Below are 57,671 nucleotides of genomic sequence, written 5' to 3' on the forward strand. Positions count from 1 at the left end.
GGGCGGGCGTACAGAACTGGTCAAACGGCAATGTCGGGCTGTGGGGTATGTCGTACTACGCGATGAGCCAGCACGCAGCGGCAAGCCTTGAACCGGAGCATCTGAAAGCAATGATCGCCATCGGCACCGATGTTGATCTGTACGACGAGGTCGCCTATACCGGCGGCATCCTCAACGAGGAGTTCTTCAGCCACTGGTACAAGGCCGGCGTGCTGGCCGCGGTGTGTGGCGAGCCCAATGCAGTCGACTTTATCGGCATGCTCAAGGAGGCCACGTTCAAGGACTCGGATACCACCAAGGCGTTCGGTCCACGCTCGACGATTTTGATGAACCCGGACATGAGCAAGGTGAAGGTGCCGCTATGGGCCATCGCCTGCACAACGCACATGGCGCACTTCCATCAGCTCGGCAGCAGCGAGGCTTATCTGGCCACGAACACGGCGTCGAAGAAGATCGATTTCTGGGAAGACTGGTTCACCAAAGCCTATTCGCGCACCGCGATCGCCGATCATCGGGCTTTTTTTGACCATTGGTTGAAAGGCATCGACAACGGCATCATGGACACCCCGCCGGTGCGTCTTGAGATTCGAAGTGGCAATGGCGCCTCCTATATTCAGGAAGAACAAGAATGGCCAATCGCAAGAACGAACTATCCGCAATGGTTCTTCGACGCCACGCCATTAGACTGGCAAGGCGACGAGCACCGCGACGACTTTCTGCGTCTGTCGTTGACCCCTCCGGTCGTCAGCGGGCAGGCAGATTATTCCGCGCAAATTCCTCTTGAACTGCGCACGGGCATCCCGCCGTGCTTTCTTCCCGTCAAACCCCCTTCAGTACTGGAAATATGGAAAACCGGGATTTCGTTCATCAGTGATCCCGTGACGCAAGACATGGTGTTCGCGGGGTATGGAAAAGCGCGGCTGTGGGTGTCTTCCACCAGCGAGGACATGGACATCTTCGTGAGCCTGCGTGTACTCGATGAAAACGGCCTGGAAGTCGACTACGCCGGCCCGACCACAATGGGCATGAACGTGCCCAACTATCCCTTGGCCAAGGGCTGGTTGAAGGCGTCGCATCGCCAAGTGGATGCATCTCGCACGACCGAGTACACGGTCAAGCACACACACCTCAAAGCCGACCATGCACCGCTCGAAAGCGATGAAGTGGTGATGGTGGAAATCGAGATCATTCCCAACACAGCGTTGATCCGCAAGGGTTACCGGCTGCGCGTGGACATACAGCCTTTCGACGGCGTCGATCATGGCCCCCGGCACGGATATGACAGTGCCTGCCACGACGGCGCGCGCAATACGGTCTACACCGGGCCGGATCGCCAGGGTTTTATTCAGCTTCCGATTGTTCCAGCGAAAGCACCATTACACCTCTAACAACAATGAGTACAGGAGATAACCATGACGCTCGAAGAACTTGCTGCGCGCACCGAAATTCACGATGTCCTGCTGCGCTATTGCCGTGGCCTCGACCGGATTGACATGTCACTGGTGCGTGGCGCTTTCCATAAAGACGCCTACATCCACTTTCCCGAAAGCCTTCATGTCGGCGGCACCGAGGGATTCTTTCAGTTCCTGACTGACGAAATGCCACGGTTCAACCGTACTCAGCATTTCCTCGGAAATAGCCTGGTCGAATTCGACGGCCCCGAGATTGCGTTCGTTGAAACCTACCTACAGGCTGACCACGCCGCTTCAGAGCGTCATCACTGGAACGGCGATACGGTTAAATTATGGGCGCGCTATTTTGATCGATTTGAACGTCGTGACGGTGTTTGGCTGATTGCCGAGCGGCGTCTTATGGTCGACTTGATGTACCGCTATCCCAAGGGAAACTGGTTCGACGATCATCCAGACGCTTCCGGCAGTCCGCGTGACGGCACCGATCGGGTATTGCGCAAGGTGGCCGGTTATTCGGGCACCCCGATCGGGCAAAAATCACTCGCAGACGCTTGATCGACGAACACCAGAGGGGCAATGCCCCTCTGCACCCTCCCCCGCATAACCGCCGCGCTTATTGCAACCTGCGAACGGCCGGCTGGTTGCCAAACCGGAAACGGCTGAGCAACTGAATGTGCTCTTGGGTCACCTGTTGGATTGCACTGATCGCCGCCATCATCAGCGCTGAAGGCGTTGGCCGCGCCGGTTGCACCAACAGCAGCTCCAGCGTCAGGCCGGCACCGGCAAAAGGGTTGATCCTGAAGTCCCGCTCTGCGGGTTCAACACTGAAATCGTGGACGAATAGCAGACCGGGAAGAATCGCCATCCACTCGCTCTGCCTGATCAGGTCGAGCGTGGCCAGCACCGCATCGAGCTGGTAACAGGGGCCCGGCCCCGAAAGAGCTTCCAGTTGTGATCCGATCCACTGCGCATACTCGCGACTGTCAGGGGCCAACAGCTTGAACCCCGTCAGCTCGTCGAGCTCAATCAGTTCGCCATGCTCGAAGCCACTGTCATGGGTGATTGACGAGACCAGAAACGCAGGTGTGGCGGCAAATACCGTCGTGGACAGATCCGCCGGTGGCTGCGAAATCGACGGAATGATCGCAAAGTCGAGTTCGCCGGCCCGCACCATGTCGATCAGCATATTGCTGGGGGCGTCGATCACCGCGATTGACGCGTTAGGGTTCTGCGACATCAGGCGCAAATAGGCCGGCGCGAGCTGATAAGTCGCCAGTGTCGGCGTTACCCCGAAACGAACTTCGCCGGCCAGGCCCTGCTCGAAGGTATCCAGCGCCTGCAGTGCCCTGGAATTGGCTGCCACCACCTCTAGGCAATGCTGGTAAAACGAGGTGCCTGCTGCGGTAGGTTCTACGCCTTTCTGTCGGTCAAACAGCTGCACGCCAAGCATTTCTTCGATCTGTTTGATGTGCTGGGAAATGCCCGACTGAGTGGCGAACTCACGTGCCGCCGCCGCCGTGAACGATCGAGTCTCGTACACCGCCACGAACATTTGCATCTCCCGCAGACCGGGTAGCGAGTCATTCATGGCGCGATATCTCATTGAAGTCTGCGTTTGACGACTGCTCGCCATGGGCGATACGGATCGGTATCGCGTTGATGTCTTCGGTGGCCTTCTTCAAAAACCCGATGAAGTTCTGGGCAATCGTCGACAAGGGTTTGCGCGCCGGCTCTACCAGCAGCATTTCGTCCCAGAGAATTGGATCGGCCAGCGGGTTAAGCGTGAAGCGCTTGCGCCGCAGATCGTCGGCGATAAACAGCCCGGAAATAATCGCCGCCCAGTGGCTGGAGCGCACCAGATCCATGGCGCCCAGCATGGACTCGAACCAGTTGAGGCGCTGCACGACTTGCACCTTGTGATCGATCAGGTACTGCTCCAGCAGCGGTCGTCGCCCGATCGGCAGCACCAGATGCAAATCCTTGATGTCGCTCAGGCGCACCGGTTCGCAGTGCGGTAAACCTGAATCAGGTGAGGACACCAGAAACGCCGGTGTTCTCGTGAACAACGATGTACTCAACCCGACCGCCCCGCCACCGCCGTCGTAAGACATGCGTTGGGTGATGGCGAAATCCAGCATGCCACGGCGTACTGCGGTCGCAATCACGCTGCCTGCGCCTTCGGTAAGGTGCACGGAAACGTTGGGGTAAGCGGCTTCAAAAGCCAGCAGTGCGCGGCTGAATACCGAACGCGTCATGGTCGGAATCATGCCTATGCGCAGCGAACCGTCCGACGGCTCTGCGCGATGACCGACCGCGTTGCAGGCGCTTTCGTGCTGACGCAGCAACTGCACACATTGTTGGTAATAGGCATGCCCGGCGGGCGTGGGAATAATCGTGCGATCGCGGGCGAACAGGCGCACGCCCAATTGATTTTCCAACTGCCGAACGTGCGCAGACACGCCGGACTGTCCCAGCCCTTCGCGGCTGGCAGCGACAGTGAAGGAGCCTTCCTCGTACACGGCAACAAACATGCGGATGTGCATCAACTTGGGGAGCATCATGCGCGAAATCGTCTCTTATTATTGCTTGCTGAACACCGTCAGCAATTTATAGGTGGCTCGTACTCTATCCATATCGGGAATGGCTTGCCAGCCCTGATCCAACCTCGATTAACGGGCGCAAAATCACCGGTTGTGGACAGGCGAAAGAAGGGATTAACGAGGATGACGACGGCAAGACTGCGCTTGCCGATCGCCCATCAACCGGAGGGTGACGCGGCTCAGCAGGTTTTCATCATGCCGCCATCGACAGCCAGCACCTGTCCCGTCACGAACTGTGCGTCCTCGCTGGTCAAAAACAGCATCGGCCCGACAATATCGTTGGGCACCGCCATTCTCTTGAAGGCCTGTAAATTGACGATGCTATCGCGTACGACGTCGGGTATATGGCTGGTGCCCGGTGTCGCAGTCAGTGCGGGCGCGAGCGTATTGACGGTAATGAAGTCCTTGCCCAGATCATTCGCCAGTCCTCGGGTGAAGCCAATGATGCCCATCTTGCTTGCCATGTAATGGCTGACGCCAACGGCGTTGGTGACGATCGATGTCGAAGACACGTTGACGATGCGCCCCCAGCCATTAGTGCGCATCATCGGTACGAAGACTTTTGCGCTCAAAAACATACTGTCCAGATTGATTTCAAAGGTGCGTCGCCAGGTTTTGAAGTCCAGCGCATCGAAGTGCACATTGGGGTAGATCCCGGCGTTGTTGACCAGAATGTCGCAGCGACCGTAGTGGTTTTTGACGACCTCGCCGGCAGCGATCCAGTCGGTTTCCTGGCTGACATCACAATGAATGGCAATGGCTTGGCCGCCCGCCTCCTCAATCAGCTCGCAGGTTTGCGAAAGATCGGCGATGTCCAGCAGGGCCAGAGCGGCGCCTCGTTGTGCCAGTTGAATCGCCAGTTCCTGGCCAATGCCCTTGGCGGCGCCCGAAACAACGGCAACGCGATTTTTATGGGTTTGCATGGTTTTCACCTCAAGCATCTCGGGATTCATTGCAAAATGGCCAGCGTAAATTGCTCACGCTTCTGATTTCCAGATGATGCTGGACATTCCACCGTCTACGGCTATATCGGTTCCAGTGATATACGACGCTCTGTCGGATGCAAGAAACAGAGCGGCTTCAACAATCTCCTCAGCTCGGGCCGGGCGGCCCAGTGCCGCGTGTTTCCACAGTTGTCGCGCTGTCGGTAAGCCGTATTCATCAAGCGCTGGAGAGGGCTGCGCGTCTGGATCGGCAATCAGACCTGGACTGATACTTACCGAACGTATGCCGTATGGTGCGCCTTGGGCGGCAAGCATACGCGTAAGTGCGTGTACGCCTGCATTAGCCACACCGTGCGCAACTGCAGGAAAACCGGATAGCTCAAGATGGCCGGCAATCGACGCCACGTTGACTATTACTCCTTTTTGCTGTTTCAGCATTTGCGGCCAAACCGCGCGAGCTGCCACGTAGGCGATCGTCAACTCGTTGCGAATGGTGTAATTCCAATGCTCAATCGAGGCATCTTCAAAAGCGGCAATGCTGACACCTGCGGCATTGTTATAGAGGACATCGATTCGCCCCCAGCGCGATATGGCTTCATCTATCCATCGTTGTGCATCAATGGGGCTGGCCAGATCGAGAGGTTCCAGCGAAAAAAAATCTCCACCCTCCTCTCTCACCAGTCTGCAGGTTTCTTCAGATCGCTGGATTGCGACATCGCAGCCAAGTACTTTCGCGCCTTCTCTGGCAAACATTTGGGCAGCTATCCGCCCCATACGCCCGCCGGTTCCTGAAATCAGTACGACTTTGTCTTTGAACTCAGGCATCGCAACGATCCTGTAACGGTGGAAATTTCAATTTCGAAGCAGCTCCGAAATCGCGTTCGACGGACTCGTATTCAGCCACCAAAACGCGGCTCTGGCAGCCCTTGCACACCCAAACCACGAACCGCGAAAAGACTCCCGCGCATCACGTTGTCACCCGGATAGCGCGGCAACGGTGGCTTGGCCATCGAAGTGACAAATAACGTGTCCATGTCAGGCCCGCCGAAGTTGACGCTGGTGACCTTCTTCACCGGCATTTCGATAACCCGATCGAGGCTGCCATCCGGCGCAAAGCGGCACAGCTTGCCGGCGTAGACCTGAGCATTCCAGAGGTAGCCTTCGGCATCGACCGTGGAGCCGTCGGTGGTCGTCGTTTCGGTGAAGCCTGCTTTGGTGAACGTGCGACGGTTGGCGATGCCACCAGTTTCGAGGTCGTAGTCATACGCCCAGATTTCACCGGAAAAAGTATCGGAGAAATAGAACGTCGACCCGTCGGGGCTCCAGCACGGCCCGTTGGAAATCGCAAAACCTGAGTCGAGCGTATGCACCGACAGATCCGGGTCGATGCGAAACAGCGTGCCATCAGCGAAGCCCTCGCGGGTGTCCATGCTGCCGACGATGAAACGCCCACGGGCGTCGACCTTGCCGTCATTCAAGCGGTTATGCGGCTTGTCAGCCTCGGGATTGACGATCAGCTCGGTCTCGCCCGTGTCGAAGTCGAGGAAGTGAAACCCCGAACCCAGCGCCACAATGGCACCGCCATTACGACGCAGCGCCATCGAACCGATGGTGTCGGGCATTTCCCACGTACGCACCTCGCGCCCGTCAGCGGTGCAGCGATAAACGCGACCGCCGACGACGTCGATCCAGTACAGGCGCTGCTCCTGCACATCCCATACAGGGCCCTCACCGATGGTGGTTTTTACGTCCACCAGAACATCGATCTGCATGTTATCTCCTGGATTTTCCTGAACTGGATTGAGGCGATCCGACCCAAGCTGAACCGCGATATTGAACGGAGCTGCTTAGGCTTTTGGCGGTTCGGCAATTGTGATGAACACGCCGTAAGGGTCTTTGAAGCTGAACCAGGTCATGGTCAGGTTTTGCCCAGGCTTGCGGATGATGATGTCTTTGGGCTCGCAAACTACTTCGACACCTTCGTACGCGCTGATCTTTTCAAAAGCTTCGCGAGTGTTTTCAACCAGCAGTGCAAGACGGGTAATCCCGACCTGATTCATCAAGTCATACGGGCCATCGCCGATGATCGTTGCCGGTTTGGTGTACTCGATCAGGTTGATTTCGGTGGCGTGCTTGGCATCGGCGCCTGCGGTGAGGATGTGATGGGCGTAAATGCTGATCTCATCTTCGGCGAAACCCAGCAGCGGGCCATCCGCTTCATCGGTTCTGGTTTCGAAGGTCGAAACAAAACCCAGTACATCGCGGTAGAACTTGAGGGCCTGATCAACGTCCGGGACGGTGATGCAAACGTGAAGCAGTTTTTTAACCAGTGCGTTCATGACTTTTACCGCCCTTTAATTAGCCGTTCCAGGTGTTAGTGAGGTCGTAACGCGTTGCCCATTGGACGTCATACACCTTGTCGCCCCAGGTCTTTGTCTTGTCTTCACCGGCTTCAATGCGCGACGGGCTCTTCATCCAGTCTTCGAATTTTTCCTGGCTGTCGAATTCATAAATCGTCAGGTACGTCGGGCACGGCTGGGTGGTTACGCCGACGTGATAGGTCTCCTCGGCCAGTTTGAAGCGGCTGACTTTTCTCACGCAGTCGCCCTGCATCAACATCGGTACATGCACGTCGTCGTACCAAACATTGAACTTGTCTTCGTCTTCCGCTGAGCAATTGATGCCCACTGTCCAGATAACGCTCTGGTCATTCATGGTTAAGTTTCCAATATAAAAAGTTGCTCTTCGCCAGAGCCCCACAGTGGAATTTCGGGCAATAGAAACCCCAGACCACTTCCGTCAAACAATCGGAAGTGGATCCGTCGTTGCTATTAACTGATTATTTTTTGGCGATGGCTTCGAAGAACCGGACCTTGCCTTCTTCGCGATGACTGCGCAGCGTGTGGGTGGTCATCACTGGATGCTGTTCATACGCGGGTTCAGGCACATTCGGGTTGCCTGTCCAGGAAATCAGTCGGCACACGCGATTGCTGATGCGCCAGCCCTTATCGGTGCGCACCAGAATATCGTCGTACCAGCCACGGCCAACCCAGTCAGGGCCACCCACTGCCGAATCACGGGACAGCAGCCAGTCACCGTAGGTCAGCGCGTAGGCCGTATCGCCCTCCACGTGTACGCAGGAACCGGTCATGGTGTGCATGTGATTGGTCAGTGTTTCGTGGAAGTCCTTGAAGGCGAACTTCAGCGCACCGACCGACTTCCAGACCGCGCCGGCCGGCCCGAAATCGGCGTGGGCATCCTCGGTAAACACCTCGTCCAGCAAGTCCCAGGCGTGAGCGTCCAACGCGACGCCATACAGGTTGATGACATCAATAATTTCGGACTTGTCTTGTGTGACACTCATTTAAATTCTCCGATTTTTCCGAGTAATAAATTCTACAAACACGGGTTACTTGCAGTACTCAATCACTTCCAGAACGTTGTCGAACGGGTCTTTAAACGTCAGGATCTTGAATTTGCCGCCGGTTGGCGCGATCACCACTTGTGGCTCGCACAGGAAAACGATGTCGCCGCGCGCCTTGAGCTTCTCATGAATGGCATCGGTGTCGTCTACACCAAACGCCATACGGTTAATGCCAGCGTGGTTCAGCGGCGCGGAAGCGTTTTTGTTGACCACGGTTTTTGGCTCGACGAACTCGATCAGGTCGATAACGGTGGCGTTGTCCTTGTCTTTGCCGACGAGGTGGTCGGCATGGATTTCAATGATCTGGTTCGGGAAACCAAGGATTTCACCGGGCGCCCTTTCGTGGCGCAATTTGCCGATGGACTCAAGGCCGAGCACGCCACAGTAGAACTCAAGTGCAGCATCGATATCAGCGACGGTGATGCACACGTGAAACAGGCGATTGATATAGCGATCCATGGTGTTTCCTTATTTTAGGTGGTGTGAAAAATCAGGTTGATGGGTTACGGCAGGCATCTTTCGAATACCGGCTTCTCGGGTTTGGTTGCGGATAAGGGTGCAGAGGCCGCTGGCGGCGGTGCTTGTTCGGTGACCTCGACGACGGCTCCGACGCGTGCGCCGGGCAGCAGAAACCGCGCCAGTGCCGGGATCAGTACCAGGGCGCCGAGCATGTTCCACAAGAACATGAACGCCAGCAGCAGACCCATGTCGGCCTGGAACTTGATGCTGGAGAAATGCCAGGTCGCGACCGCCGCCGCCAGCGTGATACCGGTCAGCAACACCACGCGGCCGGTGAACTGCAGCGCCGTGGCATAGGCTTGTTTCAACGTGGCACCGGCACGCATTTGCGCAAGCGTTACGCTCAATACGTACAGCGCGTAATCCACGCCGATGCCGACGCCAAGGGCGATCACCGGCAAGGTCGCCACCTTGACGCCCATGCCCAGCGCGACCATCAAGGCTTCGGCCAGAATCGAGGTGAGCATCAGCGGCAGCATCGCCACCAGCACCGCTCGCCATGAGCGGAACGTCACAAAGCACAGCAGCGCCACGGCCCCGTAAACCATGAACAACATCTGGTACCAGGCCTTGTGAACCACGATGTTGGTGGTCGCGTCGATCCCGGCGGAACCGGCCGCCAACAGGAAGGTGGCGTCCTTGTCATTGTTTTTGGCGGCAAAGCGCTCGACCAGATCGACCACTTGCTGCAAGGTCTCGGCGCGGTGATCACGCAGGTAGGCGTACACCGTCAACAGGTTGCATTCTTCGTTGTACAGTTCACGTGGCGCCCGGGCGGTGATGGTGTTGAGCATGCTTTGATTGCTCGACAGGTCGTACCACAGCGGACTGCCCTCGTTCATGCCGACCATCAGGCGCCGTTGCAGCCGCGCAATCGACTGCGTGGATTCGACGCCGGGCAGATCCATCAACGCCCATTCCAGTTGGTCGACCCGACGCAATACGTCGTACTGGCTGCAGTTGCCTTCGGATGTCTTGACCATGATCGCGAAGAGATCATTGCTCGCGCCGTAGTTTGTAGTCAGGTAGCTGACGTCGCGGTTGTAGCGCGAGTCGGCTTGCAGCTCCGGAGCGCCAGGGTCGAGATCGCCCACCTTCAGTTGCGTGCCGACGGCAACGCCGACCACCGCCAGCACCAGCGCCGTGACGATCGCCGCCGTGGCACGACGGCCTTCGGTGAAACGCACCAGCCAGATAAAGAACGCACTGCTCTCCCCGGCGGCGGTTGCCGATTCCCGGCGCACGGCGCGCTCGGCGGCTTTACGGCTGACACCGACGTAGCTCAACAACACCGGCAGCAGGATCAGATTGGAAATCACCAGCACCAGCACGCCGAGGCTGGCGGCGATGGCCAGTTCGCGGATCACCGGAATGTCGATCATCAGCAGCACCGCGAAGCCGACGGCGTCCGCCAACAGTGCAGTCAGGCCCGCGAGGAACAGGCGGCGAAAGGTGAAACGTGCCGCGACGTAACGGTGTGTGCCCCGACCGATGTCCTGCAGGATGCCGTTCATTTTCTGCGCGCCATGGCTGATACCGATGGCAAAGATCAGAAATGGCACCAGCATCGAATACGGGTTCAGCGAGTAACCCAGCAGCGGCAGCAGGCCCAGTTGCCAGAGCACGCCGGTCACCGAGGTGATCACCACCAGCGCGGTGCTGATCACGTCACGGTTGTACAGAAAAACCATTGCCGCACAGATGATCAGTGCGATGAAGAAGAAGCCGATCACCTCCTGCATGCCATCCATGAGGTCGCCGGACAGCTTGGCAAACCCGGTGATGTGAATGGCCACCTCGTCACTGCTGTACTTGGCGCGCAACTGCTCAAGCTGCTTGGACAGCGCCGCGTAGTCCAGCGGTTTGCCGGCCGCGTCATGTTCCAGCAGCGGCACCTGAATCACCGTCGAGCCGCCGTTGACCGCGACCAACTGGCCGATTTCGCCCGAGCGCTGCACGTTCATGCGCAACTCTTCGATTTTGGCTGGCGAGCCGTCGTAGTGCGCAGGGATCACCTGACCACCGTCCAGTCCGTCTTCGGTCACCGCGGTCCAGCGTACGTTTGGCGTCCACAGCGATTTCATGAACGCGCGATCCACGCCTTGCAAGGTGAATACGTCATCGTTGATCTGGCGCAGCGTTTCCAGATAACGCGCGTTGTAGATGTCACCTTTGCGTGCCTCCACGGCGATGCGCACCGAGTTACCCAGGCCCGTCAGCTCTTTTTTGTGTTCCAGATAATTGGTGATGTACGGGTGGCCGGTCGGAATGGTCTTTTCGAAGCTGGCATTGAGCTTCAGGCTCAGCGCGCTGAAGCCCAGCAGGACGGTGACCAGCACGCACAAACACAGCACCAGGATGCGGTGGTTGAACACGGCGCGTTCGAGCACATTGCCCGAGCGCGGATCAAAGTCTTCGAGCCGGCAAGCGCCGGTCTCAGCAAGTTTCACTGTGGTCATGTCATTGAACTCTTATAAGGCGCGTCGAGTGAGCGTGCAGGTGGATGTCGTCAACCAAGCCGGGAGACTCCACCCATGCTGGTGGCCACCAACCCTCCGTCTGCAGCTTCGACCAGCGAGGTCAGCGGCACGCGTCGCGGCAGTTGCTGTTCGGCGAAATGGACACCACCGTCGCGACTGGCAAGCACTCGCCCACCCTGCGCCAACAGCATCACCCGACCATCGCGCAGCTCAACGCTTGAAAGAATCGTCAACGGCGCCGCCAGTTCGATCGCGTTCACGGTTGTACTCCCCGAGTCGATGCGGCACGCAGCCCCCAACAGCCCGGCAAAGACAAAACTCCCACCGAGCGTGGCCGTTGCGGTGAACAGAGTGCGTTCGGAAGGTGCCGCCAAGGCCGTGAAGCTAGCGCCATCGTCGTCGCTGCGCATCAGCACGCCCTGCTCGCCCGCCACCACCCAGGTCTTGGCATGGTGGGCAACCGCATACAGATGCATGCTCATGGGATTGACCAGACGCTCGCGGCAAGGCGTCCAGGTTTTACCGCCGTCATCGGTGCTGGCGGCGAGGCCGAAGGCGCCCACCACCATCCCGTGCAATGCGTCGGCAAAACAGATCGACAGCAGCGGTTTGTCTGCACCGTCATCCACCAGACGCTGAGCCTGCTGGACGCGGTGTTCGCGATCGGCATCGGTATCGGGCAACGCCTGCGCCTGAACGAGACTGGCCTGTGCCAGGGCGATTCCATCGGTCTGAATGGACCAATTCTCACCACCGTCAGAGGTATGCAACACAACACCACTGTGGCCAGCGATCCAGCCCTGACGGGCATCGACAAAACTCGCTGATGTCAGCGTCACACTGACCGGTACGCGGGCCTGGCGCCAATGCCGGCCGCCGTCGTCGGACAGCACGACCATGCCGCGTTCGCCCAATGCCACCAAACGCTCACCGGCCACCACCACGCGGGTCAGCACAGCCTGTGCTGCCCGTGGGGTCATGGTCGCCGGTTGGCCGAGCAGCCCAGGCATGGCTGCCGAAGCGAACGCTACCGTGGTAGAGGCCAGTGTCGGGGCCAACAACACTTGCAAACCCAGGCCCAACCCCACCAGCAACAGCCCGCGACGGGAAACGTCGACGCCTTCATTGTTATTGTTATTCATACCGGTCATCTCATCAGGTTCATCGTTCAAGCCAGATACAGTCTTTAGCGCACGCCCTCTCCAGACAGGGACTCGGGCGTGAAGATGCGGTCTGGCAACGTGGCCTTCAGGTCGACTTGTTTATCACGCGGGAAATAGGCAGAGGCGAAGTAGCCGCCGCCGATCAGGTCGTACGACATATAGCCTGCGACGATGGTGCCGGGACCTGCCGGGAACACGGTTGGCAAGTTGTACGTCACTTTCCACAGTTGCCCCTGGGCATCCCAACGTTCGCCGGCGACAGCGATCCAGGTGTCTTCATCCAGATACACGCGCAGACGCGGAATCACGTGGCGCTGACCGGCCTTGAGCGTGCCCTCCACCACCCACACCCGATGCTGCTCGAAGCGCACGAAGTCCGGGTTGACGGTCTTTTCAGACATGAGCTTTTCCAGCGACGGCGCCTGGTGATAGCTGTTGGTGTTGTACGGCACGTACATTTCTTTCTTGCCGACCAGCTTCCAGTCGTAACGTCCGATGGACGAGGAATACACCTCGACTTCGTCGAAATTGAGGATGCCGCCCGCCACCGGGCTCGGTACATCGCAGCAGGTCAGCGGCAGACGACGGACGCGACGCTGGCCGGTCAGGTAGACCCAGGTTTTAGACTCGATGTCGTTGATGTTGACGCGTTGCAGCAGGATCTCGCCGGCACGGATCGGCGGGCCGGACGTGTCGACGCGACGCACGACAATGTTGGAGCCGGCGGCCTGCCATTTCTCCAGGTTGCTGTTCTGGTCGTAGTAAGGGAACGAGCTCTTGGCGACGTTCTGCGAGACCGGAATCACTTTGCCTTCTGGCGTTACGCGAGCCAGGCTAGGCGTGGTCTGGTAGCTGGGGGTTGTCCATCGCAACAGGTGGTTCCAGATCGCCTCTTCCCCGTTTTTCGGAATCGGGAACGGGATGCCGCCGTAGGTGCCTTTCGGGAACGGACCGAGTTCGCCAGATGGATCCATTGTCGCTCGAGTGGCGTTGGCTAAGGTGTTGTCGTATACCCACTGCGGCGCCGCTGCGGTGCGCCGGGTTGGGAACACCTGAACATTGAAGCTCGGAAACTTCTTCAACAGGCCCAAGGTGCCTTCGGTCAACTTGTCTTTGTACTGATCGGCATTCTGCGCCGTGATAGTCAGCAGAGGCTTATCCTTGAACAGATCCGGAATCGCCGCTGAGTTGTACGAGTTGTCGACCGGATACCCCCCCTCCCAAGGCGGAATCGTCCCGTCCTTGTTGCCGGCACGCTCGGCGCCCAGAGGCGTCAGTGTGGTCTTTAGCTTGGCGGCTTCGTCTGCCGAAACAGCGGCTTGGACAACCGGTGCCGTCAGTACGGCGCACGTCAGAGCCAGCAAGGTCATGCGATTGAACATGGTCATTATTGTTTTCCCTTAGAAGGTGCGACGCAGCGAGACTGAGACGAAATCACGATCTTTCAAGGTCTGCGCGAAGGTGTACGTGCCGTTGACGCTCGGGTCGCTCGAGGCATACGTGGCGGTGTTTGCGCCGCCGTAGTAATGTGTGTACGCCATCGTGAAATCCCACACGGTCAGATAGTTACCGGCCAGCGTGAAGGTCATGTCGCCGCCATCGTCTGGCCCCATGATCGCCACCGGGGATTTGCCATTGTTGTAGCCAACGGTGAAGGAAGGCGTGAGGTCGAGGCCGTCCATGACGTTGCGCTGCGGTATTGCGTACAAGGCCCGCACCGCAGCAGCGCGTCGATCCAGATCCGGATCCATGACCGAGCAATTACTGGTGCAACTGGTCAGCTGGTTGTAGGCCACTTCCATGCTGAATGAAGGTTCGTCGGACATGAAGTTGCGCGGCATAGTCCAGATCATCGACACGTTGGCATGCGCCGAATTACCGATGGCATAAAACGCGTGGTTGTTGTTGTCCGCCTCTTGGGCTCCAACCTCCACCGGCAGGCTGGTCAACGGCGTGTCGCGACGTACGGAGATCTCTCCGGCGTAGTTGATCGTATCCACTGTCGTGGTGGCACTGATACCGAACGCCTTAATGTCCTCGGGGTACACCCATTGGTATGTTCCGAACCCGGCACCTGTGACAGGGGTGCGTCCTGCGTGTGAATAAAGCACAGGCGTTTTGGCGTGGTAGCGGATCGCGTAGGCACCCAGTTCCCAGTCGCCCAATTGCGTGCGCAGTCCAAGACCGAACTGGCCGCTATCTTTAGCCTTGATGTCAGCACCGCGCGACAAACCGATTCCCGGTAAACCTGGTGCAAAACGAATTCGTTCGCCGCCATCGGCGATGAAGTCGTTGACCGAGAAGTAGCTACCTGCGGCCGGCAAGCGAGTAGCTTCCCAGTCGTATTGGTAGTAACCCATCAGGGTCAGCGCTGGGGAAAACTGGATCTGCCCGGAAAACTGGCCCACCGGCCTGATGATTTCTTTGGTGGTCGATCCAGGTACCGAGGAAGCCTTGACCGCGTCCACCGGAGACTGGGTACCGGCAATGGCATTGGCGCCGAAGAACAGACTCTCGCCCCACAGCACGGTGTGTTGGCCCAAACGGCCACTGACTCGCGCGTCTCCGACGTCAGCACCACCAAAAACGAAGGCATCGAGAATCTCGGCCTGACGACCGTGCAGATCGCGGGTGTCGTGGGTGAAATGGTCACTGGGCACCGACAACGAGTTGTTGGTCGCTGGCGAGTTGTTATCGTTTTTCTGGTTATAGACGTCGTCGTACCAGGCCGCGCCGCTCACGCGCAGGCCGTAATCGTCGTGAATCACCAGATCCATCTCGGACAGCACATCGAGACGGTTGGAAATCAGCCGGCCTTTCTTGAAGTTACGGTCGCCATCGTCAGCGTTGAGCGCCGCCGGTCCCTTGCCGCCACCCGGCGTGGCAGGAACGTTTTGGGTCAGCGTGTCATCCTGATCCTTGAGACGCATACCGGCAGAGTATTTGAACGTGTTGTCCCAGCGCAGTTTGATGTCAGGGTTACCCACATCAATCGGTGCGGCCAGCGTCGAGCCTGCCGCCATCAGGCTGGTGGCAACCAGCATGGAGCGAAGACTCTGGCGATACAAAACGTCGTGCGGCACTGCAAATCTTATTTTTATTATTTGCATTTTTGCTACCTAGAGGGATTGTGTGACGCATGAACTCCGGTTGCTGATCTGCCCGATTACATGAACGTTGGCCAGTCACAGCGACCCACAAGAAAAACCTCCCATGAAGTTGTGGTACCGGTTGAATTCATGCACGGACGAATCATGTGCAGGCAACACAGAGTCTTGGTTTGAGATAGTTTTATTGTCCTCAACCCTGACTGTGTATCTGTGTTGGCCCGAGTATATGCAGGCCCTTTTCGGCCTGAACAATGATAAAACCCGCTACACCGCAGCCAGAAAACTGATGGTGCAATGAAGGCGCGGATTCTTTGGGGGAAGGCGCAAAGAGGCACGGCTGCGAGCGCCGAAAAGGCTTGCAGACAAGGGGGAAAGACGCAGGAAATCTGATCGGGATCTGGCAGGACTGGCAGAGATGGCAGGGATGGCAGGGAAGAAATTGTGGCGAGGGGATTTATCCCCGATGGGCTGAGAAGCAGACCCAAACCCTGCCAATGCGATGTCTCTGAAAAACTGCGGTGGCTGATTCAGGGCTGCTTCGCAGCCCGTCGGGGATAAATCCCCTCACCACAGGATTCGCTTTAGATGTTGTCGGTAGTCAGGTGCAGTGCCATTTTGTCGAAGAGCAGCTTCACCCGCGTCAGCTCCAGTCGCGCCGTCGGCACCATGATTTTCACCCAGCGTTCCACCAGCGGGAATTGCTCCAGCACAGGCACCAACTCCCCCGCTGTCAGAGCATCGGCAACGATCGGCAAGGCCAGTTGCACAATCCCCTGGCCATCGCGGGCGGCGGCGCACAAATAGCCTTCATCGTTGGTGATTAGTCCCGGACGCACGTCCACTTCTATGCGCCCCTCGGGCGAGTTGAACGCCCAGATTGACCCGGCAAGGGAAAACGACAGACAGGGATGATCGACCAGGTCGCGGGGATGCAACAGCGCTTCACATCGCGCGAGATACGCCGGCGCCGCACACATCACCCGAGGAAAGGGCCGGATGACCTGCTCGACCACATCCGAGTAGGCCATCTGATCCATGCCGACCGAGATATCGAAGCCCTCCTCCGCCGGATTTCCGCCTCGGTCGGACGCAACTATTTCCAGCTGCACCATCGGATGCTCAGCACGGTAACGGGTAAACAGATCGCCAAGGCCCTGGCGGATCAGCACCGCCGGGGCTTTGATTCTGATCGGGCCTTCGATGGCGCCGGGGCTCAAGATCGCGCCACTGGCCATGTCGCTGTATGAGCGCAACAGATGCCGGGCATGAGTCAGGTAGCTTTGCCCGGTGTCAGTCAGTGTCAAACGGCGGGTTGAGCGGTCGAAAAAAGTGGTTTTGAAATCCCATTCGAGCTCGTCAACCCGCTTCATGATGACCGAGGGTGAGGTGTACAAGGTGCGCGCAGCGGCTGAGAAGTTACCGGTGTCGGCGGTGACGACGAAAGCCTTCAGCTTCAACAGCATGTCCATGGTGGAGCACTCAATATCAAGTAATGAGTTCGGACTCGATCGCGCGACGGATTTCAACGTTCGCCCACAGACGATCGTGGTGCGCCTGACAGCTTTCCCCCAACTTTCCGATGCCGTTGACCACGCACCAATGCTCCAGATAGAAGAGCGCGAAATCGGCGATGGTCATTTTTTCGAAGAGCCAGTCTTTACCGTTGATCTGTCGTTCTGCCCGGTCGAGCCCGGCCTGGAATATCTTCAGACCCTGCGCTTTCACCGCCGCATGATCTGCTTCGCTCGGCGCAAACTTCTCTGGCCGGCGAGCCCGAGTGTAGCCTTGCATGTGCACGGTAGATACCAAATATTCCGTCATTTCCAGCACACGAATCTCGCCTTCGATGTCCGTCGGGATCAGCTCTCGCTCAGGGTTCGTCCGGGCGAGATAGAGCGCGATTACAGGGAATTCGGTGAGCAGCGAACCATCGTCGCGAATCAGCGCGGGGACTTTGCCCTTGGGGTTGATCTGCGTATACGCCGCAAATTCTGGCGTACCTGCTCGCGCTGCTTTCTCGATTTCGAACGGCTTGCCGATTTCAGCAAGCAAGGCGTGGATGCCGATCTGGCAGGCTCCGGGCAAAAAAAACAGCTTCATAACATGTTCCTTATTGTGAGGTCGGCGTGGCAGCGCGGTGACTAGACGATGAACGTTTCGAGGACGCCGATACCGTCGACGCCCGCCTCCACCCGGTCACCCGGTTTGAGGTACCACTCACGCGGATCGGGCTTGTGGTGCAAAGCCACGCCTTCTGGCGTACCGGTGCTGATCAAATCGCCGGGCACCAGACCGAAACGCGACCAGAACGCGACCATTTCGGCGAAACCGAAAATCAGATCGCGGCAGTCGGAGTGCTGGCGCAACTCGCCATTGACCTTCAGCCACAACACCAGGGCTTTGGGATCCGGTACTTCGTCGGCGGTCAGAATGTAGGGGCCGATCGGACCAAACCCTGGAAAGTTCTTGCCGAGCATGATCATGCCGTTCTGCATCTCGCGCAGTTGCCATTCCCGTGCCGACAGGTCATTGAAAATGGTGTAGCCGAAAATCGCGCTGGCAGGATCGATGTCGCGGCGCGCGTCGATCGCCTTGCCGATCACCAGCGCGATCTCAACTTCGTAGTCGAAATCGAGCACATCGTCGGGTCGCTTCACCTGACTTTTATGCGGCACCAGCGTGCGCCCGAGTTTGATGAAACCGGTCGGGAAATCGCTGTGCAGTTTGCTGGCGTTGTCGGCATTGCCCTTCATCGACTCCAGCTTGTGCCGGCCAAAATTACGCCCGGCGCAGAAGATCGATTTTTCCGGCACAGGCGTAAGCCACTCAACGGTATTAGGGTCATCCAGCCACAGCGGATCCTGACGATCCGCCGCCCACCGGAGCAAGTCGCGGGTGGCGTCCATCGCGGCTGCGCCGCCCTCGATCAGAGCCATCACCGATGTAGGTGTGGTTGGGCCGTCTCGCACCGCCGCCGCCTTGGCGACATCTACAAGAAATTCAAACCCCGACGCGGCAGTGACGATCCCGAGCCGTTCAGGCCCTGCGGATGATTGATAGCGTGCGATCTTCATGCGTCGAGCCTGGCCAGAAGATGCTTGAGTAACTGCACTTCACTCGGGTCGAGCTTGCCCTGCACATCGGCCTCGCTCGACTTGCGGATGGCGATCAGTTCCAACACCGCGTGACGGCCATCGGCAGTCAACCTGACGGCAATACGACCGTCACTTGCGTCCACCTCCTCCAACAGGCCTCGTGTGATGAGCTGTTGCACGATCGCAGCGGAAATGCCCTGACCGCGTACCTTCTCGCTGCGCGCAACGATTTCCGGCATGCACAAGCCATCTTCACGACCGATGATGCTCAGCACCGCATATTCCTCGGCCGTCCACTGCCGCGATTCGAGCTTTTCAATCACGCTTTGGCGCGTGCGCAGGTAAGCATTGGAAACCTGATACAGCAGATCATCAGACGACAGGTTGCTGAACTCGTCTGCCGATTCAACGGCGGCGACGGCTTGCTTTGGCAGCAACATGCCGTAGCGGCCGCCATGGAACACCAGTGGCTTGCGCGCCGAATGGCCGAAATCGACAATCTCGCCGACAAAAATGACGTGATCACCGCCCTCGTACTGATAAGCGAGTTTGCAAGTGAAGCGCGCCATGCAGTCGGGTAGCAACGGCACGCCGTCCGGGCCACGATCCAGCGTGAGTCCTTCGAAACGGTCAATGCCTTTGCTCGCAAAGCGCGACGATAACGCTTCCTGGTCAGCGGAGAGGATATGCACGGCGAAATGCCCGTTGTTGCGGAAGGCATCCATGTTCAACGAGGTGCGCGCCAGGCTCCAAAGTACCATCGGCGGATCCAGCGACACCGAAGAAAAACTGTTCGCGGTCAAACCAATATCGACGCCGTCAGGCCCGGCCGTGGTGACAATCGTCACGCCCGTAGCAAAGGAGCCAAAAGCGTCACGCAGCGCACGGCTGTCGAAGCTCGGCCCGGCTTTGGAAGGATCTGTTTGAGTTGCTGTCTGTGTCGTCATGGTGAATGCCTCCAGTCTTCTTATTATCCAAACCGTCACGCTGCGAAGGGCCACCGAAGTGGCCCTGCTCCGCTACTTGGCGGCTCTGACGCGGGCTTTGTCCGCCAGATAAGTTTCCAGGGTGACCAACGGGCCGCGCTCGTGATCGAGCTGTTTGGTCGCAATGCCGCTGAACGCGGTGGTCTCGTTGAACCAGCATTCCTGCGGCGGCATTCCCCAGCGCAGCGCCAGGCCGGGCTTGCGCACGTCCCACGCAACAGGCTCGACCTCGATATCGATCAGCAGGTAGTGATCGCAGAACAACTCGACCCGATGGCCATCGGGATCGCGCAGGTAAACGAACAGCACACCGGCCGGGCCATGCCGACCCGGGCCTCGCTCCACGACATCGCCCATGCCCAGATTGCCGGCGATATCGCAGGCGCGCAGGATGCTGTGGGAGTCAGATACGGTGTAAGCAAAGTGGTGCAGACGCGGCCCCGGGTTTTCCAGAAACACGATGTCTTGGGTGCCGGGCTTGCGGAACATGAAAGTCGCAATCAACTTCTCGTCCAGCGCCATGTATTCGGAGATGCGAAAACCCATTTCTGCATAAAAATCGGTCTGCTCCTGCACGTTCGGCACTTGAATCTGGTAGTGGTCGAAGCGCATCGCCGCACCACCCTTGAAGTCCTGAAATTGCGTGTACACGCGCGGCGTCGTGGTCATCGTGGCGCAAAGCTGCACCGGGGTGCCGGCCGGGTCGTTGACCAGCAGCGTGCGGCCCTGATGCGGCACTTCGATCCAACGTGCCGGCAGGCCTTTGGACTTATAGAAATGCGCGGCCTTGTCCAGCTCTTCTTCGGTGTACACCCGGAAGCCGATCGCTTCGGCAGAATGCTCGCCGTCGTGGCGCTTGATCACCAGACTGTGGTGGCAAACCTCTTCCAGACCGCGGAAATACAGGGTGTCGGCATCGCGTTCGGTCAGTACCAGGCCAATGACCTGCTCGTAAAAATCGCGACTGGCTTCCAGGTCACGCGAAGTAATGACGGCGTGACTTGAGCGGGTGATATTGAACGGCGGGTAATAGACCGGTGTTGGCAATGGCATGTTGATTCTCCTGATGTCTTTTCAGAGCCGAGTGAAATCGGCCTCGTTGCTCAACTCGAGGGGGCCAGTCAACCGACCGGTCATGTTGTACCAACCAATATTGAACAGCAGCGCCACGCTCTGCTTTTGCCCGAGGCCGTGGTAAACGTCTTCCCAGACCTTGTCGCTGACCTGCGCCGGCGCTCGGGTTGCGTCCCGGGCCAGGCGCAGTACGGCCTTCTCCAGATCGGAGAACAGCGCGCTCTTTTCAAAATCCCACAGCGCTTGCATCTGTTCCTTTAGCACGCCTTCCTTGAGGGCTCGATTCCAATGCGGATCGTGTTCGTAATGGGTGCCCATGGTCTGGCACGCCATGACGATGGCCATCTCACGCAATTTCGGATCAATGCCACAGCCGTTGCGCACCGCGTCGGCCATGGGAATGAAAACCTCGAGAATCTCCGGGCAAGTCGCCAGAGTGCGAAAGATCTGCGCATTCGGCGCGTGGCCACGCTTGGCGCGCAGCAGGGCAAAGGCTTCGGGTTCGTCGTCGGGGGTGGGCAGCTGGATACGAGGCATACAAAACTCCGCACATTATTGTTTTAGTCAGCCGCCGCAGCGTGGCTATCAAGACCGCTGCGGAAGCTTTCGCTTATTGGCCGTTGATGCGCTGATCCCATTCGCTATTGCGATCAAGGAACGCCCACACACGGTCTTGCGCCTCGCGAGCACCGGGATAGCGTTCGCCACGCATTTGCGCGTTGCGCCATGGATCGCCCGAGAAAAATTTTTCGTACAGGTTCTGGCGTCCGGCAAACGACGAGCAGGACGCGTCCCAGGCCAGCCGCAACAGCTGCATTTTGCGTTCGGCGGGGATATCGGCCCCAGCGCAATAACGTTCGATGGCCGGGCCGTTTTCGCTGTAGAGATCCTCGACCGTTGGCGCGACCACCACGTTGCCAGCACCCAACAATTGCAGGATTTCCAGCGCTCGCGCATGCATCGCCGGGTATTGCGCGCGCACCACATTCAGCGGTTGTTCGTACGGCACAACGGTGCCACCGGGGCCTGGCACGCAGTCGATTTCAGCGACACGAATCATCGCGCGCAGGGTTTCGACATAAGCGACCAATTCCGACAGTTGCACCATGACGTTGGGGAAACGGCTGTGGTTCACTTCGGTCAGGTTGTAGGCGATGCCCAGCAGGAACTCCATCTTCGCCAGCGACCGCGTGGCGGACTGGTGCGAACCGTGCGGGCCGGATGGCGACTTCATCGCCGATTCAACCGCTTTGATGCTGCGATACATGAACACCCGTTCCCACGGGATAAACGCCTCTTCGAACCACAGCACGGCGTCCATTTCGTCCATGCGCCCGGTCAGCGGGTCGTTAGCGAACCGGCCCTTCGCTGGCAGCGAAGGACGGCAAATCATCTTCATCCCGGGGGTGTCGATCGGTGCTGCGAAACCCACCGCGTAGGCTTCGGCATCCGCCACCAGCGGGAATTTCGCCGCCGCCGGCATGATCAGCACTTCGTTGGCCAACGGGCCGAGGGTGGCCACCGAGCGTGCGCCGGACACGTAGATGCCGGCATCGGATTCGCGCACCACGCGCATGACCATGTCGCCCGGCTGCTCGAACATTTGCAGGCGCTTGTCGATGTCCGGCGACACCAGCGAGTGCGTCAGCGCGAGGTCGTTTTCGCGGATGAACTCATGGTATTTGAGAATGTTCTGGCCGAATTGCTCACCGCCGGCAGCGAACAGTTCGTGCGCCGAGGCATGCGCGCTGACCATGACGTTAAGGAAGTCCGGCGTGCGGCCCATCATGCCGCCGACAGCGTCCATCCAGGTCTTCATCATTTCCCGGCGCAGACGCAGATCGTCAGCCGAACGCGGCAGCATGAACGAACGACCAACGCGCGCACCGGAGGTCGGTGATTCGAAGGTCATCTTGTCCTGCAAGGCGGGATCGCACTGGATGTCGTACAGATCCGCGATGGATTGAATCGCGCCACGGAAACGGCGATCCACCGTCACGTCCTTGATGCGCTCGCCATCAATCCACACGGAGCGACCGTCTTGCAGCGAGGCGATGTAATCGGCCCCGTTGCGTACTCCGTTGCGGGCTCCACTCATGGCCATCGGTTTTTTGTTTGCGTTATTTTCCATGGGTCATGCTCCTGCATTTGAAACGTTTGGCCTGCGGCGGGACTACCCGGCGCAAGGCGAATTCGGCTGCGGTTGCCACACCTCGATAGTATTGAGATGGGGCACTTTTAAGAATTTGTGAATGGGCCGAAGAGTTGTTCCGAAATAGAAAAGAACGACGCTTCAGGTAGCGAGGCCAAACTCCGCCGCCAAGGCAAGAATGTTCCGCGCCCGCGCCATCACCGGGGCATCGATCATCCGGCCGTCGAGCACCACCACCCCGCCGCCGGCGGCGTCACCCAGCTGGCAAACGGCTTGCGCCCATTCGATGTCCTGCGCCGAGGGCGTGAAGGCCACCGCGGCTTCTGTGACCTGACTGGGATGAATCAACAACTGGCCACTGAACCCGTGTCGCCGCGCACGAGCGGCGTACCGGGCCAGGCCTGATTGATCACCGATGGCGGTGAACACGCCATCGACCGGCGCCGGCAATCGCGCCCGTTTGCTCGCGAGCACGATCATTGCGCGCCAAGGCAGAAACACCAGTTCTTCAGGGTCTGATTCGTCGGGGATCAGATCGAGTTCGACGGCCAGATCCAGCTTGCCGAACATTAACCGCGCGCAACCCGGTGCGCCGGCGATATGGGCCAAGGCGTCAATGCCTTGCACGGTCTCGATGATGCACAACTGCGGTTTGCCGGTGACATGATGGGCGTGCTGCACCTGCGCCGCGTTGTCGGCTTTTGGCAGCATCACGGCAGCGATGCCGGTGTGACGGCAGGCTGCCAGATCATGCTCATGCCACAGAGTGTCGGCGGCGTTGATCCGCACGACCACGCGCTCATCCGGATGCTCATCCAGCCAGGCCAGCAAGGCCAGACGCGCCGCCGGTTTGTCGACCGGTGCCACCGCATCTTCAAGATCGACCACGACGATGTCGGTGCCGCTGGCTAGCGCTTTACCAATGCGTTCCGGACGGTTTGCGGGCACGAATAGAAAGGTGCGTGCCCGCGCCAGATTCAATTGTCGAATCGCCATCACACCACCGTCCTGTCATGCAGTTCATCGGCACGGTCGGCGTAACCCAGTTCACGAAGAATCGCCGCGGTATGTTCCCCGAGTGCCGGCACCGGGCCCATGCGCGCGGGATGCTCACCGCCCATGCCCGGTGGTTGCAGTGCAGGTATCGGGCCTGCGGGCGTGTTCACGGTAGTCCAACGCTGACGCGCGGCGAGTTGCGGATGGTTCCAGATGTCGTTCATGGTGCTGACGTTGGCATTGGCGATGTCAGCGGCATCGAGGCGAGCCATTACATCATCAGCGCTGAGACTGGCAAAGTTGTGCTCGATCAATTTGCTCAAGACTTCGCGGTTGGCAGTGCGCAGCGCATTGCTGGCAAACCGCGCATCCGTGGCGAGTGCTGCGTCACCCAACAACTTTTCGCAGAACACCGCCCATTCGCGTTCGTTCTGCAGGCCGAGCATGACGGTACGGCCATCGCCGGCGCGGAACGGCCCGTAAGGGTAAATCGTCGCGTGCGAAGCACCCGTACGGCGCGGTGGCTCCTGCCCTTCGTAGGCGTAGTACATCGGGAAGCCCATCCACTCGACCATCGCATCAATCATTGCGATCTCGATGCGCCGGCCACGGCCGGTTTTGCCGCGCTCGATCAGCGCCGCAAGGATATTGGTATAGGCGTACATGCCCGCCGCAATGTCGGCGATGGAAATGCCGGCCTTGACCTGCTCTTCCGGTGTGCCAGTGATCGACAGGAAGCCGGCCTCGCTCTGAATCAGCAAGTCGTAAGCCTTTTTCTCGGTGTACGGGCCGCCCTCACCGTATCCAGAAATGTCACAGACGATCAGCTTCGGGTTTTTCGCAGCCAGTGCTTCGTACGAAAGCCCCAATCGGGCAGCCGCGCCCGGTGCAAGGTTTTGCACCAGCACATCGGCTTCGGCCAGAAGCTTCATCAGAATCTCCTGTGCCTCGGGTTGTTTCAGGTCGAGCGCAAGGCTCTCTTTCGAGCGATTGACCCAGACAAAATGCGAGGCCAGACCATCGACACGCGCGTCATAGGCACGGGCAAAATCGCCGCTGCCCGGACGCTCGACCTTGATCACCCGTGCGCCCTGATCAGCCAGATGACGCGTGGCCAAAGGTGCTGCGATGGCGTGCTCGAGCGAGACCACCGTGATCCCTTCTAGCGCAAGTACCGGTTGGGTAGATGCCATAACGGAGTCCTCAGAAAGAACGCGGCAGCCCGAGCAAGTGCTCGGCGACGTAGGAATAGATCAGGTTGGTGGAGATCGGCGCGACCTGGTACAGCCGGGTCTCGCGGAATTTGCGCTCAATGTCGTATTCATTGGCGAAGCCGAAACCGCCGTGGGTTTGCAGGCAAACGTTGGCGGCTTCCCACGACGCTTTGGCGGCGAGGTACTTGGCCATGTTGGCCTGGGCGCCACAGGGTTGGTGCGCGTCGAATAGCTGGCAGGCCTTGAAACGCATCAGGTTGGCGGCCTCGATCTCGATGAAAGAGTCGGCAATCGGGAATTGCACGCCCTGGTTCTGCCCGATGGGACGGTCGAACACCACGCGTTCGTTGGCGTATTTGACGGCGCGCTCCATGAACCAGTAACCGTCACCGATGCATTCGGCAGCGATCAACGTACGCTCGGCGTTAAGCCCATCGAGGATATATTTGAAGCCCTTGCCCTCCTCGCCAATCAGGTTTTCCTCAGGGATCTCCAGGCTGTCGAAGAACAGCTCGTTGGTCTCGTGATTGACCATGTTGGGGATTGGCTGCACGGTCAGGCCCTTGCCGATGGCGTCTTTGAGGTCGACGATGAAAATCGACATGCCTTCAGACTTGCGCTTCACCTCGGTCAGCGGCGTGGTGCGTGCGAGCAGGATCATCAGGTCGGAGTGCTGCACCCGCGAAATCCACACTTTTTGCCCGTTGACCACGTAGCGGCCGTCTTTCTTCACGGCGTTGGTTTTGATCTTGGTGGTGTCTGTTCCCGTGGTTGGCTCGGTGACCGCCATCGACTGGATGCGCAACTCGCCGGCGGCAATCTTTGGCAGGTATTTTTCTTTCTGCGCGGTGCTGCCGTTACGCAGCAGCGTGCTCATGTTGTACATCTGGCCATGGACTGCGCCGGAGTTGCCGCCGGAACGATTGATCTCTTCCATGATCACCGACGCCTCGGTCAACCCCAGTCCCGAGCCGCCGTATTCTTCCGGGATCATCGCCGAGAGCCAGCCCGCGCTGATCAGTGCATCAACAAAGGCCTCAGGGTAGGCCCGCTGCTCGTCGATCTTGCGGTGGTATTCGTCTGGAAACTCACTGCACAAGGCACGGACGGCGTCGCGGATTTCCTGGTGTTCATCGGGGGCGTAGAGCATGGTCATGTCGGTTTCCTGTCTTGTTTGTGGTGATCGCGGCGCAGCAGTGCTCTTGGCGCTCCTGCACAGCGGCACCTTTTTGAAAACGCTTGGGTGTCAGTCGAACGTGACTTCAGCTTTCATCGTCGAGCGCCTGTTGCAGTCAGTCCAAAGATCGGCGGTGCCCAGGCCGGTGAGCTGTCCGCACACTGCAAAGTCCGCCGTATCGAACAGCGGGCCGATCGCGCGGAAAGCGAAGCGTCGTATACGCTTGTTCGGGTGCGCCGCGCGAAAGCCTTCGAGCAGCAATGTCGCGGCCAGCGGGCCCTGCACGACGAGGCCCGGATAGCCTTCTTCCAGCGTGGCGTAGGGCTTGTCGTAGTGAATGCGATGGCCGTTGAACGTCAGTGCCGAATAACGGAACAGCAAGACCGGGTCGGGATGAATCAGTCGGCGGAATTCGCCTTGGCGCTCCGTCGCTTCGCCGGCAAGGGGCGCTCCTTGAGGCGCTGGTTGGCGGTAGACAATGTCCTGTTCCTCCACCACGCACACACCACTTTCACCAGAAATTTTGTGTTCGACGGTGACAAACAGCAGCTCGCCATTGCGCCCGGATTTGCGTTCGCAGCGCAGGATGCGCGAAACCCTGGTGACGGCTTCCCCGACGCGCAGCGGCTGCTCGAAGCTCAAGCGTCCGCCCGCCCACATACGGTTGGGCAGGTTCACTGGCGGCAGGAAACCGCCGCGTTGCGGATGGCCGTCGACGCCGATTTCGCTGTGTCGGGCATTTGGCGAGAAGTACACCCAGTGCCACAAGGGCGGCAATTCACAGCCTTCCTGCAGGGTGTCGGAATCGAGGTCGAGCGTCGCTGCCAGCGCTTGCGCAGTGCGTTGATCGATACGATCGCTACGCAGTTCCTCGCGGCCCACCCAATCGCTCAAGTCCGCGAGAGTCGCCTCATTACAGGCATTCATGGTCATCTCCTTCACGCCTCTTTACGCCGTGCCGCCGGCAAGTCGGTGCAGCTGCCGTGGGCAACCTCTGCCGCCATCCCCACGGTTTCACCCAATGTCGGATGCGGGTGGATGGTTTTGCCGATGTCCTCGGCGTTGGCGCCCATTTCGATAGCGAGGCACACCTCGCTGATCAGATCACCCGCACCGGTACCGACGATGCCGCCGCCGACCACGCGATGGGTGTGTGCGTCGAACAGCAGCTTGGTGAAGCCTTCATCGCGACCATTGGCAATGGCACGGCCAGATGCCGCCCATGGGAAAACCGCCGTCTCGACCTTGATGCCTTGGTCTTTGGCTTCTTGCTGGGTCAGGCCGGCCCAAGCCACTTCGGGATTGGTGTAGGCCACGCCGGGAATCTGCAACGCATCAAAGCGGCTGCGGGCCAGTTCGGCATTGTTCAAGGCTTCGCCTGCCGCGACTTCAGCGGCGACATGGCCCTCGTGAGCGGCTTTGTGGGCCAGCATCGGTTGGCCGACGATGTCGCCAATCGCGAAGATATGCGGCACGTTGGTGCGCAGTTGCTTATCGACGGGGATGAAACCGCGCTCATTGATATTGACGCCGGCCTTGTCGGCATCGAGCTGGTTGCCATTGGGTTTGCGCCCGACCGCGACCAACACCAGGTCATAGCACTGCGGTTCTGCGGGTGCTTTTTCACCCTCGAAGGTCACCCAGATGCCCTGCTCGCTCGCCTCGGCTTTCACCGTGCGCGTGTTCAACATCAGGTGATCGAAACGATGGCTGTTGTGCTTTTCCCAGACCTTGACCAGGTCGCGATCCGGGCCTTGCATCAAGCCGTCCAGCATCTCGACCACATCGATACGTGCGCCCAGGGCCGAATAAACCGTGGCCATTTCCAGGCCGATAATCCCACCGCCGACCACCAACATGCGTTTAGGCACAGACCTGAGTTCCAGAGCACCGGTTGAGTCAACGATGCGCGGATCCTGGGGCATAAACGGCAACTTCACGGCCTGACTGCCGGCGGCAATTACGCATTGTTTGAAGCGAATTACCTGTTTCTCGCCCGTCTGCTCCTGCCCGGAGCCGGAACACAGAGCGACCTCGATGCGCTGCGGATCGAGGAATCGGCCAACGCCGCGCACGACCTCGACTTTGCGCCCCTTAGCCATGCCGGCAAGACCGCCCGTGAGCTTGTTGACCACCGAATCTTTGTGCGCGCGTAACTTGTCGATATCGACCTTTTGGGCACCGAAGTCGATGCCCAGCGACGCTAGATGCGGAACTTCCTCCATGACCGAAGCGATATGCAGCAGCGCTTTGGAAGGGATGCAACCGACGTTCAGGCACACGCCGCCCAATGAGGCGTAGCGCTCGACAATGATGGTTATCCGGCCCAGATCGGCCGAGCGGAACGCAGCGGAGTAACCGCCGGGACCGCCGCCGAGCACCAGCACGTCGCACTGCAGCTCTGTGCCGCTGGCGGTTGCGGCCGCTGCTGCTGTTGGCGTTGGCGTTGGCGTTGGCGTTGGCGTTGGCTGAATCGCCGACCCATTCGATTCCAGCGTCAACAACACCGCGCCTTCGCCGACCTTCTCGCCAACCTTGACTCTAATTTCCTTGACCACACCGGCGGCAGAAGACGGTACATCCATGGTCGCCTTGTCGGACTCCAGCGTGCAGAGCGGGTCATCGACGGCCACCACATCGCCAATCTTGACCAGTATTTCAATCACCGGCATGGCAGCGGCATCGCCGATGCCGGGCATCTTCACTTCAATAAGCTGACTCATGGGCATTCCCTCACAGCGTAATTCGACGGAAATCTGCCAACAGAGCCGCCAGGTGCTGAAGGAAACGTGCCGCCGCCGCGCCATCGACGACGCGGTGATCCCATGACAGTGCCATGGGCAGAATGAGACGCGGCGCGAAAGCTTTGCCATCCCAAACCGGTCTGATTTGCGCACGGGTAACGCCGAGGATCGCCACTTCCGGCGCATTGATAATCGGCGTAAAACCGGTGCCGCCAATGCCGCCCAGGCTGGAAACGGTGAAGGTGCCGCCGCTCATGTCGGCGGGCCCCAACTTGCCGTCCCGAGCTTTTCGCGCCAGTTCGGCGCATTCCGTGGCGATTTGGCCGATGCCCTTTTTGTCAGCATCGCGAATGACCGGCACCACCAGACCGTTCGGCGTGTCAGCGGCAAAACCGATGTGGAAGTACTGCTTGAGGATCAGGATCGGCTCGCCGTCTTCGTTGCCCAGCGAACTGTTGAACGACGGGAAGGCTTTCAAGGTGGCGACGGCGGCCTTGATCAAAAACGCGAGCATGGTGTACTTGATCGCGTCCTTGCCGCCTTCCAGATTGAGCTGCACGCGAAATGCTTCCAGCTCGGTAATGTCGACTTCTTCGTTGTTGGTGACGTGGGGGATCATCACCCAGTTGCGCGCGAGATTTGCGCCGGAGATCTTTTTGATACGCGACATCGCGACCTTCTCGACCGTGCCGAATTTGGCAAAGTCGATGTCCGGCCACGGCAGCAGATTGAGCCCACCGGTTTGATCGGCACGCGGCGCGGAACTGTCCAGACGCAGCAGAGCGTCTTTGACGAAACGTTCGATATCTTCACGAAGCAGTCGCCCGCCCTTGCCGGTGGCAATTGCGCGGCTGACATCCACGCCCAGTTTTCGCGCATAGCTGCGTACCGAAGGGCTGGCGTGGGGTTTCGGCCCGGAAATACTCACCACTGGCGCAGGCGCTTTGGCGACGGCTGGCTGCGGAGGAACGTTGACGATGGGTTCGGCCACGACCGGGCTAATGACGGGCGGTTGCGCAACAGGCGCTTCATCAATCGCCATCTGCAACGTGAGGATCGAACTGCCCTTGGAAACGCGATCGCCTTCCTTGATCGTCACCGCCACAACGGTGCCGGCGCCTGGGCTCGGCACGTCCATCGAGGCCTTGTCCGACTCCAGCGTCAGCAGTGGGTCATCGAACGCTACTTTATCGCCCGGTTTGACCAATACCTCGATCACGGGCAGGTCTTTGAAGTCCCCAATGTCAGGGACATGAATTTCTCTGATTTCACTCATGACGTACCGTCGCCCAGAAATAGATCCGTTGCGCACTCACGCAACGGAGGGAGCGCTCATTGAGCGCGTGCGAAGAGAAAACCGCTTAGCGTGTCCACGGCGCCGGGCTATCACCTTTCAGGCCATAGCGCTCAATGGCCTCGGCCAGCACCTGACGCGGCAAGCTGCCGTCACGCACCAGACCGTCCAGTGCAGCCAGCGCCACTTGATGGCGATCGACTTCGAAGAAGCTGCGCAACGCAGCCCGGGTATCGCTGCGACCAAAGCCGTCGGTGCCCAGGGCAATGAAGCGTGCATCGACGTAACTGGCGATCAGTTGCGGCCAGGCGCGCACATAGTCGGAGGCGACAATCACCGGCGCGTTGCCTGCCAGCGAGGCGCACAGATGGCTGACTTGCTCAGGCTCAGTTGGATTCAGACGATTACGTCGCTCCACTTCCCGCGCTTCTCGTGCCAGTTCGCTGAAACTGGTGACGCTGAAGACCTCGCTCGACACCTGCCAGTCAGCTGCCAACAGTTCAGATGCCGCGATGACTTCGCGCAGAATCGTGCCGGAACCCAGCAGCCGCACGGTTCCACGCGACGCAGGTGCATGTGTCACGGCGTAGCGATACATGCCGCGAATGATTTGATCTTCCACACCGGAGGGCAAAGAAGGCTGGGCGTAGTTCTCGTTCATCACGGTGATGTAATAGAACTCATCGACATCGCGTTCCATCATCTGGCGCATGCCATGGTCGACAATCACCGCGAGTTCGCCCGCGAACGCCGGGTCATAGGCACGGCAGTTGGGAACCGTGGCCGCCACCACATGGCTGCTACCGTCCTGGTGTTGCAGCCCTTCCCCGCCCAGCGTCGTGCGCCCGGCGGTGGCGCCGAGCAAAAAGCCACGAGCGCGCTGGTCGGCCGCAGCCCAAATCAGATCGCCGACACGCTGGAAACCGAACATCGAGTAGTAGATGTAGAACGGCAGCATCGGTTTGCCGTGCGCGCTGTAAGACGTCGCGGCAGCGACCCACGAAGACAATGCACCGGCTTCGGTGATGCCCTCCTCCAACAGCTGACCGTCACGGGCTTCACGGTAATAGAGCATCGAACCGGCATCTTCTGGCTCGTAAAGCTGCCCGAGCGGTGAGTAGATACCGATCTGACGGAACAGGTTGGCCATACCAAACGTCCGCGCTTCATCGGCGACGATCGGCACGACGCGCGGCCCGAGTTCTTTGTCTTTGAGCAAACCGCCAAGCATGCGCACCACGGCCATGGTGGTGGACATTTCCTTGCCGTCAGCTTCAAAAGCGAAACGTGCGTAGTCCGCCAATGCCGGGATGGCGACGTGCTCGCTGCCCTTCTGCCGCGCCGGCATGTAGCCGCCCAGCGAAATTCGGCGCTCACGCAGATAACGCATTTCCTGGCTGTCTTCGGCCGGGCGATAGAAGCGCAGTTGCGCGACGTCATCGTCCGAGAGTGGCAGCGCGAAACGATCACGGAACGCCTTGAGTGCATCGACATCCAGCTTCTTGGCCTGGTGCGATGTCATGCGCGACTCTCCGGCGCCGCCCATGCCGTAACCTTTTTTGGTTTTGGCGAGGATGACGGTCGGCCGGCCCTTGTGCGCCTTGGCAGCGGCGAAGGCTGCATGCAGCTTGCGGAAATCGTGACCGCCGCGTTTCAGGGCATCAATCTCGGCATCGGACATGTGCGAGACCAGCTCTTTGATCTCTGGATCCTGCTGGAAGAAGTGCAGCAAGTTGTAGGCGCCGTCCTTGGACCCGAGCGTCTGGTACTGACCATCGACGGTTTGGGCAAAACGTTGCAGCAAGGCGTTGTTGGTGTCCCGGGAAAACAACGGATCCCAGTCCGAGCCCCAAATGACTTTGACCACATTCCAGCCGGCGCCCGTGAACAACGCTTCGAGCTCTTGAATGACTTGACCGTTGCCCCGCACGGGTCCGTCCAGCCGCTGCAAGTTGCAGTTGACGATAAAGGTCAGGTTGTCGAGTTTTTCCCGCGCCGCGAGCGTGAGCCCGGCGATCGATTCGGGTTCGTCCATTTCACCGTCACCAAACACGCCCCACACATGACGGTCGGCGGTTTCGGCCAAGTTGCGGTGTTCGAGGTAGCGCATGTAGCGCGCTTGATAAACCGCACTGATCGGACCAATACCCATCGAGCCGGTCGGGAACTGCCAGAAGTCCGGCATCAACCAAGGGTGTGGGTAGGAACTCAAGCCGTTGCCGCCGACTTCCTGGCGATAGTTGGCCAGTTGTTCCTCGGATAGCCTGCCCTCCAGGAACGCCCGGGCGTAGACACCCGGCGCCGAGTGCGGCTGATAAAACACCAGATCGCCGCCGTGACTTTCGTCGCGGGCACGGAAGAAATGGTTGAAACCGACCTCGAAGATTTCTGCGGCGGACGCATAACTTGCGATATGCCCACCCAGATCCCCGTATGCCTGATTGGCGCGCACCACCATGGCCAATGCATTCCAGCGAATGATTGACGTAATCCGTTCCTCGACAGCAAGGTCCCCTGGGTAGGAACCCTGCCGTTCAATCGGAATTGTGTTCCGATACGCCGAGTACGGGTGCACATGCGAGGTGATGCCAAGTGCTCTTGCGTGTTGCTCTAACTGTTTGAGCAGAAACTGGCCGCGCTCGGAGCCGCCATCGCGCACGACGGCCTCCAGCGACTCGAGCCATTCCTGCGTTTCATCCCGGTCGCTATCCAGTGAAGCCAACGACCCAGGGATCGAATTTTCATTTAGCGAACTCATATCTGCCTCCACTCTTGTTGTTGTTTGCTTAGAGATGAACCGACAGAACGTGCCGCCGTACTCAGCCTCATAACTGCAAATGAACCTGTTTCAAGACACCGTGCGAAAACCACCAACGGCTGCGTTGAGCGCGCCGCCCACCTGTTCCAGGCCGCGCACCGAGGCGTCGAGCAAGCCGCTCGCAGCAGTGCTTTGCTCAGACACTGCACGTACTCGTTGCATGCTTTCGCCAACCTGTTCTGCCACGGCGCTCTGCTGTTCTGCCGCCGCCGCGATCTGCTGACTCATCTGCTCGACCGTCGACACCGCCGCTGCGATTTCCTGCAGCGCTTGTGACGCTTGTGCGGCAAGCACCACGCTTTCGACGGTCAGGACTTGACTGCCCTGCAAGCGGCTGGCGGCGTGCTCAGCGACGATTCGCAACTGTTGAATGATGGCGGCGATGTCGTCAGTGGAGGTTTGGGTGCGCCGGGCCAGGTTGCGTACCTCGTCGGCGACTACAGCAAAACCACGACCGTTTTCGCCGGCCCGTGCCGCTTCAATCGCTGCATTGAGGGCGAGCAAATTGGTCTGCCCGGCCAGGGCACTGATTACGTCGAGTACCTTGCCGATCGCTGCGCTCTCGTTGAGCAACGAGCCCATGGCGTCGGAACAGCCGCTCATTTCTTCGGCCAGGTGACCGATCTTGCTGGTCGCCTGATGCACCAGTGCTTCGCCTTTGCGCGCCTGATCATTGGCCTGTTCGACGGCGTGGCGGGTCTGACTGGCATTGCGCGCGACGTCCTGGGCCGTTGCGGCCATCTGTTGCATCGCGGTGGCCGCCAGCTCGGTTTCTTCACGCTGCGAGTCGACGCCTTGACGCGTACGCTCGGTGACCTGCACCAGACTGTTGGCGGCGTGGTTCAACTGCCCGACGCCCTGGCCAATCCGGCCGATCAGCCCACGTAAACTTTCCAGCATGACGCCGACGCTGCCGAGCAGCTGGCCCAGCTCATCGCGGCGTCCTGCGGCATCGATCTGCGCGCTGAGATCGCCCGACGCTACGCGGCGAGTCAGCTCAACCGCTTGACGCAACGGTTGCAGAATCAAGTGACGAATCAACAGACTCGCGCTGATGCCAAGGGCGAGCGCCAACAGCACCATCCCCGCCAGCAACCGCGATACCCGCTGACCCATTGCCTGCGAGGCTTGAACCTGTGTGGCGCGAACTTCGCGGAGCAATTGACTGACTTTGTCAGCTGCGCCGTTCATGGCCACCTGGCTGTCGCTGGTTTGCTCACGGCTTGCGGCGTAACCATTGAACGCGGCGCGGTATTCATCCAGCGCTGTACGAGCCTGGGTCAGCGATTCGCGCTCGGTGCCTTCGAGGCGCAGTTCGAGGTTTTCCATGTAAGAGCGCAGTTCAATGACACGCGCTTCCCAGGCGTTACGCTCTTCGGTGCTGCCTTGTAGAGTGAAATAGAGTTCGCTGTCACGCAGGTTCGCCAATTTGTCGCGCAGCGTGGAGGCTTGCTCCAGTTGCAGCATGCGTACCGCGTCCGCCGGCTGAGTCCGCGAGGCCAGCAAGTTGACCGCGTCGAGTTGATCGAGCATTACCACGGTGAAACGCTCGCCCACCACTTGCGCCAGTTGCTGCATGCGCAGGCGAGCCTCGCGGGCATCGCGCTGCGCCTGGGCATACCGTTCGAACTGGGCGAGATAATCGTGGGTGGCTTCTTTGGAGGCGCCCTGCCCGCTGTCCATTTGCGATTTTTCCAGCAACGCCACCAGCTCGGCGGTAAGCCCGGCGACCTTATTAGCTTCGTCCTCGGCCAGGTTCAGGCCGAACGCCTTGACCGCGGCCTGCGCTTGCAGAATCAACGACTCAACGGCGGCGACGTCGTTCATCTTCCTGGCGCGGGTTTCGAGTACGTTGAAGGCGTAAAACGCAGTCGCGGCTACGGCTAATGTCGACAACAACACCAAGCCAAAACCCAGCCACAGTTTGCTGCCAACCGACAGGTTGCCGAGTGCGCGGCCCATCACCGGAACGCACCTTGGCACGCTGGTGAGGCAAATCTGAACCCGAACGGAAACGGCAGAGAACACCAAGGCAAACTGAGCATATGAGGGCTTCTTTTTGTTGTTTTTTTGGATTCAGAGGCGCTGCATTTCTTACGTTTGGAGCCTATCGCGTAGGCATGTGGCTCGGCCAATGGCCAATAAAGATGGGAGTCAGTTGAAACGCTAATAGCCTTGGATTTACGCGGGAGCCGCCGCATTGCACGAGCGGCTCATGGACGACATTTCACAGAGTTCCTGTAGGAGCTGCGGCACGCTGCGATCTTTTGATCTGTGTTTTTAAGATCAGAATGAAAAGATCGCAGCGTGCCGCAGCTCCTACAATGGATCGCGGGTTGGCAGGGAGTGCCTTAGTCGGAAAGGGTTTTCTTGGCTTCCTTGAATTGCGCATATTCCCTGCGGACAAACGTTTCGAACGTCGTCGGCGCGCGGCCCAACAGAAAAGACAGCACATTGGAATTACCGACAAAGTCGTGGTTACTGTAATGCCTGGCGATCGCCAGGTTCATCCGCAACATATGTTGAAGCGCTTCGGGCTCAAGATTGCCGAAACGTTCGCGGACAAACACCTCGACATCGAAGCGTTCGACTTTGATCTCGCGCCCCACCACTTGCGAAGCAACCGCGCCAATCTCGTGCGCAGTGAACCGTCCGGGGCCGACCAGCTCGTAGGTGGCCCCGCCGTGACGTTTGCGATCAGACAACACCAACGCAACCACGTCCGTAAAGTCTTCCAGATCGACCATCGACTGGCGTCTGTCCAGTGACCACGCCAGGCGGAACACGCCTTCTTCAAACACCGCTTTCAATCGTGTCGGCAGCATGTAATTGGCGGGTTGCAAAATGGTGTATTCGAGCCCGGAACACAGTAGGTGCTCTTCAATGTCGCGCTTGATTTCGTGCTGGATCAAATCGCTGGCGATGGCGTGCAGCACAGAACTGAACACGAAATGCTCGACGCCCTCTGCTCTGGCGGCATCAATCATGGCGAAGCCCATCGCGCGTTCGTCGTGATGCAGCGTCGGGCCGATGTGGTACACGCTTTTGACGCCCTTCATGGCTTGGGCAATAAACGCCGAATCGGCGAGATCGCCTACCCGCACTTGGTGTACGCCGAGCTTGTGCAGTTGCTCGGCGGAGGATTCGGTTCTGACGCAAGCCCGTATTTGATGGCCGGACGCGAGCAGTTTGGGCACCAGCCGTTTGCCCTGGTTACCGTTGGCCGAGGTGATAAGAATCAAAGGATTTATCTCCTGAAAGGAAACCATGGCGCGATCGATACAGGGTTTTCAACGCCACAGGTGAAGTGCGCCCTACCCTTTGAAGAGCACGGCGCACACCAGGATCAGCTGAGTTTGACGGGGAGTTGCAGGTAGGAGGCGTGTTCACCGCCGGTGTGGATCACGTGTTCGCCGCTGTTGGCGCCGGTGTACTCGGCGATGCCGGGCATCATCGTTCCCATCAAGTTGCGCGAGCTGATGACGAAGCGCAGCTGTTCGCCGGGGTAGAACTTGATGCCGAGCGGCAGCAGGTCGATCTCGACATCGACGATCTCGCCCGGAGCGAGTTTTTCCACGCGATCAAAGCTGTGGGCCGGCACGTCCACGCTTGAAAGCGCTTTATCCAGATGCCGCGCCGAGACACGCAAGCGGCCGTCCGAGCCTTTGTAGCGAAGAATGGTCGCGCCGTGATCGGTGAGATCGTGAATCATCGCGCTGTTATTAGGCGTGGTGAACTGCTGCAGCGGCGTGCCATAGGCATCGAGTTTCTGCACCAGCACAAACAAGTCCATGTCGTCGGCGCCTTTGGCTTCTACCCAAAGGTGCGCTTTGGGGTAGCCGACCAGCTCGGTGACCTGATCGAAACGGGTGATAAATGAAACCGCATTCGGGTTGTTGGCAACACCATAGGAAACCGCGACATCGGCCGCTGGTGCTTCGCAGGTCAGCGTGCGCGAGCGACCGTCAAGGTAGAACCTGGTCGATACCGCGCCTTGTGGCGGAAACTCTTCAGCCGCGACGTTAACCTGGTCGCCGCCTTCGAAGTCGTGCACGGCGTAACGCACGCGAGGGGTGGATTCCCAGTCGTTAGCCTGGCCTTTGAGGTAGCGGTCAAAGAAGCGCCGCAGGTCATCGACGTTCGCTTCGTCGTAGTAATCCGGCCACTCTTGAGTGTTGTGGATGCGCAGCCATTTGTCCTGCGAAGCAATTCGTCGCCACCCGCGGAACGTACCGGCGGTGTGCAGCGTGTTGGAATAGCTGGCGACGATGTACGCTGGCACATTGATGCGTTCGAACTCTGGAATCTTGTTTTCCCAAAGTTCGTTCATCAACGGGTAGCGCGCGGCTTCAGCAAGGATGTCTTCCTTGTTGTTCTTTCCGAAGAAACTGCCGTTCTGCAACAGCCCGGCGAAGGCGAGATCGGGCATGCCGCCACGCAGCACCAGGTCGCGGTACACGTCACTGACACCTTCCCACGGGTTGATCGCTTTCAGCGCCGCAGGCTGCTCGGCGGCGGTAAACCACTGCGAAACGGCCAGGTACGAGGTGCCGCTCATGCCGACATTGCCGCTGCACCACGACTGCTCCGCGAGCCAGTTGATCAGGTCGTGGCAATCGCGACCGTCCTGACGATCCCAAAGCACGCTGTTGCCTTCGGAATCAACGCAGCCGCGAATGTCCGGGTTGCAGATCGCGTAACCGTTGGCGCACCAATACGCAGGATCCGGCGCTTCGAACTTGGCTAGCCCCGACACGACATTGTTGTTCAAACCGACCAGACCAAACACGCCCATCACACTGACGGAGGTGCCCTGCCCTTTGCCGTAAGGACTCCACGCAACAATCACCGGCACTTTTTCGCTACCGGCCGGGCGGAACACGTCGACGTAAATCGTCACGCCATCGCGCAACTGCACCGCGACGTCCTTCTCGAACACGATGTCGACGGGGATCGGGCGAAACTGCGGTGCGATCTGAAAGCCCTTTTCCAGCGTGCGCGTGCCCGGCTCGAAAGCGGTCAACAAGCCGGTTCGGGCAGGTGGCAGTGGCGTCGACGGTGTGTAAATTTTTTGCGTATCGCTCATGGAGAGACTCCCTTGTCTGGCGCCGGTACTCACCGGGGGCAATTAATTCATTGGTCAATCAAGCTTTAGAAAAACAGCGTGAAACTGGCTTGCAGGTTGAGGGCGTCTTTGACGTCCGGACTGAACGCCGGATGTTCGACGTAGCTCAGCCCCGCGCGTACATAAGTGCCGGCGGCAACGCGCATGTTGTAAGCGAGCGTTGTCGATTTCGAGTCGTCGGCATTGGACACATGCACCGTATCGAGCTTTTTGTTGGCGTCGTCGCTGTAGCTGGTGTAGCCGTACTCCAGCATCACCATGTCGAATGGACGCGAGTCCAACGGCCCTTTGGCAAACACGCGCAAGCCGTAATAAAGGTCAAACAGGTTGCGATCTTCAGGCGCGGTCATCCAGGTAAATCCGGCGTACAAGCCACGGGAAGCGATGGCACTGTCGAATTGGTAAAACTGGTAGTCGCCCAGCACGTAGCCGGCGTAGTTGTCATCACTGCGCTCGTTGCTGAGGAACTGCGTGTATTCGGACGTGTTATGGATGTAGCCGCCTCGCAGCCACGCGTACGGTGTGCCCGGCGCAGAGGCGCGTTTGTAGCCGAGCTCATCGATGTACAGCGCGCTGGCGTGATCGACGTGCAAGTCGAGCTCGCCTGCATGACGGTCGATCTCCGGCCCCATGCCGTCAGGACTGATAGAGCGTTGAACGCCGAATTTGTTATAGAAGTTGCCGTAATTCAGCGTGACGTTGGCTGCCGGGCTGGACACCGGTGCGTGGCTCAACCCCACTTGAAACGGGATCACCGCTTGTAAACCCTGAGTGCCGCCCACCAATGTGCCGCCGGTAAACGGGCCGATAAATTCCAGGTCGTTGGGCAGCACGCCGATTTTGAATTCGACGGTTTTATCCCACAGGCTCTGGTAGTAGGCGATGCGCGTGTAGCTGAACTTTGACGACGGATTCACTTCATCCCAGCTGGAGTAGTAGCTGCCCACTCCAAAAATAAACTGCCCATTGTCGAGGCCGATCCGCCCCAGATCGTAAGTAAATCCGACCAGCAGATTTGACGAATAGGTCGGGCGCTCACCGCCATAAGCCTGTGGTTTGTGACGGTCGTGATCGAGGTAGTTATTGGCGAAGGTGGTCATGTTCAACATGTTGAAACCAATGCCGTAATCGGCCAGATCACTGCGAAAGCCGCCGGCGTCACCGAGAATGCTTTCCGACGGTGGCGGCAGCTCGGTCAATTGTCCGTGTTCAACCAGTGCATCGATCTTCGCGAACTGTTTTTTGCGTTCGATGATGTGGCCCAGCAATTGGCTGTCGGGCAAGGCTTTTTGGGTAGCCGCCTGATCGAGGCTTTTAGCCGGTTGCTTCAATTCCGGGGCAACCTGCCCCACAACGTTTTGCGGCGTCGGGTTTGTTTCAGCACGGGCATTCAGCGAGTGAGCCGCCCAGATTGCCAACAGTGCCGCCAGCGTCACGCGGACAAACTCAGGCGCATGCTTACGGATTCGGTTCGTCCCGTTTTGATGGGGCCGCATACAATTTCCTTTTATTCTTATTTTCGGTAGTCATTAGCGTTATAGCCGGCCACGGCGCAGGCACGCACGGTGGCCGTATTGCTTATTTTTACTAGGTGGCTTCAGGCGCGATCACACGCTGTGGTTGATCGGGTGACTTGGCACACAGGCACAACAAACCAAACGCCGCGACCGGGAGTATCGGAAACAGCATCAGGGCTGTGCGGTACGAGCCGCTTTTATCGAACACCATGCCCAACACGAACGGGCCGATAATGGCGCCCAGCAGGGTCACCGAAAAGGCGCTGCCAAAGATCCGCGCATACGCCAATTTGCCAAAGCGGCGGGAAATCAGATAACCGAGAATGTCGATCTCGGCGCCCTGGGTCGCGCCAATCAGGAAACTGGCCGCCAGCGCCCAGTGCAGCCCGTCCAGCAACATCAGAAAGCCAACCAACTGGCAGGTGAGGAAAATCCCCGCGACGGTTCGGGTGTGCAGATGATCGAGCAAGGCACCGCCAAACAGTCGCCCGAACAACGACCCGGCAGAACCCGCCGCAACAATGCCAGCGATCTGATTGGCGGATGCGCCCCAATCCGAGAGCATTGCCGGCAAGTGCACGCTGGCCCCCACGACGCCAAACAGCACCAGTACAAAGGCCAGCGAATACAGCCAGAAATCACGGGTAACCATCGCCTCCCGCAACGTCATGCCGATCACCTCCAACTGGCTTTTTTCAGCACGGCGCTCAGACTCCGGAATCGGCCCGTTGTTGTCACGGACAAACACCGCGAGATTGACCAGACCAATCGCCAGCGCAGTAGCCCCGGCCACCAGAAACGCCTCGCGCCAGCCGTTCAATGCGATGTTCTGCGAAATCAGATACGAGAATGCGCCGGTGCCGACCGCAAGGCCTGACGACGTGATTGCAAAGGCCAATCCCAAGTGTTTATCGAACCAGCGCTGGGTCAAAAACAGGAAGGCCGGATAACTCGCCAGATTGCCGAACGCCACACTCATCGCCGTGATTGCAACGAACGCAGGGAACGAGTGAATGAGCGACAGGCACATGTAGCTGCCGCATCCCAACACCGTACCGACCAACGCGACACGGCGCGCGCCAAAGCGGTCAACGAGGAAGCCAGCCAGTGGCATCACCAGCGCGTTGCAGATCGACGCGACAGAAATGATGATCGCAAAATCGGTACGCGACCAAGCGAACTCGGCGGTCACCGCCTTCATGAACAGGCCCAGCGGAATCAGCAGAATGGCCGGCGACGCGATGCTCATTCCGAGAAAACATCCAACAAGTACTGACCAACGTTTCATCTCTTGTGTCCTTATTATTGTAATGGCACACGCGCTGGAGCTTTAGGTCGACGACGTTACGGATCCGGCTTTTCAGGAGCCTACGTCCAGTCGCCATTTATATCAACAGCAGTTGAGATAAATGGCAAGTGAAAGGATGGACGGAGTGTGGGGATGATCAACACGCTGCATAATGCGTGTACTGATCATTCACCCGGAGGGTCGCTGAAAATGGCAATTGTTCATAAAGCTGCTCAGGCAGGTTTCTCAACAGAAGCCAAAACCTATACGCAGGGGCGCCCGGACTATCCCGGCGAAATACAGACATGGTTTAGAGACGCGCTGAACATTAGCCCTGGATTGGCGGTTATCGATTTAGGCGCCGGAACCGGCAAGCTCACGCGTTTGATGGATTCAATGGGTGTTGATGTGATTGCCGTCGAACCGGTCGCGGCCATGCGTGTCGAGTTTTCCAAGCATTTACCGAGCACCAGAATTGTGGACGGAATGGCCGAATCGATTCCTCTTGAGGACGGAACGGCGCAGGCGCTTATTTGCGCTCAGGCGTTTCACTGGTTCGCGAATGAAACGGCGCTCAGTGAGATTCACCGTGTACTCAAGCCGGGCGGCCGGCTCGGGCTGATCTGGAATGTGCGCGACGAGTCAGTCGACTGGGTGGCCGCCATCACTGAAATCATCACGCCTTACGAAGGCGATACTCCACGCTTTCATACCGGTGACTGGCGCCGATCGTTCAACAACGGCCGTTTCTCGGAGCTCGCATTGACCTGTTTCAATTACACCCATTCAGGCAGCGCCAAGTCTGTGATCCTTGATCGATTTCTCTCAGTCAGCTTCATCGCCGCGCTCCCTGCTGAAGAGAAAGACAGGGTGGCGGAACAACTGATGAATTTGATTCAGACCCACCCGGCGCTACGCGGACGCGAAACTATCGAGTTCCCCTATCAGACCCACGCGTATTCATGTCGCCGTCTAGATTGAGTCGATCCGTTCAGATTCAAAACCTCTTTTGTGTGGTCTTGTCATTTGCCAACGCTTGAGGCACGGTCGACACCACTGACATCTCTGCCAAAGGAATTACGCCGTTTCGAAGCTCTATCCCAGTATCGATCCCGAGGGGTTGGTCGGGGCAATGATCCTTGAAAAGAGGCAAAGCTCTGCCGCCTTCGGGTCGGTGATACTCCATACGTTCGACCGCCTGCTTCAGCCCCTGGAGCAGCACCAGGCCTTTGCCCTCGGCATGAGTGGCGGTCTCGCGTTCCGCCAGCCACGCGAACACTTCTGCAATCGCTAGCACCGTGTCGCGCGCAGCCTCGGCGTCAATCGGCTCATCGTGGGCGATGGCACACACCTCCAGCGCCTGGGCGAATACCAATTGCTGCCACGCCCTGTCGTAGTCGTAACGGTCCGACAAGCGCTGGGAGGCACCATTAAGGCGCTAGTGGACCTTGATCAAGCCGATATGACTGGTTGCCCTGTCAGACAGCAGCAAGCATAAATAGGGTGAAAGGTGAATTTTCCTGAACAGTATCTCTGCCAGGTGCGGCGCCTGCGTCGAGTGCTGCAACAAACGGCGCGTGTAAGGAAAACTGTCGCGCCGTACGCCGTCTTCGCATTCGTACTTCACGATGGCGGCCACGAGATGATGGGTCGTCTCGTAGTCGTAATAGTTCCCCGCCCCTTTCCACCACTGGAAACAATCAAAACAGCGCGCGCTCCGCAGGCGCCGAAAACGCTCGATCACGTCGCCCAGTTGGGACAGGTCCAGTGCTGGGCAATAGGCCTCCTGCTCGGAGCCGGTAAGCACCTTAGCTGAATCCCGCCGTGCAGGTCGCACGATGGCATTCATGCGATTCGCGGCCAGTGTGATATCGGCCGCGCATTGCTCCCAACTATCCCGCAGAGAGTCATCGGCCATCACGTACTGGAATGCACCGGCTAGAAAATCCTCGCGCGCCTCTGAATAGCGGAACTTCAGGTGAAAAACATACGGCCGCCTATAAGCCAGTACCATTTTCAACCACCATTCCTCGAACGCCACTTCGGGGTTTCCCTCGAGGCCCGCAATTGTTCCCACAGCAGTGTGCCGACCCGACAAGGTCGTCGTCTTCGAAGGAAACCTCATACCCACCGTGTGACGCAGACAACTTGTCGCGTGCTTGCAGGTAGCCCACGTCAGTAACACGGTCCTCATCGACACGAACATGCGGCGCCACCCAGCCGTCGACTCCGTGTCTGATGTTATAAAGAGACGCCACTGTCGCAAGCTCTTGCTTCAACTTTTGCGGCATGTCATCGGCGACGGGAACCGGCCTGACCACCTCCAGCAGCCCACTTTTGAAGGTCACCACGCGCTGCTGTTCAAGTTCGGCCAGCGGCATAGGGTCTTTCAGCGCCTGCCAGCCCTCCAGGTCATGCAACCAGGTTGCCTGCTCTTGCAAAAGGCCGAACACCGTGGTGCGGTTCAGTATGCGAGGATAAACAGTGCTGGCCGCCAGCAACTCAGCGATATAGCCATGCAGGAGTGTGATGAGGTCGGGCTCGCCCTGATTCTGACGTTCGTAAAAGTCGAGTTTCTTCTCGAGATCATAAATGAGACGTGCCGTATCCACCCCATGCCTCCTTGCGCCGCTGGAAATAGCCGGTCACGCTACCACTCCGGGGGCAGGGGCGCATTTGAATTTCGTGCGCGCAGCTTACCTAGCTACGCCGTGCGCCCTGCAACATTGTTTTCCAATCCTGAACCCAAAGTGTGTTTTCTGAAAAACAGCATCCCTCATTCCCTGATTGGATCGTCATTGGTTGGGACAGTGAGGCTAAAGCGGGTGGGAGTACTGGCTCTATGAACATCAATCGATGAACAGGCGCGTTAATTTCGAGAGCATTGAGCCAGTAATCTCAGGCTCGTGCGCTGCTTATGAACATCTGACATCGCCCATAAGTTAAATCATGTATTACAGAATGGTGTTCACAACCTCCCTGCATCACGACTTCGAAAAAATCGTTTCAGATGATCACGCTCTTTCAACGGGCCTTGTTGTTCAAAGTCATGGCGGCTGGTGATAGCATGCGCCCCCCCCCGGATTGGGGGCTTTATCACTTCCCGTAAGGAACACGTCCTGTGAAAGACTTCGTCATCAGCGTCAACAACCTCGTCCTCTACGTTTCTCTGGCCGTTATCTGGCTGGTCGCTATCGTGTCTCTGTTCACCGCCGGTTTCTTGCCAGCGCTGGGGATTTTCGTGGCCGGCACGTTGGTTTGGTGCATCGTTTCCGGTTTCTGGTTCGTCCAGTCGGCGACTTACGAAGAGCTGCGCAAGCTCAACGCTAATAAAGTCTGAAGTGTCTGTGCGGAGCCTTAGTGCTCCGCCTCTCTGGGCAACTAGCGCCTCTAAACCTGGATTCCCCACCCAGTAAATCGCAATAGAACCCCTCCGAACCGCAACGGTCTGTTCCTTATTACTCTCAGGAATTGATCCGATGTCCGCGCACCGCAGCCTTGTGATACTCGCTCGAGGTGGATACGCCGCTCGAGGCGTGCTCTATTTGATCATCGGTATCTTCGCGTTACTCGCCGCCCATGACTCAACCAAACCCAAAGACAGTCACAAAAGTCTCGAAGCTTTGTTGGCCCAGCCATTTGGCTATTTTTTAGTAGGACTTGTAGTGGCAGGTCTGCTCGCGTTCGCAGCCTGGCGTGTACTGCAAGCCACGCGTGATGTTGATCATCACGGCACACAACTCAAAGGTTTGGTAATTCGCGCGGGTCTTTTGGCGGGCGGTCTGGTCAATGGCGCGCTCGCGCTATTTGCATTGAGCCTGCTTGTGAGCGGGATCAAAAGTTCGGGCAGTTCCGGAGGGCAAACCAAAGACTGGCTGGCGCATTTGTTGTCTTGGGAATACTCGAATTTATTGGTGTACCTGATCGCGCTTATTCCGTTGGGTGTTGGTATTGCTCACATCATCAAGGGCTGGAAGGCCTCGTTTGAAAAGTATTTCGAGGCCGACGAAGACGTCATGCGCTATGTCCGCCCGGTGTCCCGATTCGGTCTGATCGCCCGTGGCGTGGTGTTTATAGAGATCGCATTGCTGCTGGCCGTCAGCGGTTCCGCTTATCAGGCGATGGATCCTCCCGGAATGAAAGAGGCCTTGGACGCGCTGCAAAATCTGCCCGCAGGATGGCTGATTTTGATGGTGATGGGCTTGGGGCTGATTGCCTTTTCGGTCTACAGTTTTTCTGAAGCGTGCTGGCGCAAGATCAACATGGACGTGCCGGGCGTTTCCAGTCAGTAGATCCTCAGGAATTAACTACGAACCGCCCTCCTGTTCCCGATACTTCGATAAATCGTCCATCGAGCATTCTTTGGACGATCGGAGATGAGCAATGCACCCAGTGACGCCTGACGGTCGCTACTTTGTTGTCAAAGGGCAGCTATGGCGATGCACCAATCCCTCGTTGCAAGAAGATCTGCGACAGCAACTTGTAAACGAACTCATGGCCGCCCGACGGGACGTAAAAGTTGCAAAAGCCGCCAGTGATCCGCAGCAATTGAAAGCAGTAAGAGCACGCGTTCATGCTGCGAAAGTTGCGCTCGGAGAACGAGGCCCGGTGTGGTGGGACGATGGCAGTCCTGATCTAAACAGGCATCAAGTTTCCAATACGCCTTACGCGCAATGGTATGAAACGCTCTGCAAAGGAACTGATTAGCCCGCCAATACGGTCATCCGTCGAATTGCCGTGCCCTTAGATTGACCAAAAGCCAAGCAAATCGTTAACTGTATGCATGTACAGTTAACCTGATAAGGCTTGCATCATGAGCATCACCCTCCTCGGCCCACTCGCGACCGGCGGCCAGAAGCTGCCCCTCTACTCATCCCGTGTGCCGGCGGGCTTCCCCTCCCCGGCGGCTGATCACATCGAGAAGCACATTTCCCTCGATGAGCTGTTCGACATCCGAGCGCCGCACGTGTACCTGGTGAGAATTGACGGCGACAGCATGCAGGGCGCCGGCATTTATTCAGGGGATCTGGTGGTCGTTGATCGAAGTATTGATGCGGTCAGTGGCGATATCGTCATCGCTGCGCTGAACTCCGAACCTTTCTGCAAGCGTCTGCTGCTGCGCGAGAACGCCGTGATGCTTTTATCAGAGAACCCGAAATACCCGGCAAGACATGTCATGGAAGGCGACGAGCTGGTGATCTGGGGTGTGGTGAAATACAGCGTGCGCGATCATGACAACACCTGAACCGGTCTTCGCCCTGATTGACTGCAACTCGTTTTATGCGAGTTGCGAGCGGGTTTTCCGGCCCGACCTGGCGAAGACGCCCATCGTGGTGCTGTCCAACAACGATGGCTGTGTGATTGCGCGCAGCTACGACGCCAAACCGTTTGTGAAAATGGGCCAGCCGTACTTCCAGATCAAGGATCATCTGCGCCGTAACGGCATCGTCGCGTTCAGCAGTAATTACGCGTTGTATGGCGACATGAGCGAGCGCGTCATGACCATCATCGAATCGCTGGTGCCTGCGCTTGAGGTCTACAGCATCGACGAGGCGTTTGCCGATCTGACGGGCATTGCCGGCGACTTGTCCGCGTTTGGTCGGCAGATGCGCTCTGCATTGCTCAAACGCACGGGCATCCCTGTCGGAGTGGGCATTGCCCGCACCAAAACCTTGGCCAAGCTCGCCAACCATACCGCGAAAAGGCTGCTGGACATCACCGGCGGCGTGGTCGATCTCTGCGATCCGTTCAAACGCGACTGGACGCTGCGCAACACCGATGTCGGCGAGGTCTGGGGCATCGGCAGGCGTATGAAAGCTCACCTGGAAGTCATGGGCATCATCACTGCCATGGACTTGGCGAAGGCCGACCCGTGGATGCTTCGGCAGAAATTCAGCGTGGTGATCGAAAAGACTGCACGCGAGCTCGCCGGCACGTCATGCCTCGAACTGGGAGAAGCTGACCCGCCGAAGCAGGAAATCTGCTGCAGCCGAATGTTCGGCACGCGACTCACGCAGATCGAGCCAATCAAGGAAGCCGTCGCGACCTACACCCAGCGTGCGGCCGAAAAACTCCGCGCGCAAAACTCGCTGTGCAAGAAGATCCGCGTGAGCATTCGCACCGGCATGTTCAATCCGGAAGAAGCGAAGTATGCGAACGGCGCGCTGGTGGAGTTGCCCTACCCGACCAACGACGTTCGCTTGATGACGAAAGCAGCCACGGAAGCGGTCAATCGGCTGTTTCGACCGGGTTTCAGATACAGCAAGGCCGAAGTGCTGCTGATGGATTTGCGGCAGCCGGGTGAATTCACGGATGACCTGTTCGCCCATTCGCAGCCGGCGATGGCTGACAAGGTCATGAGCGTTCTCGATGAGATCAATGGCCGCTGGGGCAAGGGCGTTCTTCGGGTGGCCAGTGTGCCCGCCGCGCCTGATTGGGGGATGCGTCGAGACCTGATGAGCCAAAGCTACACGACCAAGGTCAATCAGCTGTGGACGGTCAAGGCCCGATAGCTGGCGGGTGTTGCCGAACGTCCGACAACACCCGCTAGGGGCAAAGCCCTAGATCATCGGCGAACTGCTGACCACCCGCAGCGCGAGGCCTTCATAGGCATCGAGAACAATGGTGAATTCACCCTCGGGCGTAAGGTCACCTTCGACCCGCTCGTTGATGATGTCGACCACCGGCCCCGGCGCAATGTTGGGCAAGTGCAGGGTTTCAGTAATCGCTGTCGCGCCGAAGTTCAGGGCGGTGATCTGCGTGCCTTTGCCCGCAGGCAGTTCGTGAACCATGATCAGCAACCCCGGGTGTTCAACGTCCGGAACCAGAATCTGCCGACTGGCGGCAATATCGTAAGCCCGACGCGCCGAGAGAATTCGCTGCAGTTGCGAGGCAAACGAATCCGGATCCTGCATTTGCGCAGGCAGGCTGCCGTACAAGGATTTCGAACGGGGCATGAGGCCCGCTGACAGCGACGCCTCCGGGTTCAGATCAACCAGATCGTAAGCGCCACGATGAATCCAGCGGGTATCGCCATCGCCCATCAGATGCTCGACCTGCTCTGCCGGCAAAGGCAGTGCACCGACAAGATCCCACCCCGATAGCGCGAACACTCCGGGTTGCATCGCGTTGTACATCACCAGCAGCAAATGGATCTGTTTGATCTGCTGAATATCCGCAGGGGTAATGGCATCGAGGTCGCGAATGCCAAGGGCGGCGGTGATGATACTGGCGGTGGTGCAGGACACGCCGTTGGTCACGAACTTGAGATTGTAGGGTGCGTGTTCGCCGGTCAGGCGTTCGTACATCTGTTCACGGATGTGTTCGCGCAAGATGTTGCCGGGGAACGTCTGGCCCTGGAACAGATAGGTGTCGTGGGCATGCAACGTCCAGAAATGCACCAGTTCCAGCGTCAGTTCGTCATGGTTCTGCAAGGCATGGATCAGCGAGCCCGGGTCGATGCCGAGCGTGTGCATCTGGCGCAGCATCAGGCGCAGGAATTCGGTATCGCCCATCAGCAACGCGTGCTGGTAGGCCGGCCGGGTGATGAAATCGTAGGAGAGATCGGCGCCGCCGTGGGACATGGCAGCGATGTCGTCAACCGTCAAATTCAATTCCTGAAAGCTGAAGCCGCCGGCCTTGCGAATCGCCCCGCCCAGCAATTGGTTGCCGGTGATCGACAGCGGATGGCTTTCCGACCACGCAGTGCCGTCGAGCTTGCGCTCCACACCGAGAAAACCGTTGGCATCGAGACGGAGAATTTTCGCGCCCATGACGTCGATGGCATGCAGCGCATCACCGATGATCATCTGCTGCGCGGCAAAGGTCGGATCCAGCCAGTTCAACGACGGCTGGCCTTCCTTGAAATAATGCAAGTACACCCAGCGACGCGGCTTGCCATCGACACCCATGACGATCGACGTCGCGCTCCAGTCGGTTTCCTTGACCCCCGGCTCGAAGAAGATCACCCGTTGCAGCTGGCCAACGATGTAATGCTTGTCGCGCAGCGCATCAACCTGCTGCGGGCTGAGGTTTTGCGCGTCACGCCCCTCTGCCACATCAGGCAGCAGCGGCCAGTCCTCCTCGCGGATTTCGACCATGTGATAGAGGCCCGGATAATCCTCATAGGCCATCTCGGCCAGACGAAAATCCGCGCCTTTGCCGGTATGCGACGGGATCACATCATCGATGACGACGGCGTTATGCGCAGCGGCCATGCGGGTCAGTGCCTGCAGCTGCGCCTCGGTGCCGAGTTGCGGGTCGATGTCGAAACTGATGCGGTCGAAATTGCCGTCGATGGTCGGCGTGTGTTCAGTGCCTCGCAGGCCCCCAGACTTTTTCAGCGGCCCGTTATGGATGCCCTGAATGCCGATTTTCGAAAGCAAGTGCCACAGACCTTCATCGCCCAAGGCCTCCAGCACGGTGCCGTTTTCGCGGGTAACAATGGAAGCGGGATACGCGGTAAACCAGACCGAGGCCAAAGCCGAAGCGTCCCGAGGCCGGGTATGGGCGTAGGGCTGCTGCCACAAGCGGCCCTGTCCCGAGTAGAGTTTGGCCCGCTGCCTTGCGGCATGCAGCATGGATTGTTCGACCAACCACGCCACTTGGTTCTGTTCAGCCGTCGTCATGAAAACCATTGCCTCTCGTTGGAGTGAGCCTGCGATCGGGCCTTGCATCCAGCACAGCGACGCCGCCCGATTCATTTATGTATGAGGCCCGGAGGTGGATTTCGTTGCATTGGTCTTGGCGAAGGCGCCTCGATCCCCCAGACAGGTCGGAAAAATCAAATAGCCAAATGGCCCGGCGCCTCGCCATGGTGCAATTCGCCTTCATTTGGAGCGCAATCACTCCGTGAGCACCCCGTAAACAGTGTAGTTTCCACGGCAAATCCGAGTGGCACCCTCCTTGCTAGCAATAAATCTGTAACTGCTAGCAATCAGGAGAATCACCCATGGCAACTCGGTTTCAAAACCTGCAACGTCTGCTGTTTCCCGTGGCTGCGGCAGTCACGCTCAATATGGCAATGTTCGGTGGCGCGCAAGCGGCCGAGCCGCCGATCAAGGTCGGTTTGGTCGCAGCCCTTTCCGGGCAGTCGGCCAAATCCGGTGAAGCCCTGACCCGGGGTTTGACCATGGCGATCAATGAGGTCAATGCCAGCGGCGGCGTGCTCGGCCGTCCGCTGGAATTGGTGCGTCGCGACGATGAAAGCAATCCGTCGAAGGGCATCCTCGCCGCGCGCGAACTGGTGCAGCGCGAGAAAGTCGCCGTGCTGTTTGGTGGTCTTGATACACCGGTTTCGCTGGCCATCGTACCGCTGGTCAATCAGATGAAAGTGCCGTTCATGGGCATCTGGGCAGCGGGTACGAAAATCACCGAAAACGGCGCGCCTGACAACTATGTGTTCCGTGTTTCCGCTGTCGATGAGTTGGTGGATGAGGCGCTGGTGAAATATGGCGTCGACCACGGCATGAAGAAGCCGGGGATGATCCTCATCAACAATCCGTGGGGCGAGTCCAACGAGGCTGGCTTCAAGCGTGCGCTGGAAAAACGCGGCATGGCCAACGCCGGTGTCGAGCGGATTCAGGACAGCGATCTCGACGTCGTTCCGCAACTCACTCGCTTGAAAAACGCCGGTGCCGACACCCTCCTCCTCGTCGGTAACGTAAGCCCTTCCGCGCAAGTCGTGAAATCTCTGGATCGCATGGGCTGGGACGTGCCGGTCGTTTCGCACTGGGGCCCGGCTGGTGGCCGTTTTGGCGAACTCGCGGGGCCGAACGCCGGGCGCGTGCATTTCATCCAGACCTACGTGTTCACCGAGCACAACAGCGCCAAGGGCGATGCCTTGTTGGCCGCATTGAAAACCGCCTACCCGCAGATCAAAACCCTGGCTGACGTCACCCCGGCGGTGGGCATCGCCAATGCTTATGACGGGCTGCACCTCGCCGTTGAAGCGATCAAAAAGGCCGGCAGCACCGACGGCAAAGCGATCCGCGACGGCTTTTACGCCATCAGCGAATACGACGGTTTGATCAAGGACTACAAGCAACCGTTTACCCCGACCAAGCATGACGCGTTGGGGCCGGACGATTACCTGTTCACGCATTTCGTCAACGACCAAATCGTCCCGCTCGCGCCTAAGGAGTAAGCCATGTACACCGCCGCCATCATCTCCGGGCTGGGCCTCGGCAGCATGTACGCGTTGCTGGCGTTAGGGTTTCACCTGACCTACGTCGTCTCGCGCACCGTCAACTTCGCCCAGGGCAGCGCCATGATGGTCGGCGCGGTGTTGGGCTACACCTTTTGCATCAACTGGGGCTGGTCGCTGTGGTTTGCGCTGCCGCTGACGTTGCTGCTCTGTGCGCTGTATGGCTTGGCCATCGAGCGCTGGCTGGTGCGGCCGTTTCACAGTCGCGGCTCACAGGCGTGGCTGATGGCGACGGTGGCCGGCGGGATTCTGGTCGATAACCTGGCGTTGTTCACCTTCGGCAAGGAGCCTCGGCAGTTCGAAAGCAGCCTGGCCAACCTGAATGTCGAGATGTTCGGCAGCAACGTCGGTGCCCTGCAATTGCTGATTCCGCTGGTTGGGGCGGCGATTGCGCTGGCGTTGTATCTGGTGCGGCGTTACACCCGGCTGGGCAAAGTGCTGGAAGCCTGCGTGCAGAATCCTCGCGCGGCGATGCTGATGGGCATCAACGTCAATCGTGTGGTCGCCATCGCTTTTGCGATCTCGACAGTGTTTGCCGCCGTCGCCGGTTTGTTGATTGCGCCGCTGTTCAGCGTCAACGCGGAGATGGGCATGTTGTTTGGCCTGAAAGCCTTTGCGGTGGCGATTCTCGGCGGCATCACCAGCGCCGGCGGCGTGTTCACGGCGGGGTTGCTGTTTGGTCTGACGGAAGCGCTGATCACCATGTATTTTGGCTCGGCGTTTACCCAGATATTCACGTTTGCGCTGGTGATTGTCGCATTGGCGATTCGTCCCAACGGTCTGTTCGGCAGCCAGGCATTGGTGAAAGTATGAAGAACCTTCCCTCCTTGCTGATCGCCCTCCTCGCGGTCGTTTCTGGGGTCATGGCGTTCACGCTGGACAGCTATTCCCTGCTGGTTTTCACCCTGTGCGCGCTGGCGACAGTGGTCGGCGTGAGCCTGAATATTCTGATCGGCCTGAGCGGGCAGATTTCCTTTGGTCATATTGCTTTCTACGCGATCGGCGCCTATGTGTCGGCACTGCTGACCTTGGCGGGTTGGCCGTTATGGCTGGCGCTGCCGCTCGCCGGTGTCGCGGCGGGAGTCATCGGCGCGCTGTTGGCGATTCCTGCCCTGCGGGTTAGCGGCCCGTATTTGGCGATGATCACCATCGCCTTTGCGTTTGTCGTGCATCACAGTTTGATCGAATGGCGTGAAGTCACGGGCGGTTCCAACGGTTTGATGGGCATCCCCATGCCGGAATTTTCCGGGCTTGATCCGTCGATTTTCCTCGCGCTGTTGGCCGCCGCTTTGATGATTGGCGCCCTGCTCTTCTATCAGCGCCTCAGCCACAGCCGCTGGGGCAAAGCCATGCGCGCGGTGAAAGCTTCAGAAATCGCTGCGCGCTCGCTGGGCTTCAATCCGGTCATCAGCAAAACTCTCGCCTTTGCTTTGTCGGCGGCGTTGACCGGACTCGCGGGTGGCTTGCTCGCGCCGTTGCTGATGTTCATCAACCCGGAATCCTTTCCGTTTTCGCAGTCGATTTTGTTTGTGCTGGCAGTGATCGTCGGTGGCAGCGGCATGCTCTTCGGGCCGCTGATTGGCGCGTTGTTGATTGTGCTGGTGCCGGAACTGCTCTCGGATTTTGCCGAATACCGGTTGCTGATTTTTTCCACGTTGCTGCTGTTGGTGCTGTGGATCGCACCGAATGGCCTGCTGGGCGCCCTCGCCCGACGCTGGATCAAACCGACGCGTTTGCTGCCGCCCACGCAGTTCAATGAGCAACATATCGCCGCGCATCTGCGCAGCCGTGGCGTGAACTCAGGCTTGCGGGTAACTGATATCGGCATTCGTTTCGGCGGCGTGCAGGCCGCGCAACACGTCAGTTTGCATGCCCCCGCCGGCAGCATCACCAGCATCATCGGCCCTAACGGTGCGGGCAAAACCACCGTGCTCAATATGATCAGCGGCTTCTATGTACCGGACAGTGGCCAGATTGAACTGCAACAACCGCTGGCCGGGCTGCCTGCCTGGAAAAGCGCTCGGGCCGGGATTGCCCGTACGTATCAGACCACCCTGCTGTTCGGCGAAATGTCGGTGTTGGACAACCTTCTGGTGGCGATGCAGCAGGGTCGCATGGGCCTGCCGTTCAGCCTTTCCACAGTCGAGCAGCGCAGTCTGGCGCTGGATCTGTTGGCACTGGTCGGCTATCGCGGTGAAGTAAATATTGCCGCCGAAGATCTGCCGCATGTGGATCGGCGTCTGGTGGAAATCGCCCGTGCATTGGCGACGGCGCCTGCAGTGTTATTGCTGGATGAACCGGCAGCGGGCCTCAGTCGTCGTGACACGGATGACCTGGCCATTCTGCTGCGCAAACTGGCGAATTTCGGCCTGACAGTGATTCTGGTCGAGCACGACATGGCGCTGGTCATGTCGGTGTCCGAGCACTTGCTGGTGCTCGACGCCGGCAAGCCTATCGCCTCGGGGCCGCCGGCGGAAATTCGACAAAACCCGCAAGTCATCGCTGCTTATCTGGGCGGTACCGAGTATCAAGCCACGCCTCGCGAGCAGGTGTGGAATGGCAGTCGCGATGCGCGTTTGTACGTCAAGGATCTGGTCATCGATTACGGCGCGTCAGCCGTGGTCGACAAGGTCAATCTGCTGGTTAATCCCGGCGAACTGGTGGCGATTCTCGGCGCGAACGGCGCGGGCAAATCGAGCATCCTGCAATGTCTGGCAGGCCTGCATCGCGCCAGCGGCGGCAGTATTTTGCTGGACAACGAAAACATCGAACTGGCCAACGCCAGCACCATCGCCGCTAAAGGTCTGGCACTGGTGCCGGAGGGCCGTCAGGTTTTCCCGTATCTGAGTGTGCGCGACAACCTGTTGCTCGGCGGCTATTCGCGCCGCGACAGCTTCGATGCCGAGGCTGAAATCGAGGCCATCCTCAAGCGCTTCCCGCGCCTGCGAGATCGCATCGACAACCCGGCCGGGCTGCTTTCCGGCGGCGAACAACAAATGGTCGCTGTGGGCCGTGGCCTGATGGCCAAGCCAAAAATCCTGCTGCTCGATGAGCCGTCACTGGGTCTTTCGCCCGCGATGATCGGCGAGTTGTACGACGCACTGGCGGCGCTGCGCGACGAAGGCGTGACCATCCTGCTCGTGGATCAAATGGCCAACCTCGCGCTGCAAGTGGCGGATCGTGCTTACGTTCTCGAAACCGGCATCATCGTCAAAGCCGCCGGCTCCGCAGAACTGCGCGCCGACAAAGCGCTGGCCGCCGCTTATCTGGGTGAAGGGGCCAGTGCATGAGCACCCTGAAAATCATCAATGCACGGCTCGGAAGCGATCACCAAGTAAGCGAGTTCTACGTTGAGAACGGCTACTTCGTCGACGCCTTCAGCTCGAATGCCAGCCACTGGCAAACCCTTGATCTGCACGGCCAATTGATGATGCCGGGTCTGATCGAAACTCATATCCATCTGGACAAGGCCTGCATCATGCAGCGCTGTCATTTGCAGGAAGGCACCCAGGCTGAAGCCGTCGCGCAAACCCGCGCGGCGAAAGCCGAATTCACTGAAGACGATGTTTATCAGCGTGGTGCGCAGGTGCTGGACAAGGCGATTGTGCAAGGCACGACGCACATGCGCACCCACGTCGAACTGGATCCGCAGATCGGTCTGACCGGGTTCAACGCGATTCGCCGTTTGCAGGCTGATTACGCCTGGGCCATCAGTCTGGAAATCTGCGTGTTTCCCCAGGAGGGTCTGCTGAATAATCCCGGGACTGAGGCGCTGTTGTGTCAGGCACTGGAAAGCGGCGCGACGGTGCTCGGCGGCTGCCCGTACATGGACAGCGACCCTCATGGGCAGATCCAGCGTCTGTTTGAACTGGCGGTGCGCTACGACTGCGACCTCGATCTGCACCTGGATTTCGACCTGAACACCGAAGGCATGACGGTCATGGAAGTCGCACGCTGCACGCAGCTGCACGGCTGGGGCGGACGCGTCACCGTCGGGCACGCGACCAAGTTGTCGACGCTGCCCCGTGAGCCACTGACGGTGCTGGCTCTGCATCTGGCCAAAGCAGGCGTGCAAGTCACCTGCCTGCCGAGCACCGATCTGTTTTTGCTCGGTCGCGAGGCGTTCCACAACAAACCCAGAGGCTTGGCGCCACTCGCGCATTTGCATGCGTGCGGCGTGACCTGCTCGGTCTCGACCAACAACATCGGTAACCCGTTTACGCCGTATGGCGATGCGTCGTTGATCCGTCAGGCCAACCTGTTCGCCAACGTCAGTCAGATGGGCACGGTGGCTGAACTGCTGCAATGCCTGGCGTGGGTCTCCAGCGAGTCGGCGGTGATGCTGCGATTGAAGGATTACGGTTTGCGACCAGGCTGCCGCGCCGATTTCATCGTGTTCGACGCGTCCTCGCCAGCGGCGGTGATCGCTGAAATAAGCGCACCGTTGATGGGCTTCAAGGGCGGGCGCCAGACGTTTAGTCGGCCGGCAGCAACGTTGATCAAACCGCGTTAATCAATCAGCGCCTGCTTGAGGTTGAACTCGGCGGGCGCAGTTTCTTCCAGCGCCAACTGCGCTTCCAGCTCATCCAGATGCTCAATCATCACCGCCACGGCTTTGGCGTTATCGCCATTTTCCAGCGCGGTGATGATCTCCTGGTGCTCATCGGACGCACACGACGGCACGTCATTGCGCTGATACAGCGCGACGATCAATGAGCTGCGCACCATCAGGTTGGCGAGGATATCGCTGAGCACTGTGTTGCCACTGATCTCGCCGAGCAGCAGGTGAAACTCGCTCAGCTCGCGGACGATGGCGCGGCGATCGGTGTCGTTGGTGGCTTTGCGTTCGTTGTTCATGTGTTGGGCGATACGCTGACGCTGCGTACGCATGGTTTGCGGCGTGATCGCTTCGACAATTGCGCGCTCGATGGCGCGCCGGGCGCTGAAAATATCCCGCGCTTCGCGTGCCGTCGGCTGGGCAACCATGGCGCCGCGATTGGCTTCGATAGTCACCACTTTTTGCATCGCCAGACGCTGCAACGCCACCTGCACATGATTGCGGTTGGCTTGCAGGGTTTCGACGATATGCGCTTCGATCAATCGCGTGCCGGGCGGCAGGCGATGCTGGGCGATAGCCTTGAACAGCGCATCGACGATCCGTTGCACCTCAAGCTGTTTGGCGGTGACAGTGCTCAAGCCCATCCTTTCCTCTGTTTTTCAGAACGCCGCAGGCCAACCCACAACAATGTGTCTGGCGGGCAATCGGCGGCATTATCCGCCAGCCGCCCAAGCCCGGCAAATGTGCGCTGCAAGGATCAGTCCGGTTGACCGAGCCCGATGCCCTCCCCCCGTGGATCGTGCATGGCGCTGCGCCGACCCTCGGCGTCAATCGCAATAATCCCGGCGTGGCCGGTCATGGGGCTGCGCACTGGAATGATTTCCACCTCATGGCCCAACATGCCGAGGCCTTCAATCGTCGCGACGCTCATGTCGCCTTCAAGCTTGAGGTTGTCCGTACTGTCGAAAAAGCTGCGACCCAACAGAAAACGCGGCGCGTGCAACGCCTGATCAATCGGTTGTTGATAGTCGATCAGTTGCGTCGCCAGCACCATCTGCGTTTGCGGTTGACCATCGCCACCCTGCGTGCCGAAGAACCAGCGGCGGCCATCGTCAGCCAGATAGCAGGACGGATTGAGCGTGTGCGCCGGACGCTTGCCCGGTGCCCAGCCGTTGACGTGTTGGGGGTTGGCGTTAAATCCGGCCGCGCGGTTTTGCCACAACACGCCGGTGTCACCGAGGATGCAGCCCGACCCGAAGTCATGGAACAGGCTCTGGATCAGGCAAGCCGTACGGCCCTGCGCATCGGTCGCGGCCATCCAGATGGTATCGGCGGGCCGCCCCGGCTCGTTCCACGGCGCCGCGCGCTGATCGTCGATGGCATCGGCATAAGCTTTAATCTGCGCATCTTCAAGACTGGCGGCGAAATCCCACGCTTGGCGGTGCGGATCGCACAACTGCGCATTGCGTCGCAGCAGGCCCTGTTTGATCGCTTCGACGAGATAGTGATAGTAAAGCGCGCTGCCATTACCGACGTCCGCCAGCGGTTTGTGTTGCAGCGCGGCCATGGCTTGCAGCGTGTACAAACCTTGACTTGGTGGCGCGACGTTGTAGAGCCGACCATCGCGATAACGTACCGAAATCGGTGCGACTTCGGGTGCGCGAGTTGCCGCCAGATCGGCCGCCGTCAAACCGCAAGCCAATCGATCAAACGCAGCCCCGAACGCCTCGGCCAGTTCGCCGTGGTAGAAATCCTCGACGCCGTGTTTCGCCAGATG

The 57,671-nt window shown here is 59.0% G+C and carries 50 protein-coding genes and 1 pseudogene (2 of these 51 cut by a window edge); 12 read left to right on the forward strand and 39 right to left on the reverse strand.

What is annotated here, in order from left to right; genetic code table 11:
- Together ACIP66_RS03375 and ACIP66_RS03380 are read left to right on the forward strand one after the other, a co-directional pair.
- Positions 1–1,388, forward strand: partial view of a CocE/NonD family hydrolase gene (locus ACIP66_RS03375; RefSeq protein WP_400645413.1) — the 3' portion only. It extends 967 nt beyond the left edge of the window; the window shows 1,388 of its 2,355 coding nt (coding positions 968–2,355); its start codon lies off the left edge, out of view; its stop codon occupies positions 1,386–1,388.
- Between the two features lie 24 nt (positions 1,389–1,412).
- Positions 1,413–1,967 carry a nuclear transport factor 2 family protein gene (locus ACIP66_RS03380; RefSeq protein WP_282351942.1) on the forward strand — a complete coding sequence of 185 codons (555 nt, stop codon included), beginning with the start codon at positions 1,413–1,415 and terminating at the stop codon, positions 1,965–1,967.
- 58 nt (positions 1,968–2,025) lie between these two features.
- On the opposite strand, the gene ACIP66_RS03385 is transcribed toward ACIP66_RS03380, so the two are convergent.
- The 33 genes and pseudogenes from ACIP66_RS03385 to ACIP66_RS03545 all read right to left on the reverse strand — a co-directional run bounded on the left by ACIP66_RS03385 (position 2,026) and on the right by ACIP66_RS03545 (position 41,093).
- Entirely contained in the window at positions 2,026–3,045 is a 1,020-nt protein-coding gene (locus ACIP66_RS03385; protein ID WP_400645416.1) for a LysR family transcriptional regulator, read from the reverse strand.
- Positions 2,993–3,973 carry a LysR family transcriptional regulator gene (locus ACIP66_RS03390; RefSeq protein ID WP_212551031.1) on the reverse strand — a complete coding sequence of 327 codons (981 nt, stop codon included), beginning with the start codon at positions 3,971–3,973 and terminating at the stop codon, positions 2,993–2,995. The genes ACIP66_RS03385 and ACIP66_RS03390 overlap by 53 nt, the downstream gene beginning before the upstream one ends.
- A gap of 218 nt (positions 3,974–4,191) precedes the next feature.
- Positions 4,192–4,935: an SDR family NAD(P)-dependent oxidoreductase gene (locus tag ACIP66_RS03395; RefSeq protein WP_282351947.1), complete on the reverse strand. Its 744-nt coding sequence runs from the start codon at positions 4,933–4,935 to the stop codon at positions 4,192–4,194.
- Positions 4,936–4,989: 54 nt separating this feature from the next.
- Entirely contained in the window at positions 4,990–5,781 is a 792-nt protein-coding gene (locus ACIP66_RS03400) for an SDR family NAD(P)-dependent oxidoreductase (protein WP_400645420.1), read from the reverse strand.
- Between the two features lie 71 nt (positions 5,782–5,852).
- Positions 5,853–6,728 carry an SMP-30/gluconolactonase/LRE family protein gene (locus ACIP66_RS03405; protein WP_212551028.1) on the reverse strand — a complete coding sequence of 292 codons (876 nt, stop codon included), beginning with the start codon at positions 6,726–6,728 and terminating at the stop codon, positions 5,853–5,855.
- Positions 6,729–6,803: 75 nt separating this feature from the next.
- Positions 6,804–7,295 carry a VOC family protein gene (locus ACIP66_RS03410; RefSeq protein WP_017337778.1) on the reverse strand — a complete coding sequence of 164 codons (492 nt, stop codon included), beginning with the start codon at positions 7,293–7,295 and terminating at the stop codon, positions 6,804–6,806.
- 19 nt (positions 7,296–7,314) lie between these two features.
- A complete protein-coding gene (locus ACIP66_RS03415) occupies positions 7,315–7,671 on the reverse strand; it encodes a DUF4286 family protein (protein ID WP_017337777.1) in 357 nt (118 codons plus the stop codon).
- 124 nt (positions 7,672–7,795) lie between these two features.
- Complete coding sequence (locus ACIP66_RS03420) at positions 7,796–8,320, reverse strand: nuclear transport factor 2 family protein (RefSeq protein WP_017337776.1); 525 nt, start codon at positions 8,318–8,320, stop codon at positions 7,796–7,798.
- 45 nt (positions 8,321–8,365) lie between these two features.
- A complete protein-coding gene (locus ACIP66_RS03425; RefSeq protein WP_134421495.1) occupies positions 8,366–8,839 on the reverse strand; it encodes a VOC family protein in 474 nt (157 codons plus the stop codon).
- 44 nt (positions 8,840–8,883) lie between these two features.
- Positions 8,884–11,358 carry an RND family transporter gene (locus tag ACIP66_RS03430; protein WP_282351975.1) on the reverse strand — a complete coding sequence of 825 codons (2,475 nt, stop codon included), beginning with the start codon at positions 11,356–11,358 and terminating at the stop codon, positions 8,884–8,886.
- Between the two features lie 50 nt (positions 11,359–11,408).
- A complete protein-coding gene (locus tag ACIP66_RS03435; protein ID WP_400645427.1) occupies positions 11,409–12,521 on the reverse strand; it encodes a WD40/YVTN/BNR-like repeat-containing protein in 1,113 nt (370 codons plus the stop codon).
- Positions 12,522–12,565: 44 nt separating this feature from the next.
- Positions 12,566–13,930 (reverse strand): DUF1329 domain-containing protein, encoded by a 1,365-nt coding sequence (locus tag ACIP66_RS03440; RefSeq protein WP_400645430.1) that lies wholly within the window; start codon positions 13,928–13,930, stop codon positions 12,566–12,568.
- A gap of 12 nt (positions 13,931–13,942) precedes the next feature.
- Positions 13,943–15,586, reverse strand: coding sequence for a DUF1302 domain-containing protein (locus ACIP66_RS03445; RefSeq protein ID WP_400645433.1), 1,644 nt, complete (start codon positions 15,584–15,586; stop codon positions 13,943–13,945).
- Positions 15,587–16,233: 647 nt separating this feature from the next.
- Complete coding sequence (locus tag ACIP66_RS03450) at positions 16,234–17,121, reverse strand: LysR family transcriptional regulator (RefSeq protein WP_400645435.1); 888 nt, start codon at positions 17,119–17,121, stop codon at positions 16,234–16,236.
- 16 nt (positions 17,122–17,137) lie between these two features.
- Positions 17,138–17,752 carry a glutathione S-transferase family protein gene (locus tag ACIP66_RS03455; RefSeq protein ID WP_400645438.1) on the reverse strand — a complete coding sequence of 205 codons (615 nt, stop codon included), beginning with the start codon at positions 17,750–17,752 and terminating at the stop codon, positions 17,138–17,140.
- Between the two features lie 41 nt (positions 17,753–17,793).
- On the reverse strand, positions 17,794–18,726 hold the full coding sequence (locus tag ACIP66_RS03460; RefSeq protein WP_400645440.1) for a fumarylacetoacetate hydrolase family protein: 933 nt from the start codon (positions 18,724–18,726) through the stop codon (positions 17,794–17,796).
- Positions 18,723–19,694 (reverse strand): flavin reductase, encoded by a 972-nt coding sequence (locus tag ACIP66_RS03465; RefSeq protein ID WP_400645442.1) that lies wholly within the window; start codon positions 19,692–19,694, stop codon positions 18,723–18,725. The genes ACIP66_RS03460 and ACIP66_RS03465 overlap by 4 nt, the downstream gene beginning before the upstream one ends.
- A gap of 72 nt (positions 19,695–19,766) precedes the next feature.
- On the reverse strand, positions 19,767–20,786 hold the full coding sequence (locus ACIP66_RS03470) for a VOC family protein (RefSeq protein WP_134421489.1): 1,020 nt from the start codon (positions 20,784–20,786) through the stop codon (positions 19,767–19,769).
- A 21-nt stretch (positions 20,787–20,807) separates the two neighbouring features.
- On the reverse strand, positions 20,808–21,344 hold the full coding sequence (locus ACIP66_RS03475) for a carboxymuconolactone decarboxylase family protein (RefSeq protein ID WP_282351990.1): 537 nt from the start codon (positions 21,342–21,344) through the stop codon (positions 20,808–20,810).
- Between the two features lie 73 nt (positions 21,345–21,417).
- Positions 21,418–22,938, reverse strand: a complete 1,521-nt coding sequence (locus tag ACIP66_RS03480; protein ID WP_017337763.1) for a 4-hydroxyphenylacetate 3-hydroxylase family protein — start codon at positions 22,936–22,938, stop codon at positions 21,418–21,420.
- 162 nt (positions 22,939–23,100) lie between these two features.
- A complete protein-coding gene (locus ACIP66_RS03485; RefSeq protein WP_400645447.1) occupies positions 23,101–23,955 on the reverse strand; it encodes an HpcH/HpaI aldolase/citrate lyase family protein in 855 nt (284 codons plus the stop codon).
- Positions 23,955–25,148, reverse strand: a complete 1,194-nt coding sequence (locus ACIP66_RS03490) for a CaiB/BaiF CoA transferase family protein (RefSeq protein WP_400645450.1) — start codon at positions 25,146–25,148, stop codon at positions 23,955–23,957. Before ACIP66_RS03490 ends, ACIP66_RS03485 begins: the two co-directional genes overlap by 1 nt.
- Positions 25,149–25,158: 10 nt before the next feature.
- Positions 25,159–26,319, reverse strand: coding sequence for an acyl-CoA dehydrogenase family protein (locus ACIP66_RS03495; RefSeq protein WP_127195642.1), 1,161 nt, complete (start codon positions 26,317–26,319; stop codon positions 25,159–25,161).
- A gap of 96 nt (positions 26,320–26,415) precedes the next feature.
- The gene (locus ACIP66_RS03500) at positions 26,416–27,273 is read right to left on the reverse strand and encodes a MaoC family dehydratase N-terminal domain-containing protein (RefSeq protein WP_400645453.1); all 858 of its coding nucleotides are present in this window, start codon (positions 27,271–27,273) and stop codon (positions 26,416–26,418) included.
- Between the two features lie 11 nt (positions 27,274–27,284).
- Complete coding sequence (gene lpdA, locus ACIP66_RS03505) at positions 27,285–29,069, reverse strand: dihydrolipoyl dehydrogenase (RefSeq protein ID WP_400645455.1); 1,785 nt, start codon at positions 29,067–29,069, stop codon at positions 27,285–27,287.
- A gap of 10 nt (positions 29,070–29,079) precedes the next feature.
- Positions 29,080–30,366, reverse strand: coding sequence for a dihydrolipoyllysine-residue acetyltransferase (locus tag ACIP66_RS03510; RefSeq protein WP_400645457.1), 1,287 nt, complete (start codon positions 30,364–30,366; stop codon positions 29,080–29,082).
- Positions 30,367–30,451: 85 nt separating this feature from the next.
- Complete coding sequence (mdeB, locus tag ACIP66_RS03515; protein WP_400645460.1) at positions 30,452–33,142, reverse strand: alpha-ketoglutarate dehydrogenase; 2,691 nt, start codon at positions 33,140–33,142, stop codon at positions 30,452–30,454.
- Positions 33,143–33,232: 90 nt separating this feature from the next.
- The gene (locus tag ACIP66_RS03520; protein WP_400645606.1) at positions 33,233–34,102 is read right to left on the reverse strand and encodes a methyl-accepting chemotaxis protein; all 870 of its coding nucleotides are present in this window, start codon (positions 34,100–34,102) and stop codon (positions 33,233–33,235) included.
- Positions 34,097–35,164, reverse strand: a pseudogene (locus tag ACIP66_RS03525) (HAMP domain-containing protein); the annotation flags it as partial. The gene ACIP66_RS03520 and the pseudogene ACIP66_RS03525, both read right to left, overlap by 6 nt.
- A gap of 389 nt (positions 35,165–35,553) precedes the next feature.
- The gene (locus tag ACIP66_RS03530; protein ID WP_400645461.1) at positions 35,554–36,444 is read right to left on the reverse strand and encodes an SDR family oxidoreductase; all 891 of its coding nucleotides are present in this window, start codon (positions 36,442–36,444) and stop codon (positions 35,554–35,556) included.
- Positions 36,445–36,548: 104 nt separating this feature from the next.
- Positions 36,549–38,288, reverse strand: coding sequence for a CocE/NonD family hydrolase (locus ACIP66_RS03535; protein ID WP_400645463.1), 1,740 nt, complete (start codon positions 38,286–38,288; stop codon positions 36,549–36,551).
- Between the two features lie 65 nt (positions 38,289–38,353).
- Positions 38,354–39,823, reverse strand: a complete 1,470-nt coding sequence (locus tag ACIP66_RS03540) for a carbohydrate porin (protein ID WP_400645466.1) — start codon at positions 39,821–39,823, stop codon at positions 38,354–38,356.
- A 91-nt stretch (positions 39,824–39,914) separates the two neighbouring features.
- Positions 39,915–41,093, reverse strand: coding sequence for an MFS transporter (locus ACIP66_RS03545; protein ID WP_400645469.1), 1,179 nt, complete (start codon positions 41,091–41,093; stop codon positions 39,915–39,917).
- Positions 41,094–41,342: 249 nt separating this feature from the next.
- Between ACIP66_RS03545 and ACIP66_RS03550 the strand changes: the two genes are divergently transcribed.
- Positions 41,343–42,113, forward strand: a complete 771-nt coding sequence (locus ACIP66_RS03550) for a class I SAM-dependent methyltransferase (RefSeq protein ID WP_400645608.1) — start codon at positions 41,343–41,345, stop codon at positions 42,111–42,113.
- A gap of 16 nt (positions 42,114–42,129) precedes the next feature.
- On the opposite strand, the gene ACIP66_RS03555 is transcribed toward ACIP66_RS03550, so the two are convergent.
- The 3 genes from ACIP66_RS03555 to ACIP66_RS03565 are packed head-to-tail and all read right to left on the reverse strand — an operon-like array spanning position 42,130 to position 43,744.
- Positions 42,130–42,546, reverse strand: a complete 417-nt coding sequence (locus ACIP66_RS03555) for a hypothetical protein (protein WP_400645472.1) — start codon at positions 42,544–42,546, stop codon at positions 42,130–42,132.
- Between the two features lie 24 nt (positions 42,547–42,570).
- Positions 42,571–43,152 carry a hypothetical protein gene (locus tag ACIP66_RS03560; RefSeq protein WP_400645475.1) on the reverse strand — a complete coding sequence of 194 codons (582 nt, stop codon included), beginning with the start codon at positions 43,150–43,152 and terminating at the stop codon, positions 42,571–42,573.
- Complete coding sequence (locus ACIP66_RS03565) at positions 43,130–43,744, reverse strand: hypothetical protein (protein WP_400645478.1); 615 nt, start codon at positions 43,742–43,744, stop codon at positions 43,130–43,132. The genes ACIP66_RS03560 and ACIP66_RS03565 overlap by 23 nt, the downstream gene beginning before the upstream one ends.
- Before the next feature lie 509 nt (positions 43,745–44,253).
- On the opposite strand from ACIP66_RS03565, the gene ACIP66_RS03570 reads away from it, so the two are divergent.
- From ACIP66_RS03570 to umuC, 5 genes are all read left to right on the forward strand, one after another.
- A complete protein-coding gene (locus ACIP66_RS03570) occupies positions 44,254–44,472 on the forward strand; it encodes a hypothetical protein (protein WP_053120216.1) in 219 nt (72 codons plus the stop codon).
- 139 nt (positions 44,473–44,611) lie between these two features.
- Positions 44,612–45,424, forward strand: a complete 813-nt coding sequence (locus ACIP66_RS03575) for a DUF1206 domain-containing protein (protein ID WP_400645481.1) — start codon at positions 44,612–44,614, stop codon at positions 45,422–45,424.
- 91 nt (positions 45,425–45,515) lie between these two features.
- A complete protein-coding gene (locus ACIP66_RS03580; RefSeq protein WP_212549517.1) occupies positions 45,516–45,839 on the forward strand; it encodes a hypothetical protein in 324 nt (107 codons plus the stop codon).
- 106 nt (positions 45,840–45,945) lie between these two features.
- Positions 45,946–46,377: a LexA family transcriptional regulator gene (locus ACIP66_RS03585; protein WP_053120212.1), complete on the forward strand. Its 432-nt coding sequence runs from the start codon at positions 45,946–45,948 to the stop codon at positions 46,375–46,377.
- On the forward strand, positions 46,364–47,644 hold the full coding sequence (gene umuC / locus ACIP66_RS03590) for a translesion error-prone DNA polymerase V subunit UmuC (protein ID WP_400645485.1): 1,281 nt from the start codon (positions 46,364–46,366) through the stop codon (positions 47,642–47,644). Before ACIP66_RS03585 ends, umuC begins: the two co-directional genes overlap by 14 nt.
- A 48-nt stretch (positions 47,645–47,692) precedes the next feature.
- Here the strand turns inward: umuC and treS are convergent, their stop codons facing one another.
- Positions 47,693–49,759: a maltose alpha-D-glucosyltransferase gene (gene treS / locus ACIP66_RS03595; protein ID WP_400645611.1), complete on the reverse strand. Its 2,067-nt coding sequence runs from the start codon at positions 49,757–49,759 to the stop codon at positions 47,693–47,695.
- Between the two features lie 323 nt (positions 49,760–50,082).
- Here treS and ACIP66_RS03600 point away from each other — a divergent pair, with 323 nt between their 5' ends.
- The 4 genes from ACIP66_RS03600 to ACIP66_RS03615 are packed head-to-tail and all read left to right on the forward strand — an operon-like array spanning position 50,083 to position 55,849.
- Entirely contained in the window at positions 50,083–51,276 is a 1,194-nt protein-coding gene (locus ACIP66_RS03600; RefSeq protein WP_400645488.1) for an ABC transporter substrate-binding protein, read from the forward strand.
- Between the two features lie 3 nt (positions 51,277–51,279).
- Positions 51,280–52,149: a branched-chain amino acid ABC transporter permease gene (locus tag ACIP66_RS03605; protein ID WP_400645491.1), complete on the forward strand. Its 870-nt coding sequence runs from the start codon at positions 51,280–51,282 to the stop codon at positions 52,147–52,149.
- Positions 52,146–54,626 (forward strand): ATP-binding cassette domain-containing protein, encoded by a 2,481-nt coding sequence (locus ACIP66_RS03610; RefSeq protein WP_400645493.1) that lies wholly within the window; start codon positions 52,146–52,148, stop codon positions 54,624–54,626. Before ACIP66_RS03605 ends, ACIP66_RS03610 begins: the two co-directional genes overlap by 4 nt.
- Positions 54,623–55,849 carry an amidohydrolase family protein gene (locus tag ACIP66_RS03615; RefSeq protein WP_400645496.1) on the forward strand — a complete coding sequence of 409 codons (1,227 nt, stop codon included), beginning with the start codon at positions 54,623–54,625 and terminating at the stop codon, positions 55,847–55,849. Before ACIP66_RS03610 ends, ACIP66_RS03615 begins: the two co-directional genes overlap by 4 nt.
- Here ACIP66_RS03615 and ACIP66_RS03620 read toward each other — a convergent pair.
- A complete protein-coding gene (locus tag ACIP66_RS03620; RefSeq protein ID WP_053120200.1) occupies positions 55,846–56,538 on the reverse strand; it encodes a GntR family transcriptional regulator in 693 nt (230 codons plus the stop codon). The genes ACIP66_RS03615 and ACIP66_RS03620 overlap by 4 nt on opposite strands.
- 113 nt (positions 56,539–56,651) lie before the next feature.
- On the reverse strand, positions 56,652–57,671 hold the 3' portion of the coding sequence (locus ACIP66_RS03625) for a gamma-glutamyltransferase family protein (RefSeq protein ID WP_400645499.1). Its footprint extends 552 nt past the window's final position; the window shows 1,020 of its 1,572 coding nt (coding positions 553–1,572); its start codon lies off the right edge, out of view; its stop codon occupies positions 56,652–56,654.

This window comes from Pseudomonas sp. NPDC088429, assembly GCF_044753305.1.
GTDB classification, from domain to species: domain Bacteria; phylum Pseudomonadota; class Gammaproteobacteria; order Pseudomonadales; family Pseudomonadaceae; genus Aquipseudomonas; species Aquipseudomonas rustica.

Coding starts and splice junctions, on each gene's coding strand:
- ACIP66_RS03380 (WP_282351942.1), top strand. CDS start 1,413: ATGACGCTCGAAGAACTTGCTGCGCGCACCGAAATTCACGATGTCCTG.
- ACIP66_RS03385 (WP_400645416.1), bottom strand. CDS start 3,045: ATGGCGAGCAGTCGTCAAACGCAGACTTCAATGAGATATCGCGCCATG.
- ACIP66_RS03390 (WP_212551031.1), bottom strand. CDS start 3,973: ATGATGCTCCCCAAGTTGATGCACATCCGCATGTTTGTTGCCGTGTAC.
- ACIP66_RS03395 (WP_282351947.1), bottom strand. CDS start 4,935: ATGCAAACCCATAAAAATCGCGTTGCCGTTGTTTCGGGCGCCGCCAAG.
- ACIP66_RS03400 (WP_400645420.1), bottom strand. CDS start 5,781: ATGCCTGAGTTCAAAGACAAAGTCGTACTGATTTCAGGAACCGGCGGG.
- ACIP66_RS03405 (WP_212551028.1), bottom strand. CDS start 6,728: ATGCAGATCGATGTTCTGGTGGACGTAAAAACCACCATCGGTGAGGGC.
- ACIP66_RS03410 (WP_017337778.1), bottom strand. CDS start 7,295: ATGAACGCACTGGTTAAAAAACTGCTTCACGTTTGCATCACCGTCCCG.
- ACIP66_RS03415 (WP_017337777.1), bottom strand. CDS start 7,671: ATGAATGACCAGAGCGTTATCTGGACAGTGGGCATCAATTGCTCAGCG.
- ACIP66_RS03420 (WP_017337776.1), bottom strand. CDS start 8,320: ATGAGTGTCACACAAGACAAGTCCGAAATTATTGATGTCATCAACCTG.
- ACIP66_RS03425 (WP_134421495.1), bottom strand. CDS start 8,839: ATGGATCGCTATATCAATCGCCTGTTTCACGTGTGCATCACCGTCGCT.
- ACIP66_RS03430 (WP_282351975.1), bottom strand. CDS start 11,358: ATGACCACAGTGAAACTTGCTGAGACCGGCGCTTGCCGGCTCGAAGAC.
- ACIP66_RS03435 (WP_400645427.1), bottom strand. CDS start 12,521: ATGAATAACAATAACAATGAAGGCGTCGACGTTTCCCGTCGCGGGCTG.
- ACIP66_RS03440 (WP_400645430.1), bottom strand. CDS start 13,930: ATGACCATGTTCAATCGCATGACCTTGCTGGCTCTGACGTGCGCCGTA.
- ACIP66_RS03445 (WP_400645433.1), bottom strand. CDS start 15,586: ATGCTGGTTGCCACCAGCCTGATGGCGGCAGGCTCGACGCTGGCCGCA.
- ACIP66_RS03450 (WP_400645435.1), bottom strand. CDS start 17,121: ATGGACATGCTGTTGAAGCTGAAGGCTTTCGTCGTCACCGCCGACACC.
- ACIP66_RS03455 (WP_400645438.1), bottom strand. CDS start 17,752: ATGAAGCTGTTTTTTTTGCCCGGAGCCTGCCAGATCGGCATCCACGCC.
- ACIP66_RS03460 (WP_400645440.1), bottom strand. CDS start 18,726: ATGAAGATCGCACGCTATCAATCATCCGCAGGGCCTGAACGGCTCGGG.
- ACIP66_RS03465 (WP_400645442.1), bottom strand. CDS start 19,694: ATGACGACACAGACAGCAACTCAAACAGATCCTTCCAAAGCCGGGCCG.
- ACIP66_RS03470 (WP_134421489.1), bottom strand. CDS start 20,786: ATGCCATTGCCAACACCGGTCTATTACCCGCCGTTCAATATCACCCGC.
- ACIP66_RS03475 (WP_282351990.1), bottom strand. CDS start 21,344: ATGCCTCGTATCCAGCTGCCCACCCCCGACGACGAACCCGAAGCCTTT.
- ACIP66_RS03480 (WP_017337763.1), bottom strand. CDS start 22,938: ATGGAAAATAACGCAAACAAAAAACCGATGGCCATGAGTGGAGCCCGC.
- ACIP66_RS03485 (WP_400645447.1), bottom strand. CDS start 23,955: ATGGCGATTCGACAATTGAATCTGGCGCGGGCACGCACCTTTCTATTC.
- ACIP66_RS03490 (WP_400645450.1), bottom strand. CDS start 25,148: ATGGCATCTACCCAACCGGTACTTGCGCTAGAAGGGATCACGGTGGTC.
- ACIP66_RS03495 (WP_127195642.1), bottom strand. CDS start 26,319: ATGCTCTACGCCCCCGATGAACACCAGGAAATCCGCGACGCCGTCCGT.
- ACIP66_RS03500 (WP_400645453.1), bottom strand. CDS start 27,273: ATGAATGCCTGTAATGAGGCGACTCTCGCGGACTTGAGCGATTGGGTG.
- lpdA (WP_400645455.1), bottom strand. CDS start 29,069: ATGAGTCAGCTTATTGAAGTGAAGATGCCCGGCATCGGCGATGCCGCT.
- ACIP66_RS03510 (WP_400645457.1), bottom strand. CDS start 30,366: ATGAGTGAAATCAGAGAAATTCATGTCCCTGACATTGGGGACTTCAAA.
- mdeB (WP_400645460.1), bottom strand. CDS start 33,142: ATGAGTTCGCTAAATGAAAATTCGATCCCTGGGTCGTTGGCTTCACTG.
- ACIP66_RS03520 (WP_400645606.1), bottom strand. CDS start 34,102: ATGCTGGAAAGTTTACGTGGGCTGATCGGCCGGATTGGCCAGGGCGTC.
- ACIP66_RS03535 (WP_400645463.1), bottom strand. CDS start 38,288: ATGAGCGATACGCAAAAAATTTACACACCGTCGACGCCACTGCCACCT.
- ACIP66_RS03540 (WP_400645466.1), bottom strand. CDS start 39,823: ATGCGGCCCCATCAAAACGGGACGAACCGAATCCGTAAGCATGCGCCT.
- ACIP66_RS03545 (WP_400645469.1), bottom strand. CDS start 41,093: ATGAGCATCGCGTCGCCGGCCATTCTGCTGATTCCGCTGGGCCTGTTC.
- ACIP66_RS03550 (WP_400645608.1), top strand. CDS start 41,343: ATGGCAATTGTTCATAAAGCTGCTCAGGCAGGTTTCTCAACAGAAGCC.
- ACIP66_RS03575 (WP_400645481.1), top strand. CDS start 44,612: ATGTCCGCGCACCGCAGCCTTGTGATACTCGCTCGAGGTGGATACGCC.
- ACIP66_RS03580 (WP_212549517.1), top strand. CDS start 45,516: ATGCACCCAGTGACGCCTGACGGTCGCTACTTTGTTGTCAAAGGGCAG.
- ACIP66_RS03585 (WP_053120212.1), top strand. CDS start 45,946: ATGAGCATCACCCTCCTCGGCCCACTCGCGACCGGCGGCCAGAAGCTG.
- umuC (WP_400645485.1), top strand. CDS start 46,364: ATGACAACACCTGAACCGGTCTTCGCCCTGATTGACTGCAACTCGTTT.
- treS (WP_400645611.1), bottom strand. CDS start 49,759: ATGACGACGGCTGAACAGAACCAAGTGGCGTGGTTGGTCGAACAATCC.
- ACIP66_RS03600 (WP_400645488.1), top strand. CDS start 50,083: ATGGCAACTCGGTTTCAAAACCTGCAACGTCTGCTGTTTCCCGTGGCT.
- ACIP66_RS03605 (WP_400645491.1), top strand. CDS start 51,280: ATGTACACCGCCGCCATCATCTCCGGGCTGGGCCTCGGCAGCATGTAC.
- ACIP66_RS03610 (WP_400645493.1), top strand. CDS start 52,146: ATGAAGAACCTTCCCTCCTTGCTGATCGCCCTCCTCGCGGTCGTTTCT.
- ACIP66_RS03615 (WP_400645496.1), top strand. CDS start 54,623: ATGAGCACCCTGAAAATCATCAATGCACGGCTCGGAAGCGATCACCAA.
- ACIP66_RS03620 (WP_053120200.1), bottom strand. CDS start 56,538: ATGGGCTTGAGCACTGTCACCGCCAAACAGCTTGAGGTGCAACGGATC.